This is a genomic window from Terrisporobacter petrolearius (assembly GCF_020748185.1).
GTDB lineage: Bacteria > Bacillota > Clostridia > Peptostreptococcales > Peptostreptococcaceae > Terrisporobacter > Terrisporobacter petrolearius.
In genome coordinates this window covers 1-54,108 of the sequence record NZ_JAHZMO010000021.1, presented here as the reverse complement: position 1 = coordinate 54,108, position 54,108 = coordinate 1, and the positions used below count along the sequence as shown (strand labels likewise).

The following is a 54,108-nucleotide window of genomic DNA, read 5'->3' as shown; positions in this document are numbered from 1 at the left end:
GACTTGCATGTGTTAGGCACGCCGCCAGCGTTCATCCTGAGCCAGGATCAAACTCTCATAAAAAAGTTGTCCATCGCTCAGACTAATCATTATCTGAATATCTGGCTTGGTTTGTTTGTTGTTTCAGCTTAATTCTTAAAGAATTAATTTATTGTTAACCTACTGTTTAATTTTCAAAGTTCTTTATTTGTTTCAACTTCTTTATCTTACCAAAGTTGTTTTTATTTGTCAACACTTTATTTAATTTGTTGATTATTAAATAATTAAGTGTTTTATCTTTTTTCGAAGACAAGTATAAGTTTATCATTATTAAAATATATTGTCAATGTTTTTTATATTTTTATTATTTGTTTTTACCATATAATTATTCCTTATAAATACCTATATTTATAAAATTTATATATACATAAAAAGACTGCAAGATAAAATCAAGCAGTCTTTAATATTTTATAATATAGTCTTAGTTATAATAAGAATATGGCAACTATAGTTGTTACTACAAATCCTATCATAATAGGTATAAAATTTCTTTTACCTAATTCTATTGGACTAACTCCGCAAATTGCTGCTGCTGCAACAAGTGACCAAGGAACTAAACATCCGCCCCCTACCCAAATTGCTGCTATTTGACCCAACGCTGTAAGAACAGCTACATTTGCATGAATTGCATTACCAAATACTAAAGCTAAGGAACCTGCCAATGACATTCCTGAGAATCCAGACCCATCAAGTCCTGTGATACCACCAACTATTGTTTCAATTCCTGCCGCTGCCACTTTATTAAATGGCACCGCATTTGATAAAGCCATACCAATATCCGATAATAAACCTTGAGATCCTTTTGCTAAAACATCTCCAAATACTGTTGTTACTGATGCATCACCCAAATAGAAGAATGCTGCTATTGGTATTATTATCGCAAAAATACTTATAGCAAAACCAAATCCATGAATTATATGTTGACCTACTTTATCTAAACATTCTTTAGGATTACTTAATGCATTTACAAAAACTAATAGTGCTACTGATGTTCCTCCAAGTAAAGCTGTCGCATCTCCACCTTTTAAGTTAAACATATACATTCCTACTATATCTAATATGAAAGCTACTGCTACAACAAACACAGAAAGTTTTGCTTTTGGTCCAACGTCTTTAATTTCCACTTCCGACTCTCTAGCCATTGCTAACTCTTGATCAAACATGCCTCTTTTCATATCTCTTCTTAACATATAAAAAGCTACTGCTATGGTTACTATTGCCATAGTCCAATATAGTGGCATACCTTCCACAATTACTGACTGTACCGGTATACCCGCTGCACCTGCAGTTATACTTGGAGCCCCCTGAATTACAAAGTCAGTAGACAATGCTAATCCATGGCCAAATAAGTTAATAGCCACAGCTAATCCCATAGCTGGTAATCCTGATCGAATTGCTATTGGTAGGAATATTGCACCTATTAATGCACAGGCTGGAGATGGCCAGAAAAACCACGACATTAATAGCATTGCTACACCTGAAACAAAAAATGCTGTTGTAGGGTTTTTTATTACTTTTGCAAATGGCTTTACCATAAAATCTATGGCATGATTTTCTTCTAATGCTTTAGATAGGGCCACCATAATACCTATAATTATTATTATTCCTCCCAGTTCATTAAGCGCTACAACAAATGAATTAAAAACTCCATTGAGTGCTCCTACAAAGTTTTTCGTAAAGAATAATCCTAGGAAAAATATGCCCAGTACACAAGGTACTACGCTTTCTTTTTTCAGAATCATAGTAATCAAGATTATTACCATGAAAATGATGTAGATGTAATGCGCGCCTGTCAAAACCATAATAAATTTCCCCTTTTCCACGATAAGATAATAATATTATATGTTTTATCAAAACAAAGTGTTCTTAGCATATTCATTCACTTATTTATATAAGTCTTTAATTTTCGTCATATTGTATAAATAAATTTGTTGTTTATTATTTAAAAACATACAATTTAACACTGAAAAAGAGGAATATTTCATATATCTCAGAATATAATTTATGATTGACGTAAAATTTTAAAATAAAAATACAAATGATATGACTATTTTAAATTATTTTTGTTATAATCTTTTTATCATTATTTAATAGGGGGACTTTATGAAAAGGGAATTTCAAGTTAGCTATAAAAAAGAAATCCTTCGATTTGCCTTACTATTGGGAGAGCAAATGCTTATTAACGGTGCAGAAACTGCTAGAGTTGAAGATAGTGTCCTAAGAGTTTGTAAATCAAGAGGATTCAAACATGTCAATGTTTTTACTACACCAACTTGTGTAATAATATCAGACGAAAAATTTGATGGTCTTACATTTATGAAGACTATCTCCAAAAGAACTATTAACCTTACCAAAATAGATAGATTAAATGATATATCTAGAGATTTTGTTCAGAATGAAGATCTTGATCCACTGGAAGCTATTGGTAGGTTAAGAGAAGTTGATGCAGTAAGAGATTATAACCAATTTGTTTATTTCATTGGTACTGCAATGGCTTCCGCATCATTTGCATACTTAATAGGTGGTACTAGTGTTTTAGATTTTGTACTTACATTACTTATAGCTACCATAGGAGTTATTATTTATAACAAAACACTAAAACTAAACCAAATACCTTTTTTTGCAACACTAATAAGTTCCTTCTCCATAGCTGTTTTTGGTAATTTATTAGTTCAATATGGTATTATTGTGAATTCTACCTCACTAGTGGTTGGTTCTATCATGCCACTTTTACCTGGTGTTTCCTTTATCAAAGGGCTAAGGGATTTAATTTCTGGTAATTTAATTGCTGGTATATCAAGAATAGTTGAGTCATGTTTAATTGCTGCAGCCATAGCTGTTGGTGTTGGTGTTGTCCTTGACTTAGCTGTTAGGTTTGGAGGTTAGTTAGATGAGTTTACTTAATTTATTAGAGAATTTCTTTTTCTCATTTTTAGCTACTGTAGGATTTTCAATATTCTTCAATTCTCCTATAAAATCTTTAGTTCCAGCAGGAACTATTGGTGGTATAGGATGGACAGTTTATATTATATTATTTAATTTTTCTGGAAATGCTATTTTGGCAAACTTTCTTGCTGCTGCATTAATTTCTCTTCTTAGCGAAATATTAGCCAGAAAAATGAAGTATCCTGCTATTATATTTGTTATACCAGGTATCTTACCTTTAATACCAGGATTAGGACTTTACAATACCATGTTATCTTTAGTTGAAGGAAGATATACAGATGCCATATCAATTGGTACTAATGCTTTATTTGTAAGTGCTTCAATTGCAATGGGTGTACTATTAATTACATCTATGGTTAAAACTTATTATATAATACTTTTTAAAATCAACAATAAAAAACTACAGTTAAAAAAGCTTATAAAATAGTTTTTAGTATATAAAATTAAAGTACAATAAACTTTATAGTAAAAGTAATAAAAAAGAAGCATTTAATAACAAATGCTTCTTTTTTATTATAAATAACTTTATTTTCCTTCTATTATTTTAGTTATTCTAGGTATATACTGTCTACTTTGCTTAAATTTGTCATCATTTTTTCTTAGTAATAAATAAGATATACCAGTACAAATTAAACCAACTACTCCACTTATAACTTCAATAGGCCCTAAAAATTTAATTAAATCCAATATATAATATGTTAATATTGTTCCTGCAAGTAAAAATATTAAAGGAACTAAGTAGGCAAGCATTGTAGCCTTAAGCACCTGTACACTTTCCATACTAACTTCTACACGATCTCCTTTTTTGGCTCCTATAGAGTTATCTACTTCTACTACTAAGTCTTGACATTCTGACGATAATTTACTGCACTTGCCACAAGATGCACAAGCCGAATGACGTTGCATTATCATTTTTGCAGTTCTGTTATCTATAATGTCTATAACAAATCCCTGTTGATTCATGATTTCATCCCCTTTATATAGAACCTGAACTAGAGAATAAGTTATTACTCTTCATAAAAAAACTTAATTTTTTATCTATAATATGTTCCGTTAATACCTATTTATTAATAACCCATATTACAGTATTTCTCTCACACCCGAAAGATCATGTACTTTTAGGCAGGTCTCCTGACTTAAAATCATCCTACTAACTTCTCCTTCCCATTTTACCAGTGGAGTTAAAGCTCTCCAAAGCTCTAAGTTTTCGTCATTATCACAGTAGCGGGGGCTGCTGTGGATTTTCACCACATTCCCTTTTAAGCCATTTGGCACCTTGAATAATATACTCATTCTCTAGTTAAATGCATATTTTACTATGCTCTTTAATTATAAAATATAATGTTTTTTTCTACAATAGGTTTTACTTTTTATAATAAGGTTCCACATGAATTATAACCTGGCAATTTGGATTAATTTCATGTTTAATCTCTCTTTCTATATTGTGAGAAAGACTATGAGCTTCTTCAGTAGTTGTATTTGCATCAATCATAATATGCATATCAATATAAATATCATTTGCACTGCCTCTACTTCTTATTTTATGAATATTTTTTATCTCATCAAAAGAATTTAATATTTCAGTAATTTTTTCTTCTCCTACAACTGCTTTGTCCAATAGTATACCAATAGATTCTTTGAAAATTTCATAAGATGCTTTTAGTATAAATAAAGATATAAATATGGATATAATAGGATCTGTAATTTGAGGTAAACCTAATTTAATTCCTATTAATGATACTAAAACACCTACAGATATAAAAATATCACTTTTAGTATGAATAGAATCAGATATCAATATAAAACTTTTGTATTCTTCACCTTTTCTTCTTTCATATATGGTAACAAAAATATTTATACAAATAGTTAATATTAACGAAATTAAACTTATTAATGTTATATTTAGCTCGCTTGGATTTATAAATCGGCTAAATCCAGCAAATAAAGTTTTCAAACCTAAAAATAAAAGCATACCTCCAATAAACAAACTAGCAATTATTTCAGATTTCTTATGACCATAGGGATGTTCTTTATCAACTGGTATACTAGCTATAGTAATTCCAATCAAGCCAACCACATTAGATAATCCATCAGATAAAGAATGAACTCCATCTGTACTTAAACTAGCACTATTTATTAAATACCCCACCACTATTTTTGTTATAGCTACACCTAAGTTAGCAAACAAAATTATCCATAAAACAAATTTAACTTTTTTGTAATTTGCATTATTATCATAATCAATTTGACTTTCCATAAATCTCCCTCCAACTTTGAATTACATTAATAGTTAATAATATTTATCATTATCCTATATACTCAAAAATCCATGGACTATGTCCATGGATTAATAAAATATTATTCAGTTTTTCTATTATCAATATATTCAAACAAGGTTATATTTGTTCCTTCTTCTTCATTAATTAAATTTAATAATGTTACTCCTATAAGTCTTATATCTTTATGATTATGTTCTATATTTTTAAATAAGTTAAAGATATTCGTTCTAATATTCTCATGAGAACATATGGGATTAGCTAAGCTAGCACTTCTAGTTATTTGCCTAAAATCTCCATACTTTATTTTTAAAGTTACAGTCCTTCCCATCTTTTTTATACTTTTTGCTCTTTGAGATACTTCCTCGCAAAGCTCATCCAAAATATTAATCAACTTTTCATCTTCTATATCTAAATTCTCGCTCAAAGTAGTTTCTGCACCTATGGACTTTCTTTCTCTATTAGGTTCAACAGGTCTATTGTCTATACCCCTTGATAGTTGATAAAATAAATATCCTCTATTTTTAAAAATTGATTCCAATTCATTTATGTCCAATTGTCTCAAGTCATATCCTGTATTAATCCCTAAATTATGAAGAACCCTTTGAGTTACCTTTCCTACTCCGAAAAATTTACTTATAGGAAGATTATCAAGAAAACTTTGTGTATTATCTTCTCTTATAATAGTAAGTCCATTTGGTTTGTTATAATCTGAGGCTAATTTAGCTAAAAACTTATTGTAAGATACTCCGGCAGATGCAGTTAATCCAGTTTTTTCATAAATTTCTTTTTTTATTAGTCGAGCAACTTCTGTGGCATATTTTATATTAAATTTATTTTCTGTAACATCTAAATAAGCTTCATCAAAGGATAAGGGTTCTACTAAATCTGTATATTTATGAAAAATCCTTCTTATTTCATATGATACTTGCTTATACACTTCAAACCTCGGTCTTACAAATATGACATATGGACATCTTTTGTATGCAGTTTTACATGGCATTGCAGAATGAATTCCATACTTTCTTGCCTCGTAGGAACAGGTTGCAACTACACCTCTACCTTGAGGATTCCCTCCTACAACTACAGGTTTTCCTTTTAAATTTGGATTATCCCTTTGTTCAATCGAAGCATAAAATGCATCCATATCTATATGGATTATTTTTCTTTGATTTTTCATACTTATCACCCTTTATTTCTTTAAATTAATCTCACTACATTGTAAAATAGGCCACATTGATTATCAATATGGCCTTAAGTATCTATTAATTATAGTATAAGTTTTGAGATGGATAGTCTGGATCACAAGTTACATGCATTCCTAACTTTCTAAATGTTTGTTCATCATCTTTGCTTATTATTGTAGTTGAATGAGCTTGTATATTTTTTAATTCATCTAATTTTTCCATAGCAAGTTCTGCTGTTGGATTAGTTACTGCACATATAGCAAGTGCTGATAAAACTTCTTCTAAGCCAAGTGACACATTTTTTCCACCTAGTATTTCCGTTTTTAATTTTATAATTGGATTTAATATTACTGGTGATATTAAATACATATCATCTGGGATATTAGCCATGTATTTTATTGCATTTAATACTGCAGCTGCAGATGCACACATCAAATCAGAGCCTTTACCTGTTATTATAGTTTCATCTTCAACTTGTATAGCAACCACAGGGCATACATCTTGATTATTACTTTGTGATTTTAATTTTTCTGAGTATTCTCTAGCTGGATTAACCACAACTCTGTCTTCTGGTTTAACATTAACTTTTTCAAGTATTAAAGATATTGTATCATAAGCATCTTTGTTTACTTCGCCCTTTTTGTATTGACAAGCAGTGTTAAAGTATCTTCTTATTATTTCATCTGTAGATGCTTCACGAACTACTTCGTCATCAACTATACCAAATCCAACTCTGTTAACACCCATATCTGTTGGTGATTTAAACATAGATTCTTTTCCAGTTATTTTTTCTATTATTTTCTTTAATACTGGGAACAATTCTAAATCTCTGTTGTAGTTAACTGATTTTTCTCCATAGGCATCTAAGTGGAATGAATCTATCATGTTAACATCTTTTAAATCTACAGTAGCTGCTTCATAGGCTATGTTTACTGGATGATTTAATGGTAAGTTCCAAACTGGGAATGTTTCAAATTTTGAATACCCAACTGAATTTCCTCTTTTATTTTCATGATATAACTGACTTAGACAAGTCCCAAGCTTACCACTGTTTGGTCCTGGAGCAGTTACTACTACTATTGGTTTTGTTGTTTCTATATATGGATTAGCTCCGTACCCTTCATCACTTACTATAGTGTTTACATCTGATGGGTATCCTTTAGTCGGAGCATGTTTATAAACTTTTATTCCACGTCTTTCTAATTTATTTATAAATACTGTTGTTGCAGGTTGTCCTTCAAATCTAGTAATAACTACACTATTTACATCTAAGTTATAACCTCTTAGGTCATCTATAAGTCTTAGAACTTCCATATCGTAAGTTATTCCGTAATCTCCCCTTACTTTGTTACGCTCTATATCACCTGCATAAACACATATTACAACTTCTACTTGATCTTTTATGTTTTGTAAAACCTTGATTTTAGCGTTCTCATCAAACCCTGGAAGTATTCTTTTTGCATGTAAATCTCCCATTAGTTTTCCGCCAAACTCTAAGTATAGTTTATCAAATTTTTCTACTCTTTCTAGGATATATTTAGACTGTTCTTTTAGATATTTTTCATGGTCAAATCCAATTTTCATTATGCACCTCTCAAAAATTATTTTTTCACTTATTATTTTTCACTAAGGCATTATTATATACCATATTAGTATTTTTTTTCAAGAAGTTTTTAATAATTTTTCGGATTTTTTAAATAGAAATAAAAGATAGTGATATTTTTCTATCTTTAAGGCCTGAATTTATTGATTTTTATTTTGTTTGTTTTTATTAGTTTTTAGTGAAAAATAGGTGCATAAATTCACCACTTTTTTAATGGTGGAGTTCTATTATATGATAATATTTTTTCTTAGTCAATACTTTTTTATAAAAAAAAATAACCTATTTGGAAAATCCAAATAGGTTATTATAAATTAAACTATAATATTGTTATTAGCAGCATCCGCAGTCGTCTTCTCCAAATCCACATGCACAAACTATTAATAATAGTATTAAGAATGGTATCCAAGCACAAATATCTATTTCTGACCAGCAGTCTTGGAATGCTAAGAATAAGAAGAATAATATTATTATCCACCAACCAGCTCCGAAAAATCCGCCTTCACATCCACCAAAGAATCTATCTAACATTACATTACCCCCTTGTTGATATTAAATAAATTTGTTATCTAAGATATACTATGAAGGTAGGTGTGTTTTTGACATTACTTTTTATAAAAAAAATATTTTTAATCTATAAGTTTCAGATACTTTACCATTTTCATATTTTTAAACTTGTAACACAGGATTACATTTACAAATAAACTTATAATTATAGTCAGCAGTATGACTGCTATAAAATAACTACTGCCACTAGTGGGATTATTTATTCCTTCTATATTTCCATAATTATGGGAAATACACTAGGCTTTCTCTTTGTTTTATCATAAAGTAATTGTTCCACAGATTTCTTTACACTTGATTTTAGTACTTGCCATTCAATAATTTCATTTGATAAACATTCTTCAATTTTTTCTCTAGATAAATTTTTCATTTCTCTTATTAAATCTTCTGACTCTCTCACATATATAAATCCTCTAGTAATTATATCTGGTCCAGAAGCTATTTCATAATTTGTTTTATCTATGGCAACTACCACAATAACCATTCCATCTCTAGCAAGATTTCTTCTATCTCTTAAAACAATGTTGCCCACATCTCCAACACCAAGACCATCCACATATAATATTCCTGTGTGAACTCTCTCTGTTGCAGAAGCTCCTTTAGATGTGATTTCTAATACTTGACCTGTTTCTAATGTAAAAATATTTTCAGAGTCCATACCAAGTTTTTTTGCTAAGTCAGCGTGATGCTTTAAATGTCTATATTCACCATGTACAGGCATAAAATATTTTGGCTTTACTAGAGTATGAATTAATTTTAATTCCTCTTGATAAGCATGCCCAGATACATGAATATCTTCTAAATCTTCATAAATAACTTCTACACCTTTTCTAAAAAGTTGGTTTATTACCCTAGAAATTATCTTATCATTACCTGGAATTGGGGAAGCTGAGATTATAAATAAATCATCTTGATGAATTTCTATTTTTCTATGACTACCAAAAGCAATTCTTGAAAGTCCTGCCCCTGCTTCTCCTTGGCTACCAGTAGTTATTATAGTTATGTTTTCATCTGGATATCTATTCATATCATCTATATCAATCAATGATTCTTCTGGTATATTTAAATAACCTAGTTCAATTGCTACTCTTGATACATTCTCCATACTTCTTCCACTAAAAATAATTTTTCTATTTTCTTTTATAGAGGCATTAGCAATTTGTTGCATTCTATGAATATTTGATGCAAATGTGGCTACAATAACCCTTCCTTTGGCTCCTGAAAATATTCTATTTAAAGTTTCTCCTATGGTTTTTTCCGATAATGAATGACCTGCTCTTTCTATATTTGTACTATCAGCTAATAGTAATAAAACTCCTTTTTTACCAAGAGTTGAAAATCTATTTAAATCCATAAGTCTTCCATCTATTGGTGTGTAATCAATTTTAAAATCTCCAGTATGAACAATTACTCCTAAAGGAGTTGTTATAGCTAAAGAGCAGGCATCTGCTATGGAGTGAGTAGCCTGAATAAATTCTACTTTAATTTTATCAAGATCTACTGTATCTCCACTTTCCACAGGATGAACTGTTACCATGTCTTCCATCTTGTGCTCTTCCAATTTATTTTTAACTAATCCTAAAGTAAGTCTAGTTCCATAAATAGGCATATTAATTTGTTTTAGTATATAAGGAATAGCCCCAATATGATCCTCATGTCCATGAGTTAAAAATAAACCTTTAACTTTTTCTTTGTTGTCTATTAAATATGTCACATCTGGAATTACTAAATCTACTCCATACATATCTTCATCTGGGAATGATATACCACAATCTATAACGATTATTTCATCTTCATATTCTATGGCTGTTATGTTTTTGCCTATTTCTCCTAATCCTCCAATTGGAATTACTTTGACACATCTTCTTTTTCTCATGTCTATTCTCCTTTTCATAGTCTAAATTAATTTATTTTAAGTAAAAAATTATCTTTATCATATTCTATGTTCTTCTTATTATTTGCAATATCTGAATAATATATATTTTTAAAGTAAAAATATATATGGAGGTGATTTAGTGGCAAATTTAACTAGCAAAGAAAGATTTTTACTAGAAGGTGAAAAGTATCAACAACAATTAGTAATAGATAAATATAAGGACTATACTTTACAAGCTCAAGATGACTCTCTAAAGAGCCTATTTTCCAATTTAGTTAAAATAGAAGAGAAACATTTAAATATGATTGATGAAATATTACAAGGAAAAGTTCCCCAAATAAACAAAGAAAATATTCATCCATATTATGAAAGTAATTCTAATGATTATATAAATATAGGTAATATTACCTTAACATCTTTAGATGAAAATCATAGTTATGAAGAGGGTGATAAAATTATATGTTTTGATGCCTTAACAACAGAGGAACTTCTTCATTCAACATGTAGCGCATCTAGCTTAGAATTTGAAAAAACTGAATTGGAAAATATTTTAAAATACATAATTGAAGAAAAATCAGAAAATCTAAAATATATAAATAATTATATGATTAAGAAAGGAATGTACAATAATATTATTTATTTTTAATATCTATTTGAAATTAAAATGCCATATTAAACAAGTTTAATATGGCTATATTTATAACTATTTATTAAAATAAAGCACATTTAATACATGCATAGCGCTACCTATAGTTAATCAACCCTCATCAATATCAAATGTGTCTGTATGAATTAAACTATTTATGTTTTTTTCTTTACTTCCACAACCTAAATGAAAAAATACTCCTTTACAATTTTCCGTGTAAAAGGAAAAATCTTCAGCTCCCATAACAGGATACCTTTTTTCCTTATATGATTCTTTTCCCAGTAGTATTTCTGTATTAAGTTTTATAATATCCACTAATTCTTTATCATTTATAACTGGCGGATAACCCTGGTTTTCCATATATAAATCACCTTCGCATTCATAGGCCTTTGCTGTATTTTCTACTATGTTTTTTGCTCTATCTACTATAAACTTTTTACTTTTCTCGTTTAAAGCTCTGATAGTTCCACTAATTTCCACATCTTCACATATAACATTTTGAGCTTCTCCTCCAGATATTTTACCTAATGTTAATACTGCCATAGAAGAAGGAGAAATATTTCTACTTATTATACTTTGCAAAGATGTTATAACCTGAGCTGCACAAACTAAGGCATCTGTTCCATTTTCAGGATATGCCCCGTGAGCCCTTTTACCTTTTATCCTTATCTTTAAACTGCTGGAGCTAGCATTTAAAGTTCCTTCCCTACATTCAATAAATCCCCTCTCTACATTTGCCTGCACATGTAATCCAAACATATAATCTACCTTAGGGTTTTCTAAACAACTATCATTTATTAAATATTTTGCTCCACCAAATCGTTCTTCTGCTCCTTGAAAAAAAAATTTAACATTTACTTCTAACTCTTCTCTCATTTCATATAAAACTTTACAAGCTCCTATAAGCATAGCAGTATGAGCATCATGTCCACAGGCATGCATAATTCCCTCATGTTTTGATTTATATAGTTTATTATTTTTTTCACTTATTGGTAGTGCATCTATATCAGCTCTTATAGCAATAGTTTTATAAGCTGGATTTTTTATTATATAAGCTATTATTCCTCTATGGCTTTCAAACTCTTTATATTCAATTCCTATTTCATCTAAATATTTTTTTATTTTTTCTTTAGTTATATACTCCTCCATGGCAAGTTCGGGTGTTTCATGTATGTCTCTTCTAATTTTAACTATCCAATCATTCAAATTGTTTACTTTATTAATCACGTCTTGAAAATCCATATTATCACCCCCGTCATTTATAAAAATTTCATATATAATATAATTATAGTATAGGATATTGATTAAAATTGTTACATTTTATATATTAGTTTTATATTTTTAAGGAGGTAAAAATGAAAATAATTGATTTAACTCATTCTATTGCAAATAGTATGACTGTCTACCCTGGCGGACCACAACCACAAAACAAAATAATAAGTACTGTAACTGAGAATGGATACAAAGAAACTGAAATACATATTCATTCACACAATGGTACTCATATGGATTCTCCTAATCATGTTTTTGAAGATGGAGTTTCCCTTGATAAAATTGATGTTCTAAATTTTGTTGGTACTGCCGCTCTTGTTGATTGTTCATCTTTAGGAGAAGGGGATATTATTACTTATGATTTTATTGAAAAAAATAAAGAATCTATATATAATAGTGAATTTATTGTATTTAGAACAGACTGGAGTAAATATTGGAATACTCAAAAATATTTAGGTAATTATCCCGTTATAAGTGATGAGATTGTTGATTTTATAATGACTTCTAATAAAAAAGGAATTGCCTTCGACACAATTTCTGTAGACCCTATTGATGCTTCTATTTTAGCTAAACACCATAAAATACTAAAAAATAATATTTTAATATTTGAAAATTTAACCAACTTAGACTTAATAAATAGTAATACTTTTGTATTTTGTGCTTTACCACTTAAATTTGAAAATTCTGATGGTGCTCCAATAAGAGCAATTGCCATGTTAGACTAAACTGGTTCTCTATTCAATAAAAAAATCAAATTTATATTATATAGCTATATAATATAAATTTGATTTTAACTAATTATTTGTATCATCTTTTATTTTTATGATGTTAATTCTTCATAGAACTACTCTTTTATCATATATAACTTATGAGTTTTTCTAAGATATACTAAAATACTAATCAATAAAGTCCCTTTTACAAAACTGGTTAAAGTAATACTCCACCAAACTCCATTTAGTCCAAGTATATCAGGTCTGCAAAACAAAATAGCTAATGGTATCCTGCATCCTGTTAGCACTGCTATTAGTATGGAAGGTATATAGGTTCTACCCAGTCCTTTAAAAATTCCCGCAACTGTTATCTCTAAGCACATAAACAATTGTGAATACCCTAGAATTTTCAAGTAGTCTGTTCCTTTTAAAATAGCTTCTGGCTCATTTATAAAAGCTTTAAATATGTATTCTCCTAAAAATACTAATATAGCTGTTGTTAAAGTTCCCCATATAATTACGCCTATTAAAGCATATTTTGTACTTTTATTTATTCTATCAATTTTCTTAGCTCCATAATTTTGTCCTACAAAACTAGAGAGGGCCGATGCAAATCCATCACAACTATTCCAGGATATGGATTCAATCTGTGAGCCTACTTTTTGTACTGCTACGGCAACTGGACCAAAGGATGCCACTATAACTCCCATTATCATGGAAAAAATAGTGAATAATCCATTCTGAAGTGCCACTGGTATTCCCAACACAAATAAAGTTTTATAATAAGTAAAATCTACTTCTCTAAATAATTTAATCTTAAAATGTTCTTCTTTATCCTTAGAAATTAAATATATAAAACATAAAGCCACAATTATATGCGATGTAATTGTAGCTATGGCAGCACCTGCTACTCCCATTTTTGGAAATGGACCTATGCCAAATATTAATACTGGATCTAAAATAATATTAGTTATTAAACCTATGGTATTTATCTTAAATGGAGATTTACTATTTCCTAAACCTACAAATATTGATGTAAATACAGGGTTTATAAAATAAAACATCATGCCAAGTCCTACAATAACTAAATATTGTTCAGACATATTAATAACTTCCATGTCTCCCAGTCTAAAAAATCCAATAAGAGGACTTTTAAATAAAATCAAAACTAAGCTATATAAAAAAGATAAAATCATATTAATTTCAATTGCTGATTTAATAAAATATTTAGTATCTTTTTCATTTTTTTCTCCTACACTTTGAGCTACCTTAATTTCTCCGCCTACTTTTGAAATCATAATAAATGCCATGGCAAGCCAAGGATAAAACCCAGCTGTTCCAACTGCTGCCACAGACTTACTGCCTATTTTACCAACCCAAATCATATCTATAAGACTGTAGGCTATTTGTATAAAAGCAGTTCCCATTATTGGTAATGATAGCTTCATCAATTTCTCAACAATATTACCATTAGTTAAATCAATTTGTTTACTCATAACTTCTCCTTGATTGTATATTCGTTTATTCACCTTATACCCTTAAAATGCCACCCAAATTAGGTGGCATTTGTATGTAATTAATTATTTCCCATTAGTTTTTGTTCTTCTTCCATTTCTTTTAAAATTCTTAATTCTTCTTCACTTAAATCAGAAAAATCAATTATATTATTTCTAATATAATTTGCTATTAATAATCTTAAATCTGTTTGCTCATATAAATCATTAAATTTTGAAAAGTCAAATTTACTCATAAATAGTGAGTATTCTTCTACACTTCTTTTATTTATATGACTTATGCTTTCTTCAATATTATTTTTATTAATAAATATTTTATAACTTTCTAATAATTCTAAAGCTTTTACATCTTCAAAAGCTTTTTCTAAATAACTCATAGTTACATTACTAATACTAAAAAAATATTCCCCTAATCCTCCATTTTTCATTTCTGTATCAAACCAAAGTAAAATATATACATTTTTATGAGTTATTTTCATATTTTGAAATACTTCTAAACCATTACATCCATAGCCATATTTTAATTCTAAATTATTTTCAACCATGCAAATTAAATCTTCATCATCATAACTTAATACCCTAATGTCACCTTTTTTACGTGTTTCTTTTTCTTCAATTTTTTTGGATTTTGATTTGCCCTTTATTATTAAAAGTATGATTATATTAACTGCCCCTAAAATAACAAAAATTAAAAGTATTTTATTCATAAATGACATAATATATCCCCCTTATATATTTTAGATAAAATTATTAGAGTATAACAATGTTAGACTAACCATTAATATGCCAATTACTATCCCTATTGCAGCTACTATTTTTGCTTCTTTGTATAATTTTTTCTTATGTTTTATTTCATATGAAAAACAATAAATTAAAAAAATTAGTCCATATAATATAAGCATACCACCTATAGTACCTATAAAGAAGGTTGTCATAATAGAATTTTTATTTTGCATTTTTTCACATCCTCATATTTTTTCTATTAAAATAATTATATTATACTTTTTCTTTATTTTGAAATATAAACTTATAATCCTACAAATATTTTATCATCCATAACAATAAATATATATTTTGCTATAATTATTTTATACTAGTTTTTATAAATTATATCTTTGGAGGAATATAAAAAATGATAAGCTTTGAAGAACAATTAGGAATTAATGTAATTTCAACCTCTGTGAACAATCATAATTTACCTCTATTTTTAAATGAAGAAGTATCTGACAAAGTAAGAAATTTCCACTCATCTATTAGCAACTATGAAGCAACACCTCTTGTATCTTTAAATAATTTGGCAAGAAAACTAAATGTTAAAGGAATTTATATTAAAGATGAATCTTATAGATTTAATTTAAATGCTTTTAAAGGTTTAGGAGGCTTATATGCTATTTTTAAAATAGTATGTAAAAAACTAAGTCTAGATGATAACAAAACAACTTTTGAAGATTTGCAAAACCCTGAGATAAAAAAATATCTAAAAGATATGGTTTTTATAACTGCTACTGACGGAAACCACGGTAAAGGTGTGGCATTTGCTGCATCAAAATTAGGATGTAAATCTATAGTTCTTATGCCAAAAGGAACTGTAGAAGTTAGAGCTGATGCAATTCGCCAAGTTGGCGCTTATGAAGTAACTATTACAGATCTTAATTATGATGATGCTGTAAGAAAAGCTGCTAAGTTAGCTGAGGAAAATAATTGGCACCTAGTTCAAGATACAGCTTGGGATGGATATGAAGATGTTCCTAATTTTATTACCCAAGGATATACAACAATGGCAAATGAAGCTTATGATCAATTACAAAAATATGATGTTGAAAAACCAACGCACCTATTTTTACAAGCTGGTGTAGGGTCCATGGCTGGAGGAGTTTTAGGATACTTTGCAAATAAGTATAAAGATAAGCCTCCTATTACAACAATTGTAGAACCTAAAACTGTAGCATGTATCTATAAATCTGCTCTATTTAATGATGGAAATCCTCATGCAGTTACTGGAGATTTACAAACTATAATGGCAGGTTTAAATTGTGGTGAACCAAATACTGCTACTTGGCCTATTCTTAGAGATTTTGCATCTTTTTATGCTGCTTGTCCTGATTATGTAACTGCTAGAGGTATGAGAATTTTAGCCTCTCCTATTGAAGATGATGAAAAAATTATTTCTGGAGAATCTGGAGCAGTTGGTATTGGACTATTATCTTTATTAATGGAAAAAGATGAACTTAAAGAAATAAAAGAAGCTATGAATTTAAATTCTGATTCAGTAGTTTTAATATTTAATACGGAAGGCAATACTGACCCTATAGGATATGACGAAATAATTTACGATGGTAAAAATCCAAGTTTATTTGTAGAAGGAAGGTAATTGCAATGAGTTATAATAAAAAAGCTGTATATTTTTTCTGTACAGATTATGAAAGAGATGAAGTTGCTCCAAGAGTTCTTGACTATTTAAAAAATAATTATTCTCTTAAATTAAGCCATACAAAATTCGATAATAGAAACATTTATAATTATATCGATGAAAACAATAATTTATTTACTTATGTGGAAACCGACAAAGTTCTAAGTTATGATTACGATAAATACATACCTATATTAAATGAATTATTTTCAGATTATGATGTTGCTGGTGTTGTAAACTGGCACGGTGGAGAAAAAGCTCCAGATAAAATTCTTACAGTTCATTCAACTGGTGATGTAGTAGGAGGTATTTATGCACCTTCTCATCCTCTTTACTTAAGAAATTTATTAGTTTCCATGGAAAACCATAGAGTAGAAAATAATCTTGATGATTTCAAAGTAATGACTGAAGGAACTCATTGGACAGGTACCATAAGAGGTGGAGATATTAATTTAATTGATAAATATGAAGTTCCTTTATTTGACATAGAAATAGGAAGTACCTTAGACAGTTGGAGTAACGAATTAGCGGTTAAAATATTGGCTACTTCCTTGCAAGATGTGTTTTCAGATGAAGGTTCTGTCAAAGTGCTTCTTTGCACTGGCGGTATGCACTTTGAAGATACATTTTCCAATATAATCATAGATAAAGATTGCAAAATATCTGTAGGTCATGTTCTTCCTAATCAATGGTTAGTCCAAGGTGAATACGATAAAGATGAGAAATATGATTTATTAAAAAAATGTACTAACTCTATTGTTGGCAATATTGATGGTATAGTTATTCACGATAACTTAAAATCCGGTTATAAAAATCAAATAAAAAAACTTGCTGAAGAATTGAATGTACCTACTTTTAAACATAAAAAATTAAGAAATCCAAAAGATTTACCTATTTGGTAGCATATTAAAAAGCATATAATAAGTAAATTATTAGTTAATAATAAATTCACTTATTATATGCTTTTCTATTTTAAAGTTATTCTATGGTTAAACTTTCTTTATCTTTAATATGCTGACCTACTATTTCTGCCACATCGGTGATAGTCATAAAAGCAGATATATCATCATCTTCTATAATTTTCTTAAGTTCTCTAACTTCTAATCTTGTAACAACTACATAAAGAACTACTTTTTTACCACTTATCAAGCCTTCTCCTTCAATAAAAGTTACTGTTCTTCCCAGTTTTTTGTATATACTTTTAGCTATTTCCTCACCATGATTTGTAATAATCAAAGCTGCCTTTGCTTGATCCAGGCCTTCCGATACTATATCTATTATTTTGTAAGTTATAAAATATGTCATTATGGAATAAAGCGCTCTATCCCATCCAAATAACATTCCCGCTACTATATAAATCATTAAATTGATTAATAATATTACTTGCCCCACAGAAAAAGATGTTTTTTTGTTAATTAATATGGCTATTGTCTCTACTCCATCTAAGCAAGCACCATATCTAATAACAAAGCCTACTCCTATTCCAAGAATAATTCCTCCAAATACAGTAGCAAGTAGCACATCATTGGTGACTACCTCTACATTTTTAAATGCCTCTAGCAATAAAGAAAATAAAACCATGGCAAATGAAGCTTTAATAAGAAAATTTTTGCCTAAATGTTTAAAACCCAATAATAAGAATGGAATATTTATTACTACTATAAAAATACTTAACTTTATTTTTGTTAAGAAGCTTAGCATTATAGAGATTCCCGTAATTCCACCATCAATAATTCGATTTGGAATCAGAAATACTTCTAAGGCTAATGCTGCTAACAAAATACCTATAGTAATAAAAAGATAGGAAAGAACAGTGATTACCCAAGAATTATATTCTTTGTTTTTAAGCATGTACTCACCACTCTTAATATATAATTATTTATCTAGTAAATTATATTCCAATACATATATTTTTTAGAAGTTATTTAATCTCTTCATGACTTATAGCATCATTTTTAATAATATTAATTATGGTTTCTTTTGCCTTTACCATATCCTCTCCTGAGATATATTCGTAAATCCCATGAAAATTTACCCCTCCGGTGAATATATTAGGTGTTGGTAGTCCCATATATGACAATTTTGCACCATCTGTTCCTCCTCTTATAGGAACTATTTTAGGTGTTATCCCTGCTCCTATCATAGATTTCTTAGCTAACTCTACAACATACATAACTGGCTCTATTACTTTTTTCATATTGTAATATTCATCTTTAACTTCTACTTTTATAACTTCTTTTTTATATTTTTCATTAATTCTATCACCAATATTTTCTAATAAATCTTTTCTTCTTTGCAAATTACCTAAATCAAAATCTCTAATTATATATTTTAATGTGGCCTTTTCTATTCCACCCTTCAAATCTGTAATCATATAAAAGCCATCATATCCATCTGTTTTTTCAGGGACTTCATCCTCAGGTATCAATGAGTGAAATTCCATGGCTACAGTAGTTGCATTTACTAGAATATCCTTAGCTGAACCAGGATGTACACTTTTACCTGTAATACTAACTATGGCACCAGCAGCATTAAAATTTTCATATTCTAGCTCACCTAAATGACCTCCATCTATTGTATATGCAAAATGAGCATTAAATTTTTTCACATCAAACAAATCTGCTCCTCTACCGACTTCTTCATCAGGAGTAAAACCTATAGCAATTGGACCGTGTTCAATTTCTTTATGGTCAATTATGTATTTTATTGATTCTATAATTTCTGCTATTCCTGCTTTATCGTCAGCACCAAGCAAAGTAGTTCCATCTGAAGTAATTAAAGTTTTTCCTATCTGATCTTTTAAATATGGAAACTCTTTCATTGATAAAACAATATTTTTTTCCTTATTTAATATAATGTCTTCTCCATTGTAGTTTGGATGAATTTGTGGTTTCACATTTTCTCCACAAGCTGCTGGTGCAGTATCCATATGAGAAATAAACCCTATGGTATTACACATTTTATCTGTATTTGATGGTATAAATCCATATACATAACCATTATCATCCATATAGGCATTTTCCACGCCTATTTCTTTTAGATCTTCTACTAAAATTTTACCAAGATTTTTTTGTCTTTCTGTACTCGGCGTAGTAGTTGAGTCTTCATCGCTTGTTGTATATACTTTTGCATATTTTATAAAGCGGTTAATTAAATTCTCCATTATAAACCTCCTATTAATTATAAACTCTTCATATTTATTATTTGTTTTGGAAGTATATTTTAACCAAAAAAATAAAAGACTGCAGATAAGTTTATGTTTATCAAAACCTACCTACAGCCTTATATTATCTATAATTTATATATACTATTTATTTATTTCATCAAAAATTTTCTGTTGTTCTTCTAAAGAATCCAACTTCATATTGCTAGTAAAACCTGTAGCATATTCACCAACTGCTGAATTTTCTTCTAAGTTATTAGCAAGGGTTATTTCTCCTAACTTTTTATATTCTATAAATCCTAACTTATTATCAGCATTTAAGCAAACTTTAAGTTCTTCATCATCAATTTTAAAAATATATGCGTTATAATCTTCTTTATTTTTTGCTTTTTTATATTCACTTACCTTAGTTCCTATAATTGATTCTAAATTATTTTTATTCAGACTATTATTTTTTTCTGAACTACTTGATATTTTGAAATATGCATTTTGGAAATTTGTAGATTCTTGCTTTTTACTGCATCCTATAATTAAGAATGTTGAGATTATCAAAGATGTAAATAATAAATATATTTTTTTATTCATAATATCACCCCTATGTTTATTCTTACAAACTTATTTTTATTTTACTACTTGGGTATATTTTGACATAAATAATTCTTTCATTATTTACCCATTCTCCGTCATAATTTTAAGTTCTATATTGTACTAAAACTGTGCCTATTGCTGGGTTTCCTTTATTCCCTACACCCGACACTTTATATGCACCTTTACCTCTGTTTACAAATTTATAGTTTTTATATTTGATAAAAACTATTTTAGTTTTAGTTGAACTTAATCGTTCCCCCTTATTAATTTATAATAACTATATATTTTTGTTTCAGATAAAGTATTATGCCCTCATATTAATAATATTAAATTATTAGATTATCATTTACAACTTAATTTTTCATAAGAAAACTAACTTATCTCGATCAATTTATGCAAATTATATTAGGATCATACCTACTAAACAAAAGTGTGTAAACTGACAACTTTGCCAACTTACACACTTTACTTTGTATCTATATAAATTTATAGCAACTTCTTTTTACACGCTAGGTGTATGTAATATAGAATCATAATTTCTCATAAGTCTTTCAAAAGATTTATGATCTGACTTATATCCTATACCTTCTCTTTTTTCATTCTCGTCTACTAACTTGTATTGTTCACAAGCTTTTCTTATTTTTTCTTTATCTTCTTTTTTCACTGCTTTATAAAATATTCTTTCACTCTCTGGAATATCATTTTTATACTGTGGCTTTACAAAATATTTTACATCTTTTATATTTCCTGCATTGTATAAAGATTGAATAACCGATCCATTTTTTAGATGTTGCAAATGCCAGTCTAACTTATAAGTGTGGGCTACGTGTGTTACACTTTTCAATTCCTTTTCAAATTTCAAAGCAATTTGTTCCATTTGTTCAAAGCTTGTAGTTCCAGTTTTATTTGTTCTTGGTAATAAAACCACATTCTCTCTTTTTACTCCTAATGCATTAACTGCCGCAAGAAATTCCCTTTCTCTATATTCATACTTTTCCATTTGACTCATTTTATCAAACATCTTTTCTTTGCCAAATATTTTTATTCCTGTTCCATAAGATACTTGTACCACGTAAACATGATCCGCTCCTACTTCATTTATAGCCTCTATAATTGCTGCTGATGCCCAAAGTGTTTCATCATCTTGATGTTGAGCATAAAAAACTACATTATCTTTAAATTTTGTATCTCCATAACTTTCTTCATTTTCAAATCCTGTTATAAATAATGGCAACATTAGCAATACTATTATTCCTATTGCTAACTTCATCTTATTTTTAATCATCATATTTATCTCCTTCTCCCTTAAGTACTACATTTATTATACATATAACAAATTACTAAATGATTACATGACAATAACAATTTTATTACAATTGTGTAATATTTTGTAGGAATCGTTATAAATTTGTAACATTTAATACTTTCTTTTGGTATAATTGGTTTGGCTATTCCAATTTTTAGCAATGTCTTTATCTAAATTTTTGTAAAGAATAAAGGTTGGCAATATGACCACTGGAAACTTATATAAGGGAGTGTAATTTATGAATGAAAATATTTTAGTAGTCGACGATGAAAAAGAAATAGTCGACGCTATTGAATTTTACTTAAAACCTGAGGGGTATAATGTTATAAAATCATACGATGGCTTACAAGCACTTGAAATGATTATAGAAAATGACATTAAGCTTATCATTATGGATGTAATGATGCCAAATATGGATGGTCTTAAAACTACTATGAAAATAAGAGAGGATAAAAATATACCAATTATTTTATTATCTGCAAAATCCGAAGATGTGGATAAAATTTTAGGACTAAATATGGGCGCTGATGATTATATAACTAAGCCCTTTAATCCATTAGAGCTAACTGCAAGGGTTCGTTCTCATCTCAGAAGATATATAAATTTGGGGAATATGTCTGATGCCAGCTTATCCTCTACTGTAGAAGATAAGATGATAATCTTAAAAAGTGGTGGATTAGAATTAAATCCAGAAACAAAAGCTGTAACTTTAGATGGAGATAGTGTAAAGATTACACCTATTGAGTATAAAATTTTAGAACTACTTCTTTCTAATCAGGGGAGAGTCTTCTCATCTCATGAGTTATATGAAAGAGTTTGGGAAGAGGAGGCTTATAATTGTGAAAAAACTGTAGCAGTTCATATCAGAAGAATTCGCAAAAAAATTGAAATAGATTCAAAAAATCCAAAATATTTAAAGGTGGTGTGGGGAATTGGCTATAAAATTGAAAAAATACGCTAAAAATCTAGGCTCTGATAATACCGCTGTAAAAATATTTTCTTTATTCTTTATGTTTTTATCTGCATCTATTTTTGTAGAAACAGTAGGATTTATTTCTAGAGATCCAAGTTTTCCAGACTATTTTGCAAGTGCAATTCACCATGACAGTTGGTTCCCTTATACTTTTGTAAGGCAATTTATTTTATTTGGATCCGCTGACTACTACTATGATAGTATATATATGTTTTGGGCATATACATCTGTGTGCATTGCTTCTTTTATTTTAACTTTTATATCATTTCGTTTTTATAAAAAAAATATCAAAACTACAACTTTTTTTGATAGCTCTATAAAATATCTAAATAATAAACTTCCCTTAGAGCTAGTTTTACTATTAGTTTTTATATCTATTCAAATTGCTAGATACGGAATGCACAGGGAATTATATATGTACGATAAATTCCTATTCTACGATGTTGCTGCCTTATACCTAATATATTTTGCAATAAATTATGTTATTTATAATAAAGAAAATTTATTTAATAAATTATATACATCACCTTTTATAAAAACCCTAATAAATAAACATAATAGAAAATCACTAAACAAAAAACTTGCCTATGCTTTATGCTTTGAATTAATACTTCAATGCATATTATTATTTGTTTTGCTTGCAACCTTTAACTATAATTTTATGATTATTTTTATATTTTATATTTTTGTAACTTTAATATCGTATATTTTTATATTTAAATTAATCTATAAAAAATTTGATTATATAGAATACATTTCAAAGGAAGTTGAGTCTATAAAAAACGGCGATATCGACTGCAAACTTCAAATTAAGGGAAATGATCAAATTGCTCTTCTAGCAGAAAATATTAATAATATGAATGAAGGTCTTACTAAGGCTGTAGATAACGCAATAAAAAGTGAAAAAATGAAGACAGAATTAATCACAAATGTATCTCATGATTTAAAGACACCTTTAACATCCATCATAAATTATGTGGATATGCTAAAAAGTGATACTCTAGAAGATGATACAAGGAAATCTTATTTATCTATTTTAGATAAAAAATCTAAGAGACTTAAAATTTTAGTTGAAGAAATTTTTGAAGCTGCAAAACTTAGCAGCGGTGAAATGGAATTCAACATAGAAAAAACCGATATTAAAGAACTTTTAATACAAAGTATTGTTGAGTTAGAAGATAAAATTAAAAAAAGTAGATTAGATTTTATTGTGGACACACCAGATAAACCTGTATTTACTATGATAGACGGTAAAAGAACTTTTAGAGCCTTTGATAATGTAATTACAAATATAACAAAATACTCTACTCCTAATACTAGAGTCTATATAGATTTATTTGTTGAAAATAATACTATATCTATAGTTTTCAAAAACATTTCTAATTATAGATTAAATTTAAGTCCAGATGAATTTTTAGAAAGATTCAGACGTGGCGATTCTTCTAGAAATACTGAAGGTTCCGGTCTTGGTCTGTCTATTACTCAAAGTATTTTAAATACACAAAACTGTACTATGGATTTAGACATAGATGGAGATTTATTTAAGGTAATTCTACAATTTGAAACATGCTAATAAAATTTTATATTACTCAATATATAAAGTAAACTGTGTAAATATAACAAAATAGGTCAACAAAATTAAGGGATGAACTTACATAAAATTCATCCCTTTTTATCCCTTAAATATATAAAAATCTAAATGTTCTTAAACGCTAGGTGTGTGTAATATAGAATCATAATTGTCCATAAGCCTTTCGAATGATTTATTATCTGACTTATATCCTATACCTTCTCTTTTTTTATCTTTATCTACCATCTTATATTGTTCACAAGCTTTTCTTATTTTTTCTTTGTCTTCTTTTTTTATAGCCTTATAGAATATCCTTTCACTTTTAGGAATTTCATCTTTATACTCTGGCTTAACAAAATATTTTACATCTTTTATATTTCCTGCATTGTATAAAGATTGAATAACTGCACCATTTTTTAAATGTTGTAAATGCCAGTCTAATTTATAAGTATGAGCAACATGAGTTACACTTTTTAATTCACGTTCAAATTTTAAAGCAGTTTGTTCCATTAACTCAAAACTTGTAGATCCTGTATTATTTAATCTAGGTAATAAAACTACGTTTTCTCTTTTAACTCCCAATTCCTTAACAGCTGCAAGAAACTCTCTTTCTCTATATTTATATCTTTCCATTTGATCCATATTATCAAACATATTTTCTTTATCAAATATTTTTATTCCTGTTCCATAAGATACTTGTACAACATAAACATGATCCGCTCCTACTTCATTTATTGCTTCTATGATTGCAGCTGACGCCCAAAGCGTTTCATCATCTTGATGTTGAGAATAAAACACCACATTATCCTTAAATTTTGCATTTCCATGACTTTCTTCATTTTCAAATCCTGTTATTAATAATGTTATTATCAATAATACTACTATACTTATTGCAAATTTAATTGTATTCTTAGCCATAATATTCACTCCTTCTCCCTCATCTGATAATCTCATTGTACATGTCATAAATTACCAAACAATTACACAGAAATAACAATTATATTACAATTACATAATGATATGCATAAATCTTTATAAATTTGTAATAATTAAGAACTGTTTTTGATATCTTCTTTTGATATAATTGACTTTGCTAGGAACGCTATATAAAGGAGGGTATTTATGAATAAAAATATTTTAGTAGTTGATGACGAAAAAGAAATAGTTGATGCTATTGAGTTTTACCTAAAACCTGAGGGATATAATATTTTAAAAGCATATGATGGGTTACAAGCTCTTAAAATGATTATAGAAAATGATGTTAAACTTATTATTATGGATGTGATGATGCCAAATATGGATGGTCTTAAGACTACTATGAAAAAAAGAGAAGATAAAAATATACCAATCATTTTATTATCTGCAAAATCAGAAGATATAGATAAAGTTTTAGGACTAAATATGGGGGCTGATGATTATATAACTAAGCCTTTTAATCCACTAGAACTAACTGCAAGAGTTCGTTCTCATCTTAGAAGATATATAAATCTAGGCCATATACCTAATATAAATTTATCTCCTAATATAGAAAATAAAATGATAATTTTAAGAAGTGGTGGGTTAGAATTAAACCAAGAAACAAAATCTATAACTCTAGATGGTGATGAAGTAAAGATTACACCTATTGAATATAAAATTTTGGAACTACTTCTTTCTAACCAAGGAAGAGTATTTTCTTCCCATGAGTTATATGAAAGAGTTTGGGAAGAAGATGCTTACAATTGTGAAAAAACTGTAGCAGTTCATATTAGAAGAATTCGTCAAAAAATCGAAATAGATTCAAAAAATCCAAAATATTTAAAGGTGGTGTGGGGAATTGGATATAAAATTGAAAAAATTAAATAAAAACTTTGGCTCTGTAAACTCTTATATAAAGGTTTCTTCTCTTTTATTAATGGTTTTATTTGCTTCTCTATTTTTTAACACTGTATTATTTATATTTAGAGATAATTTCTATCTTTTTAAAAGTATTATTAATAATTATGGTTGGTACGATTCCACGGGTGTTAGAACATTTATTTTATTTGGACCAGATATTTATTATATGGACAATAGAATAGTAGCTTTAGCAGTATCAGCTATTTGTATAATTTCATTAATTGCAACTTTTATAAGTTTTAAATCATATAAAAAAAATATTAAAACGAAAACTTTTTTTAGCAAATATATTACATTCTTGTATGAAAAATTTACTATAGAAGTACCTTTCTTATTTGTTATTGTATCTGTCTTCTTAAGTGCAAATAATACAGAAAGACAGATATATGTATATGATAGCTTTGTAATTTATGATGCTATTTGCTTGTTATTGCTATTATTTTTAATCAATTATGTTATTTATAATAAAAACAATTTGCTTAACAAAGCATACTTATCTCCATTTATAAAAGCTTTAATTAACAAAAATTATAAAAAAACAATAAATAGGAAATTAGCTTATTCTTTATGTTTTGGCTTACTAATAGAAACTATATTTTTAATAATAATATTTAATCCTATCTCTGGTGGTTTTATATACTCATACAAGATGGTATTATTTATAGATCTTGTCACTTTTGTACTTTGCATCTATTTATTCAGAATAACTTGTGAAAAGTTTGATTATGTAGATTATATCTCAAAAGAAGTAGAATCTATTAAAGAAGGATCTCTAGATTATAAGCTAAATATTAAAGGCAATGATCAAATCGCTACCCTTGCTAATAATATAAACAATATGAGTGAAGGTTTGGGAAAAGCAGTAGACAATGCCATAAAAAGTGAAAAAATGAAAACAGAATTAATCGCAAATGTATCTCATGATCTAAAAACACCTTTAACATCCATAATAAATTATGTGGATATGTTAAAAAGTGAAGATATAGATGATGATACGAAAAAAGCTTATTTATCTATTTTAGATAAAAAATCTAAGAGACTTAAAACTTTAGTGGAAGAAATTTTTGAAGCTGCAAAACTTAGTAGCGGTGAAATGGAGTTTAATATTGAAAAAACTGATATTAAAGAACTTTTAATACAAAGTGTCGTAGAACTAGATGATAAAATTCAAGAAAGTAGATTAGATTTTATTGTTGAAACTCCAGAAAAGCCTATATTTGCTATGATTGATGGTAAACGAACTTTCAGAGCTTTTGAGAACCTAATTGCAAATATAACAAAATACTCTGCTCCTAATAGTAGAGTTTATATAGATTTATTTGTTGAAAATAATACTATATCAATAATATTTAAAAATATGTCAAATTATAGATTAAATTTGAGCCCTGATGAATTTTTAGAAAGGTTCAGACGTGGCGATTCTTCTAGAAATACTGAAGGTTCAGGCCTTGGTCTGTCCATTACTCAAAGTATTGTTAATACGCAAAATGGAACTATGGATTTAAATATAGATGGTGATTTATTTAAGGTGATTTTACAATTTGAAACATGTGAATAAAAAATTCCCTTCGCTTAAGCCACTGTGTGGGCGCTATACTTCATGTCGCCAACGAGATGCCTTCGTTACCACTTCAGACAACGACCTTGCTCAAGTCAAGTGGTTGGAAAATAGATAAAAAAACAAAGTATTTAATACTTTGTTTTTTTATCTATTTAATAGTTTTTCTGATAATTTTATAAATTTTTCATCATCTGAAGAGTTGTAAATTATAACACTTCCTTCTTCATTATCATCTCTTAATTCCTCTTTTTCTTTTAAAACTTCTTTTAAATGATTTGTAGTTCCTAAGTTTCCATCAACTATATTTATATTGTGATTTAATATTTTTTCCATGTAATCTTTATAAAATACAAAGTGTGTGCATCCTAAAACAACGCTATTAATCTTGCTCATATCTAAGTCTTTATAATAAGTTTTCAGTTGATTTTCAACAACTTCTTCATTATCTAATAAATCATTCTCAACTATATTTACAAGTTCCGGACATGGCATTTTTATTACAGCATTATCATTACTATATTTTGCCATTAAGTCATTAAATTTAGTTTCTTTTAGTGTAAGAGGTGTTGCCATTACTACTATAGTATTGTTAACTTTTCCGTCAGCAGCAACTTTTAGTGCCGGCTCCATCCCTATGATTGGTAAGTCACAATATTTTTCTCTAAGTATATTAGCTGCTGCAGAAGTTGCTGTATTACAAGCTATAACAATAGCCTTTACACCTTTTCTTAAAAAAAACTCTATAATATCCACACATCTTTCAGTTATCTCTTCTTTTGTTTTTATTCCGTAGGGAGCATTTGCTGAATCACCATAATATAAAAATTTCTCATTTGACATAGCTTTAACTAATTCTTTTAATACACTCACTCCACCTAAGCCTGAATCAAAAACACCTATTGCTTTATCTTTATTATTCATTACTTTAACCTCCAATACTAACTCTTTATATATAAACATTTCAACTTATTTCTTATTCTAAATTTTAAATAAAACCTTTGTAATCATATTGTTTGCTCTTTTTATTATAAAATATCTTATTTATTAATACAAAGAAAAATTTCTAACCCTTTAATTTGGGTTGCATCTATCTATGATATTTTTACACAAAACACAAAGAACCAATTTACATCCATTACTAAAGTTGTTATTATATTATTATAACAATCATAAAATTAAAAAAGTAAGTATTAAAAATTTTAGGGGGTTTTTATATGAGTAAAAACGATAAGTTTGATAAAGTCCTGAATAAATCCGACGTCTTTGTACTTGCATTTGGGGCAATGATTGGTTGGGGATGGGTTGTTTTATCAGGGGAATGGATACAAACAGCCGGAACTCTTGGTGCTATCTTCGCATTTATTGTAGGTGGCATAATGGTATTATTTGTGGGGCAAGCATATGCAGAACTAACCTCCGCTATGCCTAAGTGCGGTGGAGAGCAAGTCTTTAGTTATCGAGCATTGGGTAGAAATGCGTCTTTTATCTGTACTTGGGCTATCATATTAGGATACATATCTGTAATAGCTTTTGAAACAGTGGCACTTCCAACAGTTTTACAATATTTATTTCCAAATTACGTAAAAGGTTATATGTACACTATTGCTGGATTTGATGTTTATGGTACATGGGTTGTGGTTGGTATAATAAGTTCAATTATAATCACTATTATAAATTACTTCGGAGTAAAAACAGCAGCATTTTTACAAGGTTTATGTACTGTATTAATTACACTAATTGGCTTAGCTCTAATTGGTGGATCTTTTGTAAATGGTTCAACTTCAAACATACAACCTCTTTTCAAAGATGGAGTCGGCGGTCTTATGACTGTTGCTGTAATGACACCTTTCATGTATGTTGGTTTTGATGTAATTCCACAAGCAGCAGAAGAAATGAATATACCATTTAAGAAAATTGGTCAAATATTAATTTTATCTGTTGTTATGGCAGTTATCTGGTATGCTATGATAATACTTGGTGTATCTCTTGCCATGGATCATACAGAGATCCAAGGATCTGCTCTAGTTACAGCAGATGCTATGGCAAAAGTTTATAATAACAGTTCAATAGCTTCTAAAATATTAATTCTAGGTGGAATTGCTGGTATCATTACTAGCTGGAACTCTTTCTATGTAGGTGGAAGTAGAGCTATTTATTCTATGGCGGCTTGTGGCATGTTGCCACCTTTCTTAGCAAAATTACACCCTAAATATAAGACACCTTGTAATGCAATAATATTAATTGGTGTTTTAACTTCCTTATCTCCATTCTTAGGAAAAAATATGCTTACTTGGTTATCTAATGCTGGCGGTTGCAGTATAGTAATATCTTACTCTATGGTTTGTTTATCATTCTTAGTATTGAGAAAAAAAGAACCATATATGCCAAGACCATATAAGGTTAAAAGAGTTAGATTTGTTGGTTTCGTATCTATATGTATGTGTCTATTCTTAGGAAGTATGTATTTACCAGGTGCTCCAGCTGCTTTATCTTGGCCTTATGAAGGTGGTATAATTCTTGGTTGGGCTGCTTTAGGGTTAATATTCTATATCTGGGCTACTCTTAGTGGCATCGAAGCCAGAGAGCCTAGATATAATTAATATAATAATATGAAAAAATTACTGGAATGTATATTCCAGTAATTTTTTGTTTATGTTATAAATAATTCATTATTTTTAAATTATATTTAATAATCTTATTATGGTCTTTTTATTCCTAAAAAACATATAAATCCTACTACTATTGCACTTATCATTAATATAAAAGTAGTTAAATACGAACCACTTGAATCATATAAATATCCTGCTATAGTTCCTCCAAAAGAAGCAACAATCAAACTTAAATTAACTATTGGAAAGTTGATTGGATAGTATGTTTGTCCATAAAATGCATTTACAAAAGCAGAGCTTGTTGTAGGTATACCTCCATAAGAAAAACCACAACACATAAATCCAAGTACTATTAATAAAAAACTTTTGTTCATAAGAGCAAGTATTAAAATTCCCACAGATATAAAGAATACTATGTTAATTATGAACATAGTTTTCTTTCTTCCTATTTTATCAAACATCCCTCCATAAACTACACGACCAATACCATTAAATATAGAAATTAGCCCAACAACAGTTGCTATAGTTGATGGATCTACTTGTGGTCCTACTTCCATAGCCACACCTTTAGCTTGAGAAATTAATGCTAGCCCTGCTCCACTTAATAATACAGCCCAAGTAAAAAATAGCCAAAAAGCAGGTCTTTTTATCATTATAGAAGCATGAACATCTATACCTTCCTCAAAATTTTTGTTTTTGTTAGTATCCGACTTATTTTCTAGAGGTACAAAATCATCACCTGGTTTAATAAAGAAAAAACCACCTATACCAATTACTATAAATAATAATACGCCAAATATCATAAATGAAGTTCTCCAACCACCTATTTCTGTTGGAGTGTATGCTTGATATACTTTTCCTGTAATAAAACTTCCTATACCAAATCCCATTAATAAAATTCCCGATATTAGTCCTTGTTTGTCTGGAAACCATTTTGACATAGTACTCATTACTGCGTTATATGCAAGACCAGATGCAAATCCTGCTAAAATACCAAATCCAACATATAATCCTATTAAAGTAGTTGTTTTTGACGATATATAAAATCCAATTAAAAACAATATTGCTGATGACCAAACGTTATATTTTACATTAACTTTATTTGATAATAATCCTCCAACTAATCCACCTAAACAAAACATGGTCATACCTATGGTAAAAGTTAATGATAATTGTGCTGTTGACCAGTTTGTAAATTCTTGCCCTATAGGTGAAGCTAATACACTCCACGCATATATAAGGCCTGCAAATAACAAAACAATGGTACCCACAACAGCATATATCCAACGATTAAGTTTTTTCATACTAATCTCCCCTATTAATTATATTAAAAACCAAAAAATTCTTTTTTAGCACAAACTAAAAAAGAATTTTTCACCTTATTTATTATGACCTGCAATTAAGGCACCGTAAGCTATTGAGTATAATTTCGACTCATGACTATCAGCTCTAGAAACTAAAACAATAGGAGCTTTTGCACCCATTATTATTCCAGCAGATTTTCCCCCTGCAAAATATGTTAAAGTTTTTCCTATACCGTTGCCTACTTCTATAGTTGGCATTAACATTATATCTGTTTTCCCTGCTACTCTGCTCTCAAAACCTTTTATCTTTGCTGCTTCTTTAGATACAGCCAAATCAAATGCTAAAGGCCCTTCTACTATTACACCTTCACCAAACTCTCCTCTTTCTCCAGCTTCTTGTAAAGCTTTTGCATCAACTGTAGCTGGCATTTTAGGATTTACTTTTTCTTTTGCAGCTAAACATGCAACCTTTATTTCTTCTAAACCTAAAGGTTTAGTTGCTTCTATAGCATTTTTTAATATTTTTACTTTTTGATCATAATCAGGAGCTATGTTCATACCCCCATCTGTAGTTACTAATAATTTATCATAAGCAGGTATTTCATAAACCATAACGTGACTAAGTAAACTATCTGTTCTAAGTCCCCACTCTTTATTTAAAACTGCTTTTAATATAACTGAAGTATCTAATAATCCCTTCATTACAAAATCTGCTTCTTTTGAAGAAACTAATTTTACAGCAGCTTCAGCACATTCTTCTATAGTATGTTTTTGTATTATTTTTATTCCATTTAAATCAAATTTTATTTCTTTACTAATATCTCTTATTTTATTTTCTTCACCAATTAAAATAGGAACTATTATGTCCTTTTCTACAGCGCTTTGAATAGCTAATAAAACCTCTTCATCATGAGCTGCTGCCACTGACAGTATAACTTTTTTGCCTCCTTTTAATTGATCTAATATGTCCTCTAATTTATTTATCATGTTTATTCCCCTTTATTTAAGATTTCTTTACTAAAATTTGTAGTTCCATAATTACTTCTTCCTCTGTTAAAGATAAACTTGGATCTGTTAACTCCATCTCCAATGAGTCATCTAGTATTTTGTAACCTTGTTTATTAATATAAGACATTAATTTTTCATAATATGGTGGTGCATCTTTGTGAACACCTTTAAACCTAATACAAACATAATTACCTTTTGGAAATATTTTTATTAAGCTTTTATCATATTTTTCTTCTTCTATCATTACAAAAATAGATTTATATTCTCCATATTCTTGCTGAATTAAATCTTCTCTAGCTATGGATACTCCAACGGCTCCATATGTTAAAAAAATCTTATTTTCAGACATCTTTGTCAACTTTCTGAGAGAAAGTTCAATATCATAATCAGTTTTAATACTATGTCTTAATCTAACAGCTTGCCTTTCATCGAAATCGATTTCCCTAATAATTCCTAGTAAATCTTCTCTTGTTGAATCTTTAATTTGCATTATTTTATTATTAATCTTATGTTTAATAAGTTCCAATTCACTTATTTTCTGATTAATAAAATTGTTTTGTTCCTCCAGAGAATGTATTACTTCTTCTGTATTTACATTGTTTAGATTATATTTTATTTTATTCAATGAAAGTCCAAGTTCTTTTAAATACTTGATTGTCTCTAAATATTGAAATTGATCTAATGTATAATACCTATACTTATTCTCCTTATTAACAAAACTGGGTTTAAACAAATCTATCTCATCGTAATATCTTAGTGTTTTTTTATTTATGTCAAATAGCTTAGATATTTCTCCTATGGTAAAAAAATCCTTCATATGACAACTCCCCTAATTTTAATTATATTTATATTATATAAAATTAGAGGAGTATATCCAATTATGTTAATTTAATCACGTATAAAATTTTCTTAACTAAGCTTTTATAAAATCAGCTTCACTGTATATTGTAGCTTCTTCTTCACCTTCTAATACTCTAAGTGCACCAAAAGCTAACGCCTCTAATTCATTTTCTCCAGCTAATATTTCTACTGGTGCTATAAACTTAATTCTCTTACTTATTGATTCGCTCATATATTTAGAATAAGCTATTCCTCCAGTTATAATTATTGCATCCACATCACCATTAACAACTGTAGCAAGTTCACCTATAGATTTTGCTACTTGTAAAGCTAGAGCATCATATATTAATTTTGCATATTCATCACCATTAGCTATTCTTTCTTCCACTTCTCTAGCATCAACAGTATTTAAATATGAAACTATTCCACCTTTCCCCCTAACATTTTTAACCATTTCTTTGTGAGTATATTTACCAGAATAACATAAATCAACTAACATTTTTGCTGGTAATCTTCCTGCCCTTTCTGGTGAGAATGGCCCTTCTTCATCAGAAACAAAGTCTACCATTTTTCCTTTTTCATGAACATTTAAACTTATACCTCCACCTAAATGGGCTACTATTAAATTTAAATCTTTATAGTTTTTGTTATTTAATTTTGCATATTTTATTGCCATAGCTCTGGTGTTTAGTGCATGAGTTAAGCAAACTCTATCCATTCCCTTAAGTCCAGACACTTTTGCTATATCTCCACTTTCATCTACACAAACTGGATCATATATATATGAATTTACACCAATTTCATTGGCAATAGAATAGGAAATTGTAGCTCCTAAATTTGATGCATGATCTAATGTAGGTCTATTATTTAATCTATCTATCATTTCTTCATTTATTAAATATGCACCTGATTTTACTGGTGGTAATCCCCCACATCTTCCTACTACCGCATTTATACTCTTTAGCTCTATTTTATTTTCTTTTAAAGCTTCTTCTATCTCATTTTTTCTCATTTCAAATTGGTCCATTATAGATTTGAACTTTGATAGTTCTTCTACTGAATGATTTAATGTTTTTGCAAAAACTTGATTTTCTCCATCATATACTGCAAATTTTGTTGATGTTGAGCCAGGATTTACGGCTAAAACTCTATAAGTCATACTTTTGTCCCCTTTTATAATTTTTTTATATTATAATCTTTCACCATGATATATGTCAAAAGCTATTATAAGTTTTTCTTATAATAGCTTTTGAGTTTATATGGCTAAATAAATTTAAACAGTTGCCTTAATTGCTTCTTCTACTAAGTCCATACCAACGCGGAAAGCTTTTATGTTTAAATCAATAAACTTTTCTTTTACATTTTTTCTTATAATATCTTCCCAGTGGATTTTTTCTAGTCCCATTGATTTTACTAGAGAACCTAATAATATAACATTCATTACTTTTGCATTTCCTAGTTCTTCAGCTTCCTTTGCCGCATCTATAATTTTTGCATTTAATCTTTTTAATTCTGAATCTATTTCTTCTTCTTTGTATTCAAATTTTCCTACTAATGTAGACACTGAATTTAATCTATAATTATTTACAACTACTTTTCCTTCTGGTTTTAAGTATTTTAAATATCTTAAAGCTTCCATTTTTTCAAAAGAAACTATCATATCTGCTCCACCAATTTCAATAACAGGAGAATAAACATTATCTTCACTATATCTTACTTGAGAAGAAACTGACCCACCTCTTTGGCTCATACCATGTATTTCACTCATCTTTACATCGTATCCAGCTTCCATTAATCCTATAGTTAATAACTTACTCGCAAGTATAGTCCCTTGACCACCTACACCTACTAACATAATACTTTTAGTCATATTATTTTACCTCCTTAACTATTGCCTCTTTAGGACATACTTGTGAACATATATCACATCCTAAACACTGATTTCTATCTATTTTTGCCTTTTTAGTTTCTTTGTTATATGAAACTGCAGGACATCCTGTCTTAGTACATTTTTTACATCCTATACATAAATCTTCTACAACTTCGCATTTTGTTGTAAATGGCTTATTAAACTCTTCTATATCTTCTTTAGAGAATTTTTTAAGAGCACATGGCCATCTTGTAATGATTACAGATGCCTCTTCATTTTCAAATGCCCAATCAAGAGCATCATTTACTTCTTTTAAATCATTTGGATTTATTACTCTTAAATTTTTTACACCACAAGCTTTAACTACTGCTTCTATACTTATTTCATTAGTTGGTTCACCTTGTAATTTGAAGCCTGAACCTGGATTTTCTTGATGTCCTGTCATACCTGTAATTCTATTATCTAATATTATTGATATTGCATTACCATTGTTATAAATAATATCTAAAAGACCATTTATTCCTGTATGGAAAAACGTTGAATCTCCAAGCACACCTACAACTCTTTTCTTATTTCCTTCTACCATGTTGAAAACTTGTTGTGCTCCATGTCCTGAACCTAAAGATGCACCCATACAAACTACACAGTCCATTGCATTATATGGTGGTGCAAATCCTAGAGTATAACATCCTATATCTCCAGTTATAACTACATCTTTTCTTTTTCCTAGCTCATAGAATAAACCTCTATGCGGACATCCAGCACAGAATGTTGGTGGTCTTGGAACTAATAATTCTTCATTTGTTTCTATATGATCAAATGTTTTTCCATATATAGCTTTTCTTATAACGTCAGGTGTCATTTCTCCATATGATGGAAATACATTCTTTCCATTACAATTTATTCCTAAAGCCTTAACATGCTCTTCTATGAACTCATCATTTTCTTCTATAACATATATTTTTTCTACCTTAGATGCAAACTCTTTTATTTTTTCATCTGGCATTGGGAAAGTAAATCCTAGTTTTAAATAAGATGCATCTTTTCCAAACACTTCTTTTGCAAAATTTATACACATACCAGATGCAATAATTCCTACTTTAGTATCGTTTAATTCAATAGAATTAAGATCTGTCTCATTAGAGAATTTGTCTAAATTATGAAGTCTCTCTTCCACCTTACCTCTTAATACTCTTGAGTTTGCAGGAACTGTAACATATTTAGGTGCATCTTTTACATACTCTTTTATTCCAACTTCTGTTCTATTTTTACACTCAACTATCCCTTTTGAATGACATAGTCTTGTTGTTAATCTATATAAAACTGGCGTATCAAATTTTTCACTTATTTCAAATGCTTCCTTGAACATATCTTTAGCTTCTTGGCTAGTTGATGGTTCAAACATTGGTATTTTGGCTGCTCTAGCATAGTTTCTATTATCTTGCTCATTTTGTGATGAATGTTGCCCTGGTTCATCTGCTGTAATTATTACAAATCCTCCAGTTACACCTGTATATGCTACAGTAAACAATGGATCTGCCGCCACATTCAAACCTACATGCTTCATAGATGCAACAGTTCTTGCCCCTGCTATTGAAGCTCCTGCTGCTGCCTCAACTGCTACTTTTTCATTTGGAGCCCATTCTGCAAGAATATCATCCTTATATAAAGCTATATTTTCTAATATTTCCGTACTTGGAGTTCCCGGATAAGCTGAAGCATATTTCACACCAGCTTCGTATGCGCCACGAGCTATGGCCTCATTACCTGTCATTAATTTCTTCATGTTAATAGTCCCCCTTATTTTTATGTTTTTTATACTAAATTTTTTTCCAATGACTTAACTTTTTCAAAAACTTCTTTTATAATCTTTGGAGCTTTTTTACACTTTTCTTCTGATACTGCGCATACTGCAAATCTTAATCCCATCTTTAAGGGAACTAAATAAAGATTTTCTTTAGTAAGTGCTTCACAAACTTCTTTTGAATTATTACATGGTATACTTACAAAAAATCCATCTCTATATGGAAGTATATCAAGGTTTACTTCTCTTGCACCTTGTACAAAAGCTTCTGCTCTTTTAACAAGCATATCTTTATATTGATCTTTCTCAATTTTATATTCTGCGTACTTTTTCTCATCTGAAATTAAATGAGAAAGAATAGACATTGCTCCTCTATTACAATTAGACCAATTAGCCCTACAGGAATGCATTAGTGAGTAATAGAATTCTTCTGCCATATCTTCACTTGCAGATATTCCTATGGCTGCTCCCATTCTCATTCCATAAGCAGTAAATCCTTTTGACATACTAAAACCTACTATTGATAATATATTTTCTGGCAAGTTTCCAAATTTCTTAAAGAATTTTCTACTTGCTATATCATCTTTAACAAAATCTATATATGCAACATCTATAAATAAAACTATTTTTTTACTTTCATCCTTTGCAATTTCTTTTACAAAATCTAATATTTCATCCCACTCATCATCAGACACAGTATATCCTGTTGGATTATGACCAGGAGTATTAATTATCGTAAATATATTTCCTTGTTTATCTATAATTTCTTTGAATTTAGATTTAAAAGATTCAATATTGAACCTTCCTTCATCATTAAATAGTTTATAATTTGCAACTCCCCTTCCAGCTTCCTCTCCTATAATTCCATAAGGACTCCAGTACCAATCAGAAGTCAAAATTACATCCTTGGGATTAGTATAGTTCCACATTGCTAATTTAATAGCACCACTTCCACCTGGAGAAGCTACAACTCTTACATAACCATCTGGATCATTACCTTGAAAACAAACTTTTTTTACAGCCTCTTTATAGTCATCTTGTCCTGCAATAGAAGCATAAGCAGATATTTCATTGTTAGGCAATGATTTTAATTGTTCAAAAACACTACTCATTGTTATTAGCTTTCCATCATCATCCATCAATGCGCCAATAGTAGCATTGATAACGTTTTCTTTACCTATATTTTGTTCTGCCTTTTGAGCTCTTTCAGATAAGTTAAATATAATGTCATTTTCTCTGGGCCATCTTGCGTGGTCTGCGACCATACTTAATTTCATTTTATTACCCCCATTTTATTTCACTATTTTTATATTCATAATATTCTCTAATATCATAATAAACCTTCCATTAACTGGAATGTCAATAGGTTTTATATAATCTAAAAAAAAATACACAGTTCAATATATTGAACTGTGTATTTTTTAATCTTCTCTTTTTTGGGCAGATAGCTTCATCATTTTTAGATGTTGCCTCATAAAGAATATTTCAGCTGTCATAACAAAGCATGTTACTATCCTAACGGTCATACTTGTAGTGTTTAGTGCCATTTCAGTAAAATATGTAAATAAAACTAAATCAATACTAAACATAAAAATATCGCCTAATTTCATTGGTTTGCTCCTTATTTTTAACTAAAATGCCTCTGACACTTCTTTTTCTTTGTCTTTTAATGACTTAATCATATTTATTACTATAGGATTAAATAATCCTTCAACTTCTTCATCACCATCTTTATAAACACCTATAGATACATTCCCTATTCCAGAATTCATTGGTAATTGACCTAATAGATCTAAATTCATATCATCAAGGAATTTTCTATTATTTTCTCCGTTAAATATTTGAATCTTTTTACCACAGTCTGGGCATGTTATGTAGCTCATATTTTCAACTACACCTATAACATCTATATCTAACTTTTGTACCATATGAACAGCCTTTGTAACTATCATCGATACCATATCTTGAGGTATCGTAACCATTACTATACCGTTTATAGGAATTGATTGCATAACTGTTAAAGCCACATCTCCTGTTCCTGGAGGCATATCTATTACAAGGTAGTCTAATTCTTCCCATAAAACATCTGTATAAAATTGTTTTACTGCATTAGATACCATTGCACCTCTCCAAATAACAGGTTCTTCTTCATTTTCTATTAATAAATTTAGAGACATTACTTTTATTCCATCCGCTGTTACTGCTGGATATATAAATTCTTCTGTTGCTCTCGCTCTTTGCTTATCTACACCTAAAAGCCTTGGTATACTAGGACCTGTTATATCAGCATCTAATACACCTACTTTATATCCTTGTTTAGCTAAATTTTTTGCTATAAGCGCTGATACTGTAGATTTTCCTACTCCACCTTTTCCACTCATAACACCTATAATTTTATTAATTTTATTTAGTGGATTATTAACCACTGAACAACTTGATTGCTCTTTATTACAAGATCCATTTGATGGACATGAATTACAATTTGACATTTCTATTTTCCCCCCTAATAATGGATATATCTACAAAATAAATATAGTTCTTTATATTTATTTTGTCAATGAACATAATAATGATATAAAATGAAATAGAATATAAATAACTATTTTTTTAAAGACGGGAAGGATGTGAAGGATGTGTTTGCCATAAAGAATACAATTGTAGAAAAGTTTAAACTATATAAAGATAAAATTATAGAGTATATAAAATTTAATATTATTGGTACTGCAAATTTTGCAGTTGCTCAGCTATTTTACCTAACTCTATACCTAGTTTTTAAAATCAATTATTTAATTGCATATACAATTACAAGCGTTATAAGCATTACTGCTTCTTATTATTTAAATTCTAGATACACATTCAAAGAAAAAAAATACTCTTTTAAAAAATACTTACTAAGTTTCTTAGTATATATATTTGAATATGCTTTAAATCTAGGTGTTATATTATCATTCGTTAACATATTTGGTCTAAGTAAAGCTATAGCTCCTATAATAGCACCTATTTTCTCAACTATTCCAGTATTTTTTCTAATGAGATTAGTTATTAAACACACAGATAAAAAAAAATAAACACATTATTAATTTTTAATTAATAATGTGTTTATACTTATATATCTGAAAACTCTATATTTGCTCTGTTATATCTTACTTCTTCTTTTTTTTGTATGATAAGTTCTTCGCCATTATTTAATAATTCTCTAGGTATAACTACTATAAATTCACTTCCTTGATTAACCTCACTATTAACATTAATAGTTCCTCCATGCAAACTTACTAAAGATTTTACCAAGTATAGGCCTATACCACTTCCCTGTTTTTCCATTCTATTTCTACTTTCAACTTGTTCAAATCTTTCAAATATGCAATTAGCTTTTTCCTTTGGTATTCCAATTCCCTCATCTTTTACACTAATTTTAATTATATCTTCTTTAATATATAAATTTACATATATATTTCCATTTTTTTTATTAAATTTAACTGCATTTGATAATAAATTAAGCATAGTTCTTTCTATAATATCTTGGTCAAATAGTACTACTTCTTCTTCAACATTTGTATCAAAAATTAAGTGCATACTATTAAATTCTGTAAATTCCACAATAGATTCACATATATCCTCTATAAATGCTACTATATCTGCGTTAATAGGATTAAAACTAATATATCCTGCCTCAACTCGTGTTGAATCTAATAAATTATTTATAAGCCTCACAAGCCTTAGGCTATTCATCTCCATTATATCCATATATTTATAAAATTTATTAGCGTCTTGTGGTGATAATTTTGTTAAATTTAATTTGATAAGTTGAATTGTGCTCGATATAAGATTGATTGGCGTCCTCAATTCATGAGATAAATTTGCAAAAAAATCTAATTTAAGTTGATTTTTTTCTTCTTCTATCCTCTTTTTTTCTGTTACATCAGTTAAAATACCTACTCTTTTTGATATATTTCCTTTTGAGTCTTTTATTGGCAAAAATTTATACCAAATCCATTTTTCTTTTCCATTATCTAATTTAACTTTTCCAGTGCCTTCGTTACATTCATCAAATTCATAATCTATATTTTGATCATTCCATTCTGCTCTTTTAAAATATTCATATAACTTGTCAAAATCTTTATATAAATCTTCTGGGCTATCTTCAAATACATTTCTAAAGGCAGGACTAACATAAGTTGCCCTCTCCTTATCTCTAATAATAAACACTGAATCAGAATACTTAGTTATCTCTCTAAAATTTTCTTCATTTTGTTCTAAGCTTTTTTCAAAAACTAACTTATCATTAATTTCTACACTAAAGCCTCTTGTTCCTATTATATTATCATTATCATCTATTATAGGCCATATGGTTGATTCTAAATAAATTTTAGTACCGTCTTTTTTTCTTAATGTTTGGTAGAAAGTTTTTACATTTCTATTTGATATTACGTTATTTTCTTGTTGTCTAAATTTCCTAACATCAGACATTTCCCATAAGTCTAAGTCTCTTTTTCCAGTAGTTGTTTTTTTATCCTTTAATTTTGAATCATTACAATTTGGGCACACATCTATATATACTCCATTTAAATCTTTTGCCCAATTATATATTATGAAATCTTCTTCATCATAACTCATATTATAACTCATTGAAAATACTACTATGAAATACTCTTCTAAATAATATATATCCATAATTACAGTTTTATTATTTATCTCAACTGTATGCTCTATATTCTTATGACTATTTTTAATTATATCATTTACAAATTGGTCAAATTCTTCTCCTTTAAATTTATTTTTTATCCAATTATTTACTATTAATTCTGTTACTTCTTTTTCAAATACATTATTTTCTGTTAACAGCTTAAAAATTTTTTCAAATTCTTTGTTTTGCTCCAATACCTCTATGCCAATGTATTTATTATGATTATTCATTTTACTATTTATTATTAAGTAAGCTATTTTACTATTTCTTATTATCTTTCTATAAATATCCTTTTTCATAATAAAACCCCTCATTTTCAATTCTCTATTAAATTAACATAGATTTTAACTCTCATCATTATTTTAATTATATCACTTTTTTACATTTTTTTCCTTATTCGAAAAAATAAAATTTTCTTTTTAATATATGTATATTCGAACTTATGTTTGTCTATAATTGTACTAAATCACATAAAAATATGGAGGTTTTAAATGAATAAAGTTATTTTGGTAGGAAGATTATGTCAAGATCCAGATTTAAAATATATAGGTGAAAAAAACATACCTATTACAAAATTCACATTGGCAGTTAATAGAAATTATAAAAATGCTCAAGGAGAACACGATACTGACTTTATTAATTGCGAAATATGGAATAGACAAGCAGAAGTTTTTAGCGAGTATATGACTAAGGGTAGATTAGTTTATATGGAGGGAAAAATTAAAGTAGATAAATATTTATCTCCAAACGGAGAAAATAAAAAATCTATCACAGTAAACTGTGACTTGTTTAGATTTATAGATTTTAAACAAAATAATAATACTGAAAATACCTTTAATAATGAAGAAATCTTTACAGATGAAGTTTTTGATGGTGAAATATCCGAAAGTGAAATTCCTTTTTAATAAAAGATCACCTTCTTTACTCAACCATTTAAAATGTGTAGATTATCAATAATCTACACATTTTTTCTATAATTACTCAAATAATTCATTTTGAATATTTTTCATTTTAAATATAATAAAAGATTTTGGTTTAATATCTACTACGAATTTCCCATTTTCTTTTTCCAAAGTAACGCCATAATCACCAGGAGTATATTTTATTCCTATTTCATCTAATAAATCACACCCAAAATCAAAATCTATGCATTTGTAATCTTCACTTCTATTTATAATTATTAAACAATTATCTTCCTCTTTTTCATTAAGTGATCTTTCATAAGCAAAAACATCATTATCCCTAGTATAAATAAAATTAGTTTCACCATTTAATAATGATTTCACCCTATATCTAGTTTGAATAGAATTTCTATAAAAATCTATCATCTCATTATCTTCATTTTTCCATGGATAAGTTCTTCTGTTATCTGGGTCTTTATCTCCTTCAAGACCTGCTTCATCGCCATAATAAATATACGGTACCCCTTCGAAAGTCATTTGTGCTAATACTGCAAGTTTAATCATATCTTTATCATTATTAAGCTCTGTTTTAACTCTTTTAACATCATGAGTCCCTAATAAATTTAAATTTGACTTAAATGCCTCTGGTGGATAGTTTTCTTTCATTTCCATATACAAATCAGTAAGTTCGTATGAAGCTATTTCTCCCTTTAAGAAAGATAGTATTCCTTTTCTAAATGGATAACCCATAGCTGAATCAAGCTGTTTTCCTAAAAGATAGTTTCTACGTTGTCCATAACTAATTTTATTAGAAGCATCTTCCCAAACTTCTCCAATTAAAACTGAATCGGTCTTTGAGTTTTTTAACTCCTTTTTAAATTCAGTTACAAATTCATCTGGCAATTCATCTACTACATCTAATCTCCATCCTTTAACTCCAATTTTAGTCCATTTATTTAAAACACTCTCTTCATCTTTAATTATGTAATCCATATATGAAGGTTCTAATTCATCTACATTTGGTAAATCTTTAATTCCCCACCAGCATTTGTACCCAACCTTTGAATCATCAAAGGTATACCAACTTCTGTAAGGAGAGTCTTCATCATTATAGGCTCCTTTGCTAGAGTAGTTGTTAAACTTATTGAAATAAATACTATCAGCACCTGTATGACTAAATACACCATCAAGTATTATAGACATTCCCTTTGCATTAGCTTTTTTAATTAACTCTTTAAATGTTTCTTCATCACCAAACATAGGGTCAATCTTTTTGTAATCTCCTGTATTGTATTTATGGTTGCTAGATGATTCAAAAACTGGACTTAAATATATAATACTTACTCCAAGCTTTTTAAGATATCCTAACTTGTTAATAATCCCTCTAAGATTACCTCCATAAAAATCCCATCTTATGATATCTCCATTTTCATCTTTTATATACATTGGATCGTCTTCCCAATTTGCATATATAAAACTATTTTTCTTTGGATTGCTTGGTTTACCAGTTCTATTACCATTATTGAATCTATCTATAAATATATGATATAAAATACCTTCCTTAAACCAAGTTGGGACCTTACTTTCTTCATATACTGTTAATTGATATTTATTTATGTTGTCAAAATCATATTCACATATTTCACCATTTTGCTTCATTTTTCCATAAAATAATTTTTCATTATTCCCATCCTGTTTAACTTCAACCTCAAAATAATAATAGTATACTGCAGGAATTAGTAATGGCCCTATTTTACATTGGTATATATGCTCTTCTTTTTTATTCAATAAAATTCGTCTTATTTCTTTACTATTTAAATTTTTATCTTCTTTTGTTATTACTAAACAAATACTGTATACCTCTTTGTTAGCACTGACTTTAATATCAGCTCCCTGGTTAACATCTAAGGCTCCAAAAGGAGCCTTAAAATTTTCATTCCAGGAGTTAAATGATATTGTTTTGCACATCCTCATCACACCCTTTAAACCAAATATCTTCTATATATTCATTTATAGTTCTATCACTAGAGAAAATCCCAGAATTAGCAATATTTATAAGAGACATTTTGTTCCACTTAATTTTATCTTTATAAAGATTGCTTATTTTTTGTTGCGATTCAGCATATTCATCAATATCTCTTAGAACAAAGTATTCATCATTATAAGTTATTAAAGCATCATAAATTTCCCTACCTTCTTTTCCTAGTCCAGGTATAAAACCATTAACTAAATCATCTACAACTCGTCTTAGTAACTTGTTAGAGTGATATAAATCCTTCGATGAATATCCACCATATTTGTTATAATCTAATACCTGCTTAGCACTAAGCCCAAATAAAAACATATTCTCTTTTCCTACTTGTTGATATATTTCCACATTAGCTCCATCTAGCGTTGCCAGTGTTAATGCTCCGCTCATCATAAACTTCATATTACTAGTTCCCGATGCTTCCTTTGTAGTTGTTGAAATTTGTTCACTTATATTTGCTGCTGGTATAATTTTTTCTGCTAGTGATACCCCATAATTTTCTATAAATACAACTTTGATTTTGTCTTTTACCCTAGGGTCATTATTTACTAAATTAGCAACACAATTTATTAGTTTTATTATACATTTTGCCAAATAATATCCTGGTGCTGCCTTAGCTCCAAATATAAAAGTTCGCGGTTGAATATCTAATTCAATATCCCTATTATCCAGTATTTCATGATACAAATAAAGTACATGTAAAATATTCATAAGTTGTCTTTTATAAGCGTGAAGCCTTTTCACTTGTACATCAAATATGGAATTAGGGTCTATTGTTATGTTGTTATTTTCTTTTATATAATTAGCAAGTCTTACCTTATTGTTAAATTTTATTTTTTCTAATCTATTCAATACTTTTTCATCATCCACAAATTTTTCCAATTCCTTTAAATGAGATGTATCTTTTATCCACTTATCCCCAATCAATTCTATTATTAAGTTGGCTAGTTCAGGATTTGAGCTTATAAGCCATCTTCTGTGGGCGATTCCGTTTGTTTTATTATTAAATTTATACGGTTCTTCTTCATAAAAATCATTTAGTACTTCTTCTTTTAGCAATTTAGTATGAAGTTGTGCTACACCATTTATACTATAGCTTGATACTATACATAAATTAGCCATCCTAATTTCACCATCATACATAATAGCCATCCTTTTAACTTTCTCTTCACTATAGCCTTTTTTTCTTAAATCATTAACATATCTTCTATTGATTTCTTCAATTATCATATACATTCTTGGCAGAAGTTTTTTCATAATATCTTCGGACCATCTTTCCATTGCCTCACATAATATTGTGTGGTTTGTATAAGACATTACTTTAATAGTTATGTTCCACGATTCATCCCAGGATAATCCTTCTTCATCTAATAATATTCTCATCATCTCTGGTATACACAACGCTGGGTGAGTATCATTTATATGAATAGCAATTTTATTGGGTAAATCTTGTGGTGTAATTTTATATCTTCTACATTTTCTAAATATATCTTGAATTCCTGCACTTACAAAGAAATACTCTTGTTTTAATCTTAACAGTTGCCCTGCATAGTTTGAATCATTTGGATATAAAGTTTGAGAAATTTCCTCTGCATAATATTTATATTTTAGCGCATCTTCATAACTAGCAGCTTGATTTTTAGCATGTAAAGATAACTTTCCAAAATCTCTTGTTGGTATTTCACTTTTCCATATTCTAAGTGTGTTTATACATTCATTTTCATAACCAATTATAGGTATATCATAAGGCATTGCCATTACTGGAATATAATCTTTATGAGTAACTTTAAGATTACCTTCATCATCTTCTTCAAAATTAATTTTTCCTTCATATTTTACTAATAATGCTCTATTGGGTCTAACTGTTTCCCAAGAATAAGAGCTATTTATTAGCCAGTTATCTGGAACTTCAACTTGAGAGTTGTTTACAAACTTTTGCTCAAACAATCCGTACTTATATCTTATTCCATATCCATGACCACTGATGCCTACAGAAGCCATCGAATCGAGAAAGCAAGCTGCCAATCTTCCCAATCCCCCATTACCTAGTGCTGGATCTGGCTCTGACTCAACTATCTCATCCAAGTCTATTCCCAATTCACTTAAACCTTGCCTTACAGTATCTTCAAATCCAAGATTTAATAAATTTGATTTTAATTGTCTTCCTAATAAAAATTCTATAGAAAAATAAAATACTGCCTTTTCTTGATATATTCTACTACCTTCCCAGTCTTTTGAAATCATATCTTTTATAACATAACACAATACATTAAAAAGTTCTTCATTACTTGCTTCTTCAAGGGTTTGAGCATATAAGTTATTCATTTTCCTTCTAAAATGTTCTTTAAATCGCTTTTTATTTATTGTAATCATTAAATCGCCCCTTTAGCTTATTAAGCCATTAAATATTCTCATATAGTCTTGAGCTGATTTCTTCCAACTATTATCTGTATTCATTGCATTTATAATTAAATTATTCCAAATACTTTTATCTTGATACAATGTAATTGCTTTTTGAAGAGTAAAGAACATTTCGTGAGCATTGTAATTAGTAAAACTAAATCCGTTTCCTTCTCCTGTATATTGATTATAAGGAGTTACAGTATCTTTAAGTCCACCAGTTTCTCTTACTATTGGAATTGCCCCATATCTCATGGCAAGCATTTGACCTATACCACAAGGTTCATATAAAGATGGCATTAAAAAAATATCGCATGCTGCATAAATTTGTTGTGCAAAGGCACTGTCAAAAGTAATTCTTGCTGATAATTTATTACTAAAATTTGAATCATAATAATTAAACATAGACTGATATTGATGTTCACCTGTTCCAAGTACAACCATTTGTAAATTTTCTCTCATAATTTCAGGCATCATATAATTAATTAAATCTAAACCTTTCTGTGAGGTTAATCTAGATACAATACCTACTAAAGGAATGTTCGGGTTAACTTCTAGCCCTAGGATTTCTTGCAACTTTATCTTATTTTGTAGTTTTTTGTGTATACAACTAACATCAAATTTTTCAAATATAGCCTTATCTGTAGCTGGATTGTTTAAGTCATAATCTATGCCATTTAAAATACCTTCCAATTTATATGATTTTGATTTTAACAGTCCATCTAGTCCTTCCCCATAAAAAGGTGTTTGTATTTCTTCTACATAAGTTTTACTTACCGTGGTAACCTTATGGGCGAATACAATGCCAGCCTTCATAAAATTAACTTTTCCGTAAAACTCTATATCACCATTATTAAAATAATCATAAGATATATCAAAATCATTTCTTATCATATCTTTATTAAATATTCCTTGATATTGTAAATTGTGTATAGTATAAACAGTTTTTATATTTTTATATTTTTTTAGATGACCATAATCTTCTTTAAGTAATAATGGAATCATTCCAGTATGCCAATCATTCAAATTCATCACATCTGGATAAAAGTTCAGTTTTTCCATAGATGATAACACTGCGTTACTAAAGAAAGCAAATCTTTCTGGATCATCACCATGCCCATATATACTTGGTTCATCAGATCTCTTAAAATAAAATTCATTGTCTATAAAATAAAATGTAACTCCGTCCAACTCCGTAGTTTCTATGCCACAATATTGATTTCTCCATCCTACTTTTACACTAAATTCTGCAATTGGTTTAAATTTATCTTTTAAATATGTTGGTATAGTTGAATACTTTGGCATTATAACCCTTACATCAGCACCTTCCTTTTTTAGAGCCTTAGGAAGTGCATAGGAAACATCTCCCAATCCTCCTGTTTTTACAAATGGCCAGCATTCTGCCGTCACATAAAGTATCTTCATTAAATTTCCCCCTTTTTACTTCTAAAGCTTCTGATTCTTTTCTATGACCATAGGGTAGTCTTTATCTCCTTTTAGCTCTTTTCCTTTTGAAATACTAATATTTTTATCAAATATAACATTTTCTAAAACTACTCCTGGTTCTATTTTGCAATTTTGCATTATTACACAGTTTTTTAGTATTGCATCTCTTCCTACTTCGACTTTTCTAAATAATGTACAATTTTCAACAGTCCCATCAATTTTACACCCTGTAGCCACGAAGGAATTTTTCACATCAGCATTTTTCATATATATGGTTGGTGCTTGACTTTTATCCTTAGTAAATATCTTTCTTTCCAAGTTAAATAATTCTGATGATACATCCTTTTCTAATATTTCTTTGCTTGCCTCAGCATAACTTTGAATTGAATTTATACACTTCAAATAATTTTTGTATTCGAATCCTCCAACTTGTATATTAGAAATTTCTCTTTTAATATAGTCTTCAAAATATGAATGTGTTCCTAAGCTTGCTATTTTATATATACATTTAATAAAATCTGTTCTTTTCATAATATAAATTTCCATAGATATGTTAGCACTCGGAAAAGCTCCTATATTGCCTCCTATATTCAAAACTCTATCATTACTATCCAGATTTAATGTAATGCAACCTAAAAAATCTTCATCAGCATTGGTCACATGTTTATATATAACAGTAATATCATTTTTTGATTGTTTATGATATTTAAGCGCTTCTTTATAATCCATACTACACAACATATATCCTGGTGCAATAAGTATATATTCTTCTTTACTTTTTTCTATGTAATCTATATTTGCTAATATAGAGTATACATCTCCTGTTCTAAAGCCATAATTATTATTATGCTTTGTATTTTCTGGGCTAAAAATATAAAGTCCACCCTTTTTTCTACTCAAATCCCAATCCTTACCACTCCCCAAATGGTCTGTTAAGGATCTGTATTTTTCTTTAGCATAAATTCCAACATTAGTAATATCCGAATTTACCATGTTAGATAAAACAAAATCTATAATTCTATATCGACCTGCAATCGGAGTAGATGCTAATGGTCTTGCATAATTTAATATATTTATATTTGGATTTCCTTTTTTATCAAGATTAATTAATCCCATACATTGATTTTTCATAATATACTCCCCCCATTTTAAGCTTCAACCTTTTCAACAGCACTAACTACTTCATACTCTGATACAATACTTATTTCATTTGTCTCACTTTTTATCACTACATTGTCATTAATTACTGCACCTTCTGCTACCATCGCCTTTTCAATTATTACATTTTTTCCTATAGTAACATTAGGCATTATTACAGAATTTCTAATTATGCTTCCTTCTCCAACCTCAACTTTATGCGATAAAATTGTATTTTCGATTGTTCCTAATACAGAACAACCATCTGCTATTAAAGCTTCTTTTATGCTGGCATTTTGGCCAATATATTGTGGTGGAAGATCCATAGTATTTGTATATATTGTCCAATTTGAGTCGCTTAAATCTATAGCTTCTGGAGTACTTATTAAATCCATATTCGCTTCCCATAAACTTTGTATAGTACCTACATCCCTCCAATATCCTTTAAAAGGATATGCATACATTTCTTGACTATCTTTTAGCATGGCTGGAATTACATCTTTTCCAAAATCATCAAAACATTCTTTAGTCTTTCTAGCTCGTAAAAAATATTCTTTTAGCTTTTTCCAATTAAAAATATATACCCCCATAGATGCTAAATTACTTTTCGGATTTTTAGGCTTTTCCTCAAATTCATATATTTTTTTATCATCATCTGCATTCATTATTCCAAATCTACTAGCTTCATCCCACGGAACTTCTATAACAGCTATTGTTGCTTCTGATTTTTTTTCTTTATGAAACTCCAACATTTTACTATAATCCATTTTGTAAATATGATCACCAGATAAGATTAATACATATTCTGGATCATAATCATCTATGAAGTTCATATTTTTATATATTGCATTAGCCGTTCCATTGAACCAATGACCTTCTTTTTCACTCATATATGGTTGGAGTATATAGACTCCTCCATTAATTCTATCTAAATCCCAATGACTTCCCATTCCAATATGAGAGTTCAATATTCTTGGTCTGTATTGTGTAAGCACTCCAACTGTATCTATCCCCGAATTAGAGCAATTACTTAAAACAAAATCTATAATTCTATACTTTCCCCCGAAGGATACTGCTGGTTTAGCTATTCTTTTTGTAAAAACACCCAATCTTGATCCCTGACCCCCAGCTAAAATCATTGCTAGCATCTCTTGTTTCATTCAAATTCCCCCTTTTCAAGTTCAATTAACTCCTTAATTTATTTTAAGTTTTATAAAAGTAGCTCCTAATGGTGGTACTTTTATCTTTATATGGTAAGGCTTATTATGCCACTTCTCGTCTAGTGCAAATAAATCAGCATTTTTCATAGTTTGATTCGATCCCCAGTATTTCTCATCATCACTATTTAATACTTCTTCATATGTATCTAAGTAAGGAACCCCTACTTTGTAATCATAATAAACAACAGGTGTAAAATTTAAAACAGCTATAATAAAGTCTTTTTCATCCTTACCTTTTCTCATTAATGTAACTATACTTTTTTCTTCGTTATGCGGATCAATAAAGTCAAATCCTTCATAGGAATTATCTATCTCATATAAAGATTTTTCAGCTATATAAAAATGATTTAAGTCCTTTACAAAGGCCTTTGTTTTAGCATGTTGCTCTCTGTCTAACAATTGCCACTCTAAGCCATAAGCATATCTCCATTCAAGCCCCTGACCAAATTCTCCACCCATAAACAATAGTTTTTTCCCTGGGTGTACCATGTGATAGGAATATAACAATCTTAAACTAGCAAATTTTCGCCATTCATCTCCCGACATTTTATCCAGTAATGATTTTTTCCCATGAACAACTTCATCATGAGATAGTGGTAAAATAAAGTTTTCTGAGAATGCATACATAAATGAAAAAGTTATTAAATTATGATGATGCTTTCTATATACAGGATCCATCTCCATATATTTCAAAGTATCATTCATCCATCCCATATTCCACTTATGGCTAAATCCTAATCCACCTAAGTAGGTAGGTGAAGTAACCATTGGCCATGATGTTGATTCCTCAGCTATAATTAATGGATTTTTTATATTTTCATAAACAACTTCATTTAATCGTCTTAGAAAATCTATTCCTTCTATATTTTCTCTTCCTCCATATTGATTTGGTCTCCAATCACCTATATCATAGTCCAAGTATAAAATGGAGCTAACAGCATCTACTCTAATTCCATCCACATGAAACTCTCTAAACCAATACATTATATTTGATAATAAAAAACTATTAACTTCAGGTTTTCCTAAATCAAAATGAACTGTTCCCCATCCTAAGTTTTTTGCCTTTAGTGGATCTGCATATTCAAATTGTGGTGAACCATCAAATCTATATAAACCGTGAACATCCTTGCAAAAGTGACTATACGCGAAGTCCAGTATAATTCCTAAATTATTTTCATGACACTTATCTATAAAGGCTTTAAATTGGTCTGGTTTGCCATGTCTACTTGTAGTTGCATAATATCCTATTGTCTGATATCCCCAGCTCATATCTAAGGGGTGCTCTGTTATAGGCATTAATTCTATATGTGTATATCCCATATCTTTTACATAATCAATCATTTCGTATAATTCTTCAAAGGAAAAAAATTCTCCATTCCATTTTCTTTTCCAAGAACCTAGGTTGACCTCATATATGTTCATAGGCTCATTATTAAATCTCTTTTTATTCTTCTCTTGTAAATATTTTTCATCTTTCCAATCATAATCTGTTCTTCCATATACTATTGATGCTGTTTTAGGTCTTAATTCAGAAAGAGTACCATATGGATCTGATTTTAATCTACTTACATTATCACACCCTATGACATTGTATTTATAAACATCGCCCTCCTCTAAATCAGTAGTAAATATTGACCAAATACCACTATCATACATATTTTCTAAAGGATGAGATGTTTCATTCCACTCATTAAAATCACCTACTAAATAGACCCCTTGTGCATTAGGTGCCCATACAGAAAAAGAATTCCCAACTTCCCCTTTATACTCTGCTTTATGATTCCCAAGAAATTTATAACTATCTAAAGAATTTCCCAAAATAAAATTGTCTATTTTTTCTTTTGTAATTATGTCTAAGTATTTAATTTTAATCCCCCCTAAAGGCTAATATTTTATGTATCTTATTATACTTATACTTCTATCAAAATATGAATCTCCCTTTTTTTATTACTGATTTAACAAATTCTTTACTTTACTTATATATAACTTATAATTCGTATTAAATCTAACAATTAGTTTTTTTTAAGATTAATCGTATATTAAATATGTGAAAATTCCTATATATATTTTTCTAAATGTACATATTTTTAATAAAAATCAGCTTCGCTTAAGTAACTGCGTGGGCTCTATGAAATTTCAGACAACAACCTTGCTTAAAAATACATTTTTACATTTGCTAAATGAGTTAATATAACTTAATTCTAGAGCTTATTAACAGCGCAGGTGGAACTATAATTCCTACGAAAATGATTTTAGCCAAAGGCTGTTTTTTGCAACACTAAACTAAACCTACTATAAATAGGTTAAATTTAGTGTTGTTTTTACTTTTTTATACCCCCTCTAGACTACATCTTTCTACAACAAATCCTCTAGATTGTAACTCTTTAATAATTTTATTTTCTCGTCTTTTATCTTTATCTACGTAATATTGGATTTCTAATTCTTCATATGTACTTTTATTTTTTAATAGATGATATATCAATCTTAATATCAAGTTAGCTACCGCTATCAAAGCCTTTTTTTTACCCATCCTCGGAACCATACTCCAGTATTTATTCTTAAATCTACTATCTTTCTTTTTTATCGAAGCCCATGCACATTCACACAATATAGATCTTAACCACGGATTTCCAGACTTGATGCTACTTCTTTTTTTTACCTGCACTCTCATTATTTTTAGGACATAAACCAGCCCATGAACTCAAGTGCTTTTCTGTTGGAAATACAGACATATCACTTCCTATTTCAGCTATAATGCATGCTGCAGATGCCATAC

46 protein-coding genes, 1 rRNA gene, 1 pseudogene and 1 riboswitch are annotated in these 54,108 nt (G+C 28.9%); of the genes and pseudogenes, 13 read left to right on the top strand and 35 right to left on the bottom strand.

Annotated elements, in window-relative coordinates; all coding sequences use genetic code 11:
* Together K0040_RS12575 and K0040_RS12570 are read right to left on the bottom strand one after the other, a co-directional pair.
* Positions 1-63, bottom strand: a 16S ribosomal RNA gene (locus tag K0040_RS12575); the annotation flags it as partial.
* 401 nt (positions 64-464) lie between these two features.
* Complete coding sequence (locus tag K0040_RS12570; protein ID WP_228109131.1) at positions 465-1,841, bottom strand: transporter permease; 1,377 nt, start codon at positions 1,839-1,841, stop codon at positions 465-467.
* Between the two features lie 301 nt (positions 1,842-2,142).
* Here K0040_RS12570 and K0040_RS12565 point away from each other — a divergent pair, with 301 nt between their 5' ends.
* Together K0040_RS12565 and K0040_RS12560 are read left to right on the top strand one after the other, a co-directional pair.
* Positions 2,143-2,925 (top strand): threonine/serine exporter family protein, encoded by a 783-nt coding sequence (locus K0040_RS12565; RefSeq protein ID WP_074919776.1) that lies wholly within the window; start codon positions 2,143-2,145, stop codon positions 2,923-2,925.
* A 4-nt stretch (positions 2,926-2,929) separates the two neighbouring features.
* Positions 2,930-3,412, top strand: coding sequence for a threonine/serine exporter family protein (locus K0040_RS12560; protein ID WP_074919777.1), 483 nt, complete (start codon positions 2,930-2,932; stop codon positions 3,410-3,412).
* 98 nt (positions 3,413-3,510) lie between these two features.
* Here the strand turns inward: K0040_RS12560 and K0040_RS12555 are convergent, their stop codons facing one another.
* The 6 genes from K0040_RS12555 to K0040_RS12530 all read right to left on the bottom strand — a co-directional run bounded on the left by K0040_RS12555 (position 3,511) and on the right by K0040_RS12530 (position 10,488).
* On the bottom strand, positions 3,511-3,948 hold the full coding sequence (locus tag K0040_RS12555) for a SoxR reducing system RseC family protein (protein WP_228109130.1): 438 nt from the start codon (positions 3,946-3,948) through the stop codon (positions 3,511-3,513).
* A gap of 141 nt (positions 3,949-4,089) precedes the next feature.
* Positions 4,090-4,279: riboswitch (cobalamin riboswitch) on the bottom strand.
* 69 nt (positions 4,280-4,348) lie between these two features.
* Entirely contained in the window at positions 4,349-5,242 is an 894-nt protein-coding gene (locus K0040_RS12550; protein WP_228109129.1) for a cation diffusion facilitator family transporter, read from the bottom strand.
* A gap of 101 nt (positions 5,243-5,343) precedes the next feature.
* Positions 5,344-6,441, bottom strand: coding sequence for a DNA polymerase IV (dinB, locus tag K0040_RS12545; RefSeq protein ID WP_228109128.1), 1,098 nt, complete (start codon positions 6,439-6,441; stop codon positions 5,344-5,346).
* A gap of 85 nt (positions 6,442-6,526) precedes the next feature.
* Complete coding sequence (locus K0040_RS12540) at positions 6,527-8,032, bottom strand: DUF1846 domain-containing protein (protein ID WP_228109127.1); 1,506 nt, start codon at positions 8,030-8,032, stop codon at positions 6,527-6,529.
* Positions 8,033-8,381: 349 nt separating this feature from the next.
* Positions 8,382-8,579: a hypothetical protein gene (locus tag K0040_RS12535; RefSeq protein ID WP_228109126.1), complete on the bottom strand. Its 198-nt coding sequence runs from the start codon at positions 8,577-8,579 to the stop codon at positions 8,382-8,384.
* 244 nt (positions 8,580-8,823) lie between these two features.
* Complete coding sequence (locus K0040_RS12530; protein WP_228109125.1) at positions 8,824-10,488, bottom strand: ribonuclease J; 1,665 nt, start codon at positions 10,486-10,488, stop codon at positions 8,824-8,826.
* A 139-nt stretch (positions 10,489-10,627) separates the two neighbouring features.
* Here K0040_RS12530 and K0040_RS12525 point away from each other — a divergent pair, with 139 nt between their 5' ends.
* Positions 10,628-11,134, top strand: coding sequence for a spore coat protein (locus tag K0040_RS12525; RefSeq protein WP_228109124.1), 507 nt, complete (start codon positions 10,628-10,630; stop codon positions 11,132-11,134).
* Positions 11,135-11,245: 111 nt separating this feature from the next.
* On the opposite strand, the gene K0040_RS12520 is transcribed toward K0040_RS12525, so the two are convergent.
* Positions 11,246-12,376 carry a M20 metallopeptidase family protein gene (locus K0040_RS12520; protein WP_228109123.1) on the bottom strand — a complete coding sequence of 377 codons (1,131 nt, stop codon included), beginning with the start codon at positions 12,374-12,376 and terminating at the stop codon, positions 11,246-11,248.
* Between the two features lie 113 nt (positions 12,377-12,489).
* Here K0040_RS12520 and K0040_RS12515 point away from each other — a divergent pair, with 113 nt between their 5' ends.
* Positions 12,490-13,131, top strand: a complete 642-nt coding sequence (locus K0040_RS12515) for a cyclase family protein (protein WP_228109122.1) — start codon at positions 12,490-12,492, stop codon at positions 13,129-13,131.
* A 119-nt stretch (positions 13,132-13,250) separates the two neighbouring features.
* Here K0040_RS12515 and K0040_RS12510 read toward each other — a convergent pair whose 3' ends face one another.
* The 3 genes from K0040_RS12510 to K0040_RS12500 all read right to left on the bottom strand — a co-directional run bounded on the left by K0040_RS12510 (position 13,251) and on the right by K0040_RS12500 (position 15,586).
* On the bottom strand, positions 13,251-14,612 hold the full coding sequence (locus tag K0040_RS12510) for an MATE family efflux transporter (RefSeq protein ID WP_228109121.1): 1,362 nt from the start codon (positions 14,610-14,612) through the stop codon (positions 13,251-13,253).
* 80 nt (positions 14,613-14,692) lie between these two features.
* Entirely contained in the window at positions 14,693-15,346 is a 654-nt protein-coding gene (locus K0040_RS12505) for a DMP19 family protein (RefSeq protein ID WP_228109120.1), read from the bottom strand.
* A gap of 21 nt (positions 15,347-15,367) precedes the next feature.
* On the bottom strand, positions 15,368-15,586 hold the full coding sequence (locus K0040_RS12500; protein WP_228109119.1) for a hypothetical protein: 219 nt from the start codon (positions 15,584-15,586) through the stop codon (positions 15,368-15,370).
* Between the two features lie 176 nt (positions 15,587-15,762).
* Between K0040_RS12500 and dpaL the strand changes: the two genes are divergently transcribed.
* Both dpaL and K0040_RS12490 read left to right on the top strand, forming a co-directional pair.
* The gene (dpaL, locus tag K0040_RS12495; RefSeq protein WP_228109118.1) at positions 15,763-17,001 is read left to right on the top strand and encodes a diaminopropionate ammonia-lyase; all 1,239 of its coding nucleotides are present in this window, start codon (positions 15,763-15,765) and stop codon (positions 16,999-17,001) included.
* A gap of 5 nt (positions 17,002-17,006) precedes the next feature.
* Entirely contained in the window at positions 17,007-17,942 is a 936-nt protein-coding gene (locus K0040_RS12490) for a D-aminoacyl-tRNA deacylase (RefSeq protein WP_228109117.1), read from the top strand.
* 76 nt (positions 17,943-18,018) lie between these two features.
* Here K0040_RS12490 and K0040_RS12485 read toward each other — a convergent pair whose 3' ends face one another.
* From K0040_RS12485 to K0040_RS12470, 4 genes are all read right to left on the bottom strand, one after another.
* Positions 18,019-18,891 carry a YitT family protein gene (locus tag K0040_RS12485; protein ID WP_228109116.1) on the bottom strand — a complete coding sequence of 291 codons (873 nt, stop codon included), beginning with the start codon at positions 18,889-18,891 and terminating at the stop codon, positions 18,019-18,021.
* 70 nt (positions 18,892-18,961) lie between these two features.
* The gene (pepT, locus tag K0040_RS12480) at positions 18,962-20,203 is read right to left on the bottom strand and encodes a peptidase T (protein WP_228109115.1); all 1,242 of its coding nucleotides are present in this window, start codon (positions 20,201-20,203) and stop codon (positions 18,962-18,964) included.
* A 144-nt stretch (positions 20,204-20,347) separates the two neighbouring features.
* A complete protein-coding gene (locus K0040_RS12475) occupies positions 20,348-20,788 on the bottom strand; it encodes a hypothetical protein (protein WP_228109114.1) in 441 nt (146 codons plus the stop codon).
* 505 nt (positions 20,789-21,293) lie between these two features.
* On the bottom strand, positions 21,294-22,079 hold the full coding sequence (locus K0040_RS12470) for a PIG-L deacetylase family protein (RefSeq protein WP_228109113.1): 786 nt from the start codon (positions 22,077-22,079) through the stop codon (positions 21,294-21,296).
* A 256-nt stretch (positions 22,080-22,335) separates the two neighbouring features.
* Here K0040_RS12470 and K0040_RS12465 point away from each other — a divergent pair, with 256 nt between their 5' ends.
* Together K0040_RS12465 and K0040_RS12460 are read left to right on the top strand one after the other, a co-directional pair.
* Positions 22,336-23,058, top strand: a complete 723-nt coding sequence (locus K0040_RS12465; RefSeq protein ID WP_228109112.1) for a response regulator transcription factor — start codon at positions 22,336-22,338, stop codon at positions 23,056-23,058.
* A complete protein-coding gene (locus K0040_RS12460; protein ID WP_228109111.1) occupies positions 23,030-24,643 on the top strand; it encodes a sensor histidine kinase in 1,614 nt (537 codons plus the stop codon). Before K0040_RS12465 ends, K0040_RS12460 begins: the two co-directional genes overlap by 29 nt.
* Positions 24,644-24,775: 132 nt before the next feature.
* Here the strand turns inward: K0040_RS12460 and K0040_RS12455 are convergent, their stop codons facing one another.
* The gene (locus tag K0040_RS12455; RefSeq protein ID WP_228109110.1) at positions 24,776-25,558 is read right to left on the bottom strand and encodes a PIG-L deacetylase family protein; all 783 of its coding nucleotides are present in this window, start codon (positions 25,556-25,558) and stop codon (positions 24,776-24,778) included.
* A gap of 204 nt (positions 25,559-25,762) precedes the next feature.
* Between K0040_RS12455 and K0040_RS12450 the strand changes: the two genes are divergently transcribed.
* Together K0040_RS12450 and K0040_RS12445 are read left to right on the top strand one after the other, a co-directional pair.
* Entirely contained in the window at positions 25,763-26,485 is a 723-nt protein-coding gene (locus K0040_RS12450) for a response regulator transcription factor (RefSeq protein ID WP_228109109.1), read from the top strand.
* The gene (locus tag K0040_RS12445; RefSeq protein ID WP_228109108.1) at positions 26,457-28,076 is read left to right on the top strand and encodes a HAMP domain-containing sensor histidine kinase; all 1,620 of its coding nucleotides are present in this window, start codon (positions 26,457-26,459) and stop codon (positions 28,074-28,076) included. Before K0040_RS12450 ends, K0040_RS12445 begins: the two co-directional genes overlap by 29 nt.
* 147 nt (positions 28,077-28,223) lie before the next feature.
* On the opposite strand, the gene murI is transcribed toward K0040_RS12445, so the two are convergent.
* Positions 28,224-29,000, bottom strand: coding sequence for a glutamate racemase (murI, locus tag K0040_RS12440; protein WP_228109107.1), 777 nt, complete (start codon positions 28,998-29,000; stop codon positions 28,224-28,226).
* Between the two features lie 293 nt (positions 29,001-29,293).
* On the opposite strand from murI, the gene K0040_RS12435 reads away from it, so the two are divergent.
* Entirely contained in the window at positions 29,294-30,679 is a 1,386-nt protein-coding gene (locus K0040_RS12435; RefSeq protein ID WP_228109106.1) for an APC family permease, read from the top strand.
* Between the two features lie 98 nt (positions 30,680-30,777).
* On the opposite strand, the gene K0040_RS12430 is transcribed toward K0040_RS12435, so the two are convergent.
* From K0040_RS12430 to K0040_RS12390, 9 genes are all read right to left on the bottom strand, one after another.
* A complete protein-coding gene (locus K0040_RS12430) occupies positions 30,778-31,992 on the bottom strand; it encodes an MFS transporter (protein WP_228109105.1) in 1,215 nt (404 codons plus the stop codon).
* Positions 31,993-32,067: 75 nt separating this feature from the next.
* Positions 32,068-32,979: a bifunctional enoyl-CoA hydratase/phosphate acetyltransferase gene (locus K0040_RS12425; RefSeq protein ID WP_228109104.1), complete on the bottom strand. Its 912-nt coding sequence runs from the start codon at positions 32,977-32,979 to the stop codon at positions 32,068-32,070.
* A gap of 16 nt (positions 32,980-32,995) precedes the next feature.
* The gene (locus tag K0040_RS12420; protein ID WP_228109103.1) at positions 32,996-33,817 is read right to left on the bottom strand and encodes a MerR family transcriptional regulator; all 822 of its coding nucleotides are present in this window, start codon (positions 33,815-33,817) and stop codon (positions 32,996-32,998) included.
* 96 nt (positions 33,818-33,913) lie between these two features.
* Complete coding sequence (gene buk / locus K0040_RS12415) at positions 33,914-34,999, bottom strand: butyrate kinase (protein WP_228109102.1); 1,086 nt, start codon at positions 34,997-34,999, stop codon at positions 33,914-33,916.
* Positions 35,000-35,113: 114 nt separating this feature from the next.
* Complete coding sequence (locus K0040_RS12410; RefSeq protein WP_074919804.1) at positions 35,114-35,710, bottom strand: indolepyruvate oxidoreductase subunit beta; 597 nt, start codon at positions 35,708-35,710, stop codon at positions 35,114-35,116.
* Between the two features lies 1 nt (position 35,711).
* Positions 35,712-37,496, bottom strand: coding sequence for an indolepyruvate ferredoxin oxidoreductase subunit alpha (gene iorA, locus K0040_RS12405; RefSeq protein WP_228109101.1), 1,785 nt, complete (start codon positions 37,494-37,496; stop codon positions 35,712-35,714).
* 29 nt (positions 37,497-37,525) lie between these two features.
* Positions 37,526-38,791, bottom strand: coding sequence for a pyridoxal phosphate-dependent aminotransferase (locus K0040_RS12400; protein WP_228109100.1), 1,266 nt, complete (start codon positions 38,789-38,791; stop codon positions 37,526-37,528).
* 144 nt (positions 38,792-38,935) lie between these two features.
* Positions 38,936-39,124: a hypothetical protein gene (locus K0040_RS12395; protein WP_228109099.1), complete on the bottom strand. Its 189-nt coding sequence runs from the start codon at positions 39,122-39,124 to the stop codon at positions 38,936-38,938.
* Positions 39,125-39,145: 21 nt separating this feature from the next.
* Complete coding sequence (locus tag K0040_RS12390; RefSeq protein WP_228109098.1) at positions 39,146-40,003, bottom strand: Mrp/NBP35 family ATP-binding protein; 858 nt, start codon at positions 40,001-40,003, stop codon at positions 39,146-39,148.
* A 144-nt stretch (positions 40,004-40,147) separates the two neighbouring features.
* Between K0040_RS12390 and K0040_RS12385 the strand changes: the two genes are divergently transcribed.
* The gene (locus K0040_RS12385) at positions 40,148-40,582 is read left to right on the top strand and encodes a GtrA family protein (protein ID WP_228109097.1); all 435 of its coding nucleotides are present in this window, start codon (positions 40,148-40,150) and stop codon (positions 40,580-40,582) included.
* A 37-nt stretch (positions 40,583-40,619) separates the two neighbouring features.
* Here K0040_RS12385 and K0040_RS12380 read toward each other — a convergent pair whose 3' ends face one another.
* Positions 40,620-42,497, bottom strand: a complete 1,878-nt coding sequence (locus K0040_RS12380; protein ID WP_228109096.1) for a sensor histidine kinase — start codon at positions 42,495-42,497, stop codon at positions 40,620-40,622.
* A gap of 192 nt (positions 42,498-42,689) precedes the next feature.
* On the opposite strand from K0040_RS12380, the gene K0040_RS12375 reads away from it, so the two are divergent.
* Positions 42,690-43,103, top strand: a complete 414-nt coding sequence (locus tag K0040_RS12375; RefSeq protein ID WP_228109095.1) for a single-stranded DNA-binding protein — start codon at positions 42,690-42,692, stop codon at positions 43,101-43,103.
* A 72-nt stretch (positions 43,104-43,175) separates the two neighbouring features.
* On the opposite strand, the gene K0040_RS12370 is transcribed toward K0040_RS12375, so the two are convergent.
* The 7 genes and pseudogenes from K0040_RS12370 to K0040_RS12340 all read right to left on the bottom strand — a co-directional run bounded on the left by K0040_RS12370 (position 43,176) and on the right by K0040_RS12340 (position 54,064).
* Complete coding sequence (locus tag K0040_RS12370) at positions 43,176-45,068, bottom strand: glycoside hydrolase family 13 protein (RefSeq protein WP_228109094.1); 1,893 nt, start codon at positions 45,066-45,068, stop codon at positions 43,176-43,178.
* Positions 45,046-47,502: a glycogen/starch/alpha-glucan phosphorylase gene (locus tag K0040_RS12365; protein WP_228109093.1), complete on the bottom strand. Its 2,457-nt coding sequence runs from the start codon at positions 47,500-47,502 to the stop codon at positions 45,046-45,048. Before K0040_RS12365 ends, K0040_RS12370 begins: the two co-directional genes overlap by 23 nt.
* Before the next feature lie 12 nt (positions 47,503-47,514).
* Positions 47,515-48,954, bottom strand: coding sequence for a glycogen synthase GlgA (gene glgA, locus K0040_RS12360; RefSeq protein ID WP_228109092.1), 1,440 nt, complete (start codon positions 48,952-48,954; stop codon positions 47,515-47,517).
* Between the two features lie 21 nt (positions 48,955-48,975).
* Positions 48,976-50,106, bottom strand: a complete 1,131-nt coding sequence (gene glgD / locus K0040_RS12355) for a glucose-1-phosphate adenylyltransferase subunit GlgD (RefSeq protein WP_228109091.1) — start codon at positions 50,104-50,106, stop codon at positions 48,976-48,978.
* 17 nt (positions 50,107-50,123) lie between these two features.
* A complete protein-coding gene (locus K0040_RS12350; protein WP_228109090.1) occupies positions 50,124-51,272 on the bottom strand; it encodes a glucose-1-phosphate adenylyltransferase in 1,149 nt (382 codons plus the stop codon).
* Positions 51,273-51,305: 33 nt separating this feature from the next.
* Positions 51,306-53,180: a 1,4-alpha-glucan branching protein GlgB gene (gene glgB, locus K0040_RS12345; protein WP_331476308.1), complete on the bottom strand. Its 1,875-nt coding sequence runs from the start codon at positions 53,178-53,180 to the stop codon at positions 51,306-51,308.
* Between the two features lie 481 nt (positions 53,181-53,661).
* Positions 53,662-54,064: pseudogene (locus K0040_RS12340) on the bottom strand (transposase).
* Positions 54,065-54,108 lie beyond the last annotated feature (44 nt).

Excerpts from the sequence above, each read along its gene's own strand:
- K0040_RS12570 (WP_228109131.1), bottom strand. The coding sequence starts at position 1,841 with ATGGTTTTGACAGGCGCGCATTACATCTACATCATTTTCATGGTAATA.
- K0040_RS12565 (WP_074919776.1), top strand. The coding sequence starts at position 2,143 with ATGAAAAGGGAATTTCAAGTTAGCTATAAAAAAGAAATCCTTCGATTT.
- K0040_RS12560 (WP_074919777.1), top strand. The coding sequence starts at position 2,930 with ATGAGTTTACTTAATTTATTAGAGAATTTCTTTTTCTCATTTTTAGCT.
- K0040_RS12555 (WP_228109130.1), bottom strand. The coding sequence starts at position 3,948 with ATGAATCAACAGGGATTTGTTATAGACATTATAGATAACAGAACTGCA.
- K0040_RS12550 (WP_228109129.1), bottom strand. The coding sequence starts at position 5,242 with ATGGAAAGTCAAATTGATTATGATAATAATGCAAATTACAAAAAAGTT.
- dinB (WP_228109128.1), bottom strand. The coding sequence starts at position 6,441 with ATGAAAAATCAAAGAAAAATAATCCATATAGATATGGATGCATTTTAT.
- K0040_RS12540 (WP_228109127.1), bottom strand. The coding sequence starts at position 8,032 with ATGAAAATTGGATTTGACCATGAAAAATATCTAAAAGAACAGTCTAAA.
- K0040_RS12535 (WP_228109126.1), bottom strand. The coding sequence starts at position 8,579 with ATGTTAGATAGATTCTTTGGTGGATGTGAAGGCGGATTTTTCGGAGCT.
- K0040_RS12530 (WP_228109125.1), bottom strand. The coding sequence starts at position 10,488 with ATGAGAAAAAGAAGATGTGTCAAAGTAATTCCAATTGGAGGATTAGGA.
- K0040_RS12520 (WP_228109123.1), bottom strand. The coding sequence starts at position 12,376 with ATGGATTTTCAAGACGTGATTAATAAAGTAAACAATTTGAATGATTGG.
- K0040_RS12515 (WP_228109122.1), top strand. The coding sequence starts at position 12,490 with ATGAAAATAATTGATTTAACTCATTCTATTGCAAATAGTATGACTGTC.
- K0040_RS12510 (WP_228109121.1), bottom strand. The coding sequence starts at position 14,612 with ATGAGTAAACAAATTGATTTAACTAATGGTAATATTGTTGAGAAATTG.
- K0040_RS12505 (WP_228109120.1), bottom strand. The coding sequence starts at position 15,346 with ATGTCATTTATGAATAAAATACTTTTAATTTTTGTTATTTTAGGGGCA.
- K0040_RS12500 (WP_228109119.1), bottom strand. The coding sequence starts at position 15,586 with ATGCAAAATAAAAATTCTATTATGACAACCTTCTTTATAGGTACTATA.
- dpaL (WP_228109118.1), top strand. The coding sequence starts at position 15,763 with ATGATAAGCTTTGAAGAACAATTAGGAATTAATGTAATTTCAACCTCT.
- K0040_RS12490 (WP_228109117.1), top strand. The coding sequence starts at position 17,007 with ATGAGTTATAATAAAAAAGCTGTATATTTTTTCTGTACAGATTATGAA.
- K0040_RS12485 (WP_228109116.1), bottom strand. The coding sequence starts at position 18,891 with ATGCTTAAAAACAAAGAATATAATTCTTGGGTAATCACTGTTCTTTCC.
- pepT (WP_228109115.1), bottom strand. The coding sequence starts at position 20,203 with ATGGAGAATTTAATTAACCGCTTTATAAAATATGCAAAAGTATATACA.
- K0040_RS12475 (WP_228109114.1), bottom strand. The coding sequence starts at position 20,788 with ATGAATAAAAAAATATATTTATTATTTACATCTTTGATAATCTCAACA.
- K0040_RS12470 (WP_228109113.1), bottom strand. The coding sequence starts at position 22,079 with ATGATGATTAAAAATAAGATGAAGTTAGCAATAGGAATAATAGTATTG.
- K0040_RS12465 (WP_228109112.1), top strand. The coding sequence starts at position 22,336 with ATGAATGAAAATATTTTAGTAGTCGACGATGAAAAAGAAATAGTCGAC.
- K0040_RS12455 (WP_228109110.1), bottom strand. The coding sequence starts at position 25,558 with ATGGCTAAGAATACAATTAAATTTGCAATAAGTATAGTAGTATTATTG.
- K0040_RS12450 (WP_228109109.1), top strand. The coding sequence starts at position 25,763 with ATGAATAAAAATATTTTAGTAGTTGATGACGAAAAAGAAATAGTTGAT.
- murI (WP_228109107.1), bottom strand. The coding sequence starts at position 29,000 with ATGAATAATAAAGATAAAGCAATAGGTGTTTTTGATTCAGGCTTAGGT.
- K0040_RS12435 (WP_228109106.1), top strand. The coding sequence starts at position 29,294 with ATGAGTAAAAACGATAAGTTTGATAAAGTCCTGAATAAATCCGACGTC.
- K0040_RS12430 (WP_228109105.1), bottom strand. The coding sequence starts at position 31,992 with ATGAAAAAACTTAATCGTTGGATATATGCTGTTGTGGGTACCATTGTT.
- K0040_RS12425 (WP_228109104.1), bottom strand. The coding sequence starts at position 32,979 with ATGATAAATAAATTAGAGGACATATTAGATCAATTAAAAGGAGGCAAA.
- K0040_RS12420 (WP_228109103.1), bottom strand. The coding sequence starts at position 33,817 with ATGAAGGATTTTTTTACCATAGGAGAAATATCTAAGCTATTTGACATA.
- buk (WP_228109102.1), bottom strand. The coding sequence starts at position 34,999 with ATGACTTATAGAGTTTTAGCCGTAAATCCTGGCTCAACATCAACAAAA.
- K0040_RS12410 (WP_074919804.1), bottom strand. The coding sequence starts at position 35,710 with ATGACTAAAAGTATTATGTTAGTAGGTGTAGGTGGTCAAGGGACTATA.
- iorA (WP_228109101.1), bottom strand. The coding sequence starts at position 37,496 with ATGAAGAAATTAATGACAGGTAATGAGGCCATAGCTCGTGGCGCATAC.
- K0040_RS12400 (WP_228109100.1), bottom strand. The coding sequence starts at position 38,791 with ATGAAATTAAGTATGGTCGCAGACCACGCAAGATGGCCCAGAGAAAAT.
- K0040_RS12395 (WP_228109099.1), bottom strand. The coding sequence starts at position 39,124 with ATGAAATTAGGCGATATTTTTATGTTTAGTATTGATTTAGTTTTATTT.
- K0040_RS12390 (WP_228109098.1), bottom strand. The coding sequence starts at position 40,003 with ATGTCAAATTGTAATTCATGTCCATCAAATGGATCTTGTAATAAAGAG.
- K0040_RS12380 (WP_228109096.1), bottom strand. The coding sequence starts at position 42,497 with ATGAAAAAGGATATTTATAGAAAGATAATAAGAAATAGTAAAATAGCT.
- K0040_RS12375 (WP_228109095.1), top strand. The coding sequence starts at position 42,690 with ATGAATAAAGTTATTTTGGTAGGAAGATTATGTCAAGATCCAGATTTA.
- K0040_RS12370 (WP_228109094.1), bottom strand. The coding sequence starts at position 45,068 with ATGTGCAAAACAATATCATTTAACTCCTGGAATGAAAATTTTAAGGCT.
- K0040_RS12365 (WP_228109093.1), bottom strand. The coding sequence starts at position 47,502 with ATGATTACAATAAATAAAAAGCGATTTAAAGAACATTTTAGAAGGAAA.
- glgA (WP_228109092.1), bottom strand. The coding sequence starts at position 48,954 with ATGAAGATACTTTATGTGACGGCAGAATGCTGGCCATTTGTAAAAACA.
- glgD (WP_228109091.1), bottom strand. The coding sequence starts at position 50,106 with ATGAAAAATCAATGTATGGGATTAATTAATCTTGATAAAAAAGGAAAT.
- K0040_RS12350 (WP_228109090.1), bottom strand. The coding sequence starts at position 51,272 with ATGAAACAAGAGATGCTAGCAATGATTTTAGCTGGGGGTCAGGGATCA.